Source organism: Citrobacter sp. Cy070 (assembly GCF_030332245.1).
Classification (GTDB): domain Bacteria; phylum Pseudomonadota; class Gammaproteobacteria; order Enterobacterales; family Enterobacteriaceae; genus Citrobacter; species Citrobacter youngae.
The window spans coordinates 1-57,671 of record NZ_JAOWIG010000048.1; the positions used below are offsets into that span (position 1 = coordinate 1).

The window sequence follows — 57,671 nt, forward strand, 5'->3', positions numbered from 1 at the left end:
AATCGGTGGAGCTGCATGACAAAGTCATCGGGCATTATCTGAACATAAAACACTATCAATAAGTTGGAGTCATTACCGGCTACGTTGTATGTGTAACGGGTGGCGGGTAGAGTTGCGTCGAATTAGGAAAAATCTTAGACATTTGTAAGAAATGATGTGAGCTTGTAAGGGACGCGGCATTCTACGAAAGGAATGTTTAGACAACGCGTAAGCGCCATCACGTTGCTATGTATTTGACCTTTTGCTTTTTTTTTACCGGGCCTTCCCGGCGACATCACGGGGTGCGGTTCTGCCGCATGAAAATAATGTTGGTTATTATGGATGCAAATAATGCATACATCCGAGTTGCTGAAACACATTTATGACATCAATTTGTCGTATTTATTGCTAGCACAGCGTTTGATCGTTCAGGACAAAGCGTCTGCAATGTTCCGCTTGGGTATCAGCGAGGAGATGGCAGATACATTGGCAACATTAACACTTCCTCAAATGGTCAAATTGGCTGAAACCAATCAACTGGTATGCCATTTCCGTTTCGACGATCATCAGACTGTAACGCGTTTGACGCAAGATTCCCGCGTTGACGATCTTCAGCAAATTCATACCGGTATTATGCTTTCAACACGCCTGCTTAACGACATCGATGACGCAGCGCGTAAGAAAAGGGCTTGATGATGAGCGAAAAAAGCATTGTTCAGGAAGCGCGTGATATCCAGTTAGCGATGGAATTAATCACATTGGGCGCCCGTTTGCAAATGCTGGAAAGCGAAACGCAATTAAGCCGTGGCCGACTCATCAAGCTGTACAAAGAATTACGCGGTAGTCCTCCGCCAAAAGGGATGCTTCCGTTTTCCACCGACTGGTTTATGACGTGGGAACAAAATATTCATGCATCGATGTTTTGTAATGCATGGCAGTTTCTGCTTAAAACCGGTTTGTGCAGCGGCGTGGATGCCGTGATTAAAGCGTATCGGTTATATCTTGAGCAGTGCCCGCAACCAGAAGAAGGGCCGTTGTTGGCGCTTACTCGTGCGTGGACCCTTGTCCGTTTTGTTGACAGTGGTTTGCTTGAATTGTCCGCCTGTAACTGCTGCGGCGGAAATTTTATTACCCACGCGCACCAACCCGCAGGTAGCTTTGCCTGCAGTTTATGTCAGCCGCCATCGCGAGCCGTAAAAAGACGTAAACTTTCCCAGAATGCTGCCGATATTATTCCACAACTGCTGGATGAACAGATCGAACAGGCTGTTTAACTGAAACGGTGTGGATAAACACTCCAGCAGCGGTAAGCGATTACCGCTGCTTTTTTTTGTCCTGACCATGAGTTAACTGCCCGACTGCGCATCCTGTCATAGTCAATTGCGAAAGGATGATGTCGTGCTTATCTTATTAGGTTACCTGGTTGTTATTGGTACAGTTTTCGGCGGTTACATGATGACCGGCGGACACCTTGGGGCACTCTATCAACCGGCTGAGCTGGTGATCATCGGTGGCGCAGGTATCGGGGCATTCATCGTTGGCAACAACGGAAAAGCCATCAAGGGGACGATGAAAGCGATCCCGATGCTTTTCCGTCGTTCAAAATACACCAAAGCGATGTATATGGATCTGCTGGCGCTGCTGTATCGCCTGATGGCCAAGTCACGTCAGCAGGGCATGTTTTCGCTTGAGCGCGATATCGAAAACCCCAAAGAGAGTGAAATCTTCGCCAGCTATCCACGCATTCTTGCGGATGCGGTGATGCTTGATTTTATTGTTGATTATCTGCGTCTGATTATCAGCGGCAACATGAACACGTTTGAAATTGAAGCGTTGATGGACGAAGAAATTGAGACTCACGAAAGTGAAGCTGAAGTCCCGGCCAATAGCCTGGCGATGGTCGGTGATTCATTACCGGCGTTCGGGATCGTGGCAGCCGTTATGGGGGTTGTTCACGCTCTGGCTTCTGCTGACCGTCCGGCGGCTGAACTGGGTTCATTGATTGCGCATGCGATGGTAGGGACATTCCTCGGGATTTTACTGGCCTATGGATTTATTTCCCCACTCGCCAGCGTCCTGCGACAGAAGAGTGCTGAAACCACCAAGATGATGCAGTGTGTGAAGATAACTCTGCTCTCCAATCTGAATGGCTACGCGCCACCGATTGCGGTCGAGTTTGGTCGTAAGACGCTCTATTCCAGCGAACGTCCTTCGTTTATCGAACTGGAAGAACATGTTCGTGCGGTGAGGAATCCAGCAGCGCAGCAGACGACCGAGGACGCATGAAAAATCAGGCCCATCCCATTATCGTCGTAAAGCGACGCAAACATAAAAATCACGGTGGTGGGGCGCATGGTTCGTGGAAAATTGCCTACGCCGATTTTATGACCGCGATGATGGCCTTCTTTCTGGTGATGTGGCTTATTTCCATCTCCAGCCCTAAAGAACTGATTCAAATTGCCGAATATTTCCGTACTCCGCTGGCCACTGCGGTGACGGGCGGAAATCGGATCTCGAATAGCCAAAGTCCAATTCCTGGTGGGGGTGATGATTACACCCAGCAGCAGGGGGAAGTGAATAAGCAGCCCAACATTGATGATCTGAGAAAGCGCATGGAGCAAAGTCGCTTGAGCAAGCTACGTGGCGATCTTGATCAACTGATTGAATCCGATCCTAAGCTGCGTGCACTACGCCCACATCTGAAAATTGATTTGGTCCAGGAAGGGCTGCGGATACAGATTATCGACAGTCAGAACCGCCCGATGTTTAAAACCGGAAGCGCAGAGGTTGAACCTTACATGCGTGATATTTTGCGGGCGATTGCGCCGGTGCTGAATGGGATCCCAAACCGTATCAGTCTTTCTGGTCATACGGATGATTATCCCTATGCCAACGGTGAGAAGGGATATAGCAACTGGGAACTGTCTGCCGATCGCGCCAATGCATCGCGTCGCGAGTTGGTCAGCGGCGGACTGGATGATGGAAAAGTATTACGGGTGGTAGGTATGGCCGCCACGATGCGTCTGAGCGATCGCGGTCCCGAGGACGCCATCAACCGCCGTATAAGCCTGCTGGTTCTGAATAAGCAGGCCGAAGAGGCCATTTTGCATGAAAACGCTGAAAGCCAGAATGAGCCGGTAAGTGTCTTACAACAGCCAGTGGCGATGCCGCCGGCAAGCGTTCCCACATCGCCACCAGCCAATCCGAGGTGATAGCGTGAGCATGGATATTAGCGATTTTTATCAGACATTTTTTGATGAAGCTGACGAACTGTTGGCTGACATGGAGCAACACCTGCTGGATTTGGTGCCTGAAGCCCCGGACTCCGAACAGCTGAATGCCATTTTTCGTGCAGCGCACTCGATTAAAGGCGGGGCGGGCACTTTCGGCTTTACCATTTTGCAGGAAACGACCCATCTGATGGAAAACCTGCTGGATGAAGCGCGGCGTGGCGAGATGCAGCTCAATGCCGACATTATCAACCTGTTTTTGGAAACGAAAGATATTATGCAGGAACAGCTCGACGCCTATAAAAACTCAGAGGAGCCAGATGCCGCCAGCTTTGAGTACATTTGTAATGCGTTACGACAGTTAGCGCTCGAAGCAAAAGGTGAAACCGCGCCCGCGGTGGTCAATAGCGCCAAACTGAGCGTTGTTGATAGCACGGCGATGCCAGACGAGGTGGTTGCACAAGCCGCCCCTGTCACTGAAGAGATCAAAAAGCGGATCATTCTCTCGCGCCTGAAAGCCAGTGAAGTCGATTTACTGGAAGAGGAACTGGGGAATCTGGCGACCTTAAGCGATGTGGTCAAAGGTGCCGATACGCTGTCGGCAACGATCGACGGTAGCCTCGCTGAAGATGACATTATTGCTGTGCTCTGCTTCGTCATTGAAGCGGATCAGATTGAGTTCGAAACTATCACTGTCGCGCCGACTGTTGCAGAAACGCCAGCTGTCGCGGATGTCGTCGAACCACAGCCGCTACCGGTTGCTGCGCCTGCGCCGGTGGCCAAAGCGACCGCCAACGAAGCGCCGCATGGACGAGCAGAGCGTGAGAAACCAGCCCGCGCAAGCGAGTCGACCAGCATCCGCGTGGCGGTTGAGAAGGTCGATCAACTGATTAACCTGGTGGGTGAACTGGTCATCACACAGTCAATGCTGGCTCAGCGCTCTAATGAACTGGATCCCGTCAATCATGGCGATCTCATCACCAGCATGGGTCAGTTACAACGTAACGCCCGCGACTTACAAGAGTCGGTGATGTCGATTCGTATGATGCCAATGGAGTATGTGTTCAGCCGTTTCCCACGTCTGGTGCGCGATCTGGCCGGTAAGCTGGGTAAACAGGTCGAACTGACGCAGGTGGGGAGCTCAACCGAACTCGATAAGAGCCTGATTGAACGCATCATTGATCCATTAACGCACCTGGTACGTAACAGCCTCGATCACGGTATTGAATTGCCGGAAAAACGCATCGAATCCGGGAAAAGCCCGATTGGTAATCTGACACTTTCTGCCGAACACCAGGGCGGGAATATTTGTATCGAAGTGACTGATGATGGCGCGGGTCTGAACCGCGAACGTATCCTGGCGAAGGCTATTTCCCAGGGGATGCCGATCCACGAAAATATGAGCGATGACGAAGTCGGCATGCTGATCTTCGCCCCGGGATTCTCAACCGCCGAGCAGGTGACGGATGTTTCCGGGCGCGGTGTCGGTATGGATGTGGTGAAGCGAAATATCCAGGAGATGGGCGGTCATGTTGAGATCCAGTCAAAACAGGGTCAGGGCACAACCATCCGTATCTTACTGCCGCTGACGCTCGCTATCCTTGATGGCATGTCCGTTCGTGTAGCCGATGAAGTGTTTATCCTGCCGCTGAATGCGGTGATGGAATCTCTGCAACCTCGTGAAGAAGATCTCCATCCGCTGGCCGGCGGAGAGCGCGTTCTGGAAGTGCGTGGTGAGTATTTACCGCTGGTTGAGTTGTGGAAAGTCTTTGAAGTTGAAGGTGCAAAAACCGAAGCAACTCAGGGTATTGTAGTGATTTTACAAAGTGCAGGGCGTCGCTACGCGTTGCTGGTCGATCAGCTAATTGGTCAACACCAGGTGGTGGTAAAAAACCTGGAGAGCAACTACCGCAAAGTGCCAGGCATTTCCGCAGCAACGATCCTCGGCGACGGTAGCGTCGCGCTGATTGTCGATGTCTCTGCATTGCAGGGGTTAAACCGCGAACAACGTGTGGCAATCACAGCCGCCTGATTGAGTAAGAAAGGGAAGAATATGACCGGTATGAGTAATGTAACTAAACTGGCCGGCGAACCGTCAGGTCAGGAATTCCTCGTGTTTACGCTGGGGGATGAAGAGTACGGTATCGATATCCTGAAAGTGCAGGAAATCCGCGGCTACGATCAGGTTACGCGTATTGCCAATACGCCAGCCTTTATTAAAGGTGTGACTAACCTGCGCGGCGTGATTGTGCCGATTGTTGATCTGCGTGTGAAATTCAGCCAGAGCGATGTGGATTACAACGAGAACACCGTGGTGATTGTGCTGAATCTGGGACAACGGGTGGTTGGGATTGTCGTGGATGGCGTATCCGATGTGCTGTCGCTGACAACCGATCAAATCCGACCGGCACCGGAATTCGCGGTTACGCTGTCAACGGAATATCTGACGGGGCTGGGCGCGTTGGGAGACCGGATGCTGATTCTGGTTAACATTGAGAAATTGCTGAACAGCGAAGAGATGGCGCTATTGGATATCGCGGCTTCGCATATGGCATAAAAGTAGTCAATATTATCATTCTTTGTAATATTTAGCTGGCAGTTATTAAACGCCCTCCACAATATGGAGGGCGTTTTGCTTTTAATTTTATGTGTAGGGAAGCCAGGTAATAATGGTTGTTTTATTTTGATTTTGAATGTTTATATTTATCTTATTCACTTGGTTTATTTTTATTTTTTTCTTTAATTAAAACTGGCGAATCTTTATAGTATCTGTCGTTTGTGGGTACATATAATACAATCTACAAGTGCAATATATAAATAATTTATCTTTTGGAATAATTTATATTGCTAATGAATATGTAATGAAGTTGTGCCTCCTGATTTTTTCTATTGGCGTAGAGGGAACTAAATGTGAATGCTATATATAATATAGTCTGGAGTACGGCGCGTAATATGTTTGTGGTCGCTGGTGAGTTTTCCCGCGGTAATAATGGAATGCGTAATAGCATCAGGGTAACAGGTCTGGCAACATTAATATGCAGTGCTGCTGTCAATGCTACCGGGTTAGGCCCACAAAACGGTGCATCAATTATTTTGAATGATAATGAAGTCGTTACGGCGAGTGGACAAACAAATACCACGGGTGTTGAGAGCATCACTACCGGCGGTGATGGCTTACAGATTAAAGGAAAAGCAACTATCAACGTATCGGGTGAAACTTTGTCTACCGGGGTTTCACTGGATAATGGCACCAAAAATGATTTAGGCACGAATACCGAAATCCATGTCGTCGATACGGATGGCACACAAAATTCAAGTAAAAATACCACCGGAATTTTGATTTCAGGTAATAACCTGGGTACAGAAGTAACAGCATCCGGTATTAATATTGATGTTTCGGGTAAAAATAATGTTTATGGATTTAAAAATATAGGCAAAGACAGTAACGTCGATCTTGGTAGTGGAAGTTCTATTACAGCCAGAACTGAAACTGATTATAGTATTGGTGGGATAGGTGATGCCCGCGGTGTCTATTTATTAGGCGGTAGTGGTACTTTCACCATGGATAATGGTTTTATCCATGCTACAAGTATAGATAACACTGCGTGGGGGATTCAAAGTACGGGTAATGCTAAAATTGATTTAGGTAAAAATAGCCAGGTGGTTGTAGAGGGCAATAATATTGCAACCGGTATTGAGATAGGTACTGATGGTGTATTAGATGCCGATCAACTCACTGTCACTGCAACAGGACTGGCAACAGATTATGGTTCTGTGACAGGTTTAAAGCTGGGTAAAAATAATCATGTTGATTTGGGAGATAACAGCAGAGTAACCATCAATGGTGCCTCCGATCTTGCTGAAGGCATCTCCGTTATGGGTCCCGATGCTACGTTAATCGCCAATAATATGGATATTAATATCAGTACGACTCTGGATTGCCGTACAGGGGGGTGTACCACGCGTGGCATCGCTATTAATGGGGCCGGATCACGCATTGATTTGGGCAGCGGATCGACCATCTCAATCACCGGGTTCTATGATGGGGCTGGAGTAACGATAAACCCCGCGGCAAAAGGTTCTGAATTTATTGCTGATAATCTGACGATTGATGTGACTGGGACGCAGGTAAGTGCAATATCAATGAGCACAGGTTTTATGGATTTAGGCCAAAACAGCATCATAAGCGCAGCCGGAGGGGCGACGACCCTCTGGGTGACGGGGGGCGAATTCCACGCGGTCGCGCTTACCGTCAATACCGCTCAGTCTGTGGGCATCATTGCGCAGGGGGGCGATGTGATGATTGGCGCAGGCAGCGTTGTTGACGGCAGAAGTTCTGCCATGTCGGGCTCTGCGACCAGCGGTATCGCTGCGACCTCCGGGAGTACTCTTGATTTTAAAGGGGATGCCGACAATCGAAATGTTATTTACGCGATCGATGGTTACGGCGTGTCATCCCAGTTCTACGGCGCAACGGTTAATATCGCGAATACCGATATTCTCATGAGTGGGCAAAATAACCCTTACGGGCTTTGGGCGATAGGAAGTAATAATTTAAACCGTCCGGGAATAATTAATGGTGAAAACCTGACCATTGATGTGACAGCGAGTGGGGCAAATGGTTATGGCGCGGTGGTTCAGCAGGGCGGGGCAATATCGCTGACCGGTGACACTACCATTAAAACCCAGGATGGTGTCGCTATTCTTGTTCCTGTTGTTACCGACAGTGCGGGAAATCTCTTACCCGGCGGGACCGTGACCGGTTCAGGTGTAATGGATATTACGGGCGATATCATTAGCGCGGGTGAAGGCAGTATTTCACTGGATATGGCGTCTGGTTCGCGGTTGGTGGGGGCGACGTTTGTTAACACTGATCCGACGGTAGACTCCTCGCTGAATCTCTCACTGGCTGAACAGACGCAATGGACAATTACCGGTGATTCTTCTTTAACTCAATTAAATAATGCCGGAGATATTGTATTTGATACTCCTTCACAGAACGGACAATTTAAAACGCTGACGATTAATGGGAATTATCATGGCGATAACAGTCATCTTTATCTGAACACGCAGTTAGGGGATGACAATTCACCGACGGATAAAGTGATTATCACTGGTGATACATCCGGTAGCACGACGCTCTATGTCAATAATATCGGGGGGGAAGGGGCGTTAACAACAAAAGGTATTGAAGTGATTGATGTCGGCGGTCAGTCTGATGGCGTTTTTACTCAGGGTAATCAGGTGCAGACAGGTTTGTATGAATACCGATTGTATGAAGACGGCGGTGACTGGTATTTGCGTTCGCAGGCTGTCCCGCCGGTAGATCCGGATGATGGCGACGATGTTACACCGGTAGACCCGGATGATGGCGACGATGTTACGCCGGTATACCCGGACGATGGCGGTGATGTTACGCCGGTATACCCGGACGATGGCGGTGATGTTACGCCGGTATACCCGGACGATGGTGGTGATAGTAAACCGGTAGATCCGCAATATCGGGCTGATATTGGCGCTTATCTGGGCAACCAGTGGATGGCGCGTAATCTGCAAATGCAGACCCTTTATGACCGCGAAGGGAGTCAATTACGTACCGATGATGGCAGTATGTGGATGCGCTTTAAAGCAGGTGATGCGTCGTCAACAGCGGCAGACGGTCATGTGGATATTGACAACACTTACTCGCAACTGCAAATCGGTGGTGATGTGCTTAGCTGGGATAATGGCGAGCAGAGCCTGAAGGCGGGACTGATGGTGAGTTACATTAACGCCGACACGGACAGTACAGGCAACCGTGGTGCTGATGGGAGCCGGTTCTCTGCCAGTGGTAACGTAGCCGGTTATAATCTCGGCGCTTATGCCACCTGGTTTGCGGATGCGAAGAATCACAGCGGGCTGTATGTGGATAGCTGGTACCAGTACGGCCTCTACAATAACAGCGTCGATAACGGCGATGTCGGGTCAACAGATTATGATTCGGCGGCCAGCGCGGCCTCCTTGGAAACGGGCTATCGGTACGACATCGGACTTGAAAACCTGAATACTGTCAGCCTGACGCCACAGGCTCAGGTGACATGGCAACAATATAAAGCGGACGCGGTTGTGCAGAATGGAACGCGTATTGACGGACAAAACGGTGACAGCTGGACCACGCGCCTCGGACTGCGGGTAGATGGCAAGCTGCACAAGAATACGACGTCGGTTATCCAGCCGTTTGCGGAGGTAAACTGGTTACACACCAGCGATGATGTTGGCGTAGCATTTGATGGTGCTGAGGTGAAGCAGGATCTTCCGGCAGATCGCGCCGAGATGAAAGTGGGTATCCAGGCGAATCTGAATAGCCAGTGGAGTATCACTGGACAAGTGGCGGGTCAAAAAGGACGTAATGACTATGGCGATCTCAGCGGTAGTTTGCTCGTACGTTACAGCTGGTAATTGATGTAAATTATCATCCAGGTGTTGTTGAAATACCCCAGCCTGTGGCTGGGGTAATCTTTGTTGATTTGCTGCTCTTGTTTACTTAGCTCGCTCTTGTCTTAAAAAAGTTAAGCCTTAATCTCTTCTGTGATGTTTTCTGAAGACTCGCTTTCTTCCAGTAAACCTTCATCCTGTGCCAGCATCGCCGTTGCAATCCCGTTACCTAATACGTTGATTGCTGAACGTCCCATATCCAGGAAGTGGTCAATACCCATCAGTAGCAGAATTCCGGCAACCGGAATATTAAAGCTTGGGATGGTTGCCGCCAGCACCACCAGCGCTGAACGCGGCACACCGGCTATCCCTTTTGAGGCCAGCATCAATGTCAGCATCAGCACGGTAATTTCCGCGAAGGAAAGGTGGATGTTATAAGCCTGTGCGATAAACATGGAGGCGAACGAGCAGTAGACCATGGAACCCACCAGGTTAAACGAATAACCGATAGGCAGTACAAATGACACGATATTGGGCGAGCAACCAAATTTGGTTAATTGCTCCAGCGTTTTCGGATAAGCGGCTTCGGAGCTGCTGGTGGTGAAGGCAACCAGAACCGGGTCTTTGAGCATACTGACCAGGCGGAATACCTCTTTTTTCAGCATCATATAACCCACGGCCAGCAGGACCAGACAGGTCAGCAAAATCGCCACATAATAACCACCAATGAACGATGCGTAGTTGAGCAGGATCCCCAGGCCCTGGGTGGAGATAACGGAAGAGATAGCGGCAAAAATAGCCAGCGGCGCAACATACATCACGTAGCCGGTCACCTTCAGCATAATGTGGGAGACCACATCCAGCGCAGCAACCAGCGGTGCGTTAAATTTTTCGCCGAGCGAAGCACCACCGATTCCGAAGAACATCGAGAATACGACGATTTGCAGGATCTCATTATTCGCCATCGCTTCGGCGATGCTGGTGGGAATGGTATGCGTCAGAAAACCTTTCAGGCTCATACCACCAACGGCCAGGCCGGTATCAGTGGCTTCCAGCGGGATCGCCAGGTTCAGACCGCTGCCGGGTTGTTCGAGGGAGACCACAAACAGGCCGACCAGAATAGACAGAATAGAAGAGCTGATAAACCATATCATCGCTTTGCCGCCCACGCGCCCGATGGTTGAGGTTTCGCCCAGGCGCATAATACCCACGGTCAGGGTACTGAATACTAAAGGTGCAATTACCATCTTAATCAGGCGCAAAAAGATGTCGGTGAGCAGCGTAATATTATCGGCCCAGGCGGTAACGACGCCGGGGGAGGCATAAGAGTGGATCACCGCACCCGACAGGATCCCCGCCAGCATGAAGATCACAATAAACAACGTGAGTTTGTTTGCATTTGCCACTAAAAAGCCCTCAGTAAGGATTTAACATTTATTGTTCTGTTACTCATTTTTTATACTTATTAAGTGGTAACGAAATATTCATCATATAAATTGGATTAAAGCGTAAGCAGATACAACTTTTTTTAATTTTTTATCCATTTTGTTGTGGTATTTGGCGAGTGATTATGTGATCGAAGTCACACGAAAAAGGGGCGGAGAATACAAATAGCGGCAAAATCAGGCGAGTTGAAAATGTTATTTGCATGATAATTATGATGTTTTTATGTAAATGAGTTGTGGTTTCTGTGCCTCCGGCTTTCCCTCCGCCCACCGGGCCTTGCTTTCCTGATGGATTTCCTTTTTGCAAACGTAAAGTTATCTCAGTGAATGCCGATAATGTTGATAACTCGTTTTCAGGAAGGTGCCTTATGTTTAACCGTATCCGCGTTGTCACAATGCTGATGATGGTGCTGGGGGTTTTCGCACTGCTACAGCTTGTTTCCGGTGGTCTGTTGTTTTCTTCATTGCAGCAGAATCAGCAAAGTTTTGTTATTTCTAACGATCTTCGACAGCAGCAAAGCGAACTCACCTCAACATGGGATCTGATGCTGCAAACACGCATCAATTTGAGTCGTTCCTCTGCGCGCATGATGATGGATGCGTCCAACCAGCAAAGCAGCGCGAAAAACGATCTGCTGAAGAATGCGAAAGCGTCATTGGCGCAAGCCGAAGCGCATTACGCTAATTTCAAAAAAATCACGCCGTTGCCTGATATGACGGATGCCAGTGGTAACGTCGATGAAAAATATCAGCAGTACCATGCGGCCCTGGTGGAGCTCATCCAGTTCCTTGAAAACGGCAACATGGATGCCTATTTCGCACAGCCAACTCAGGGCATGCAAAATGCCCTTGGCGCAGCGTTAGGTAAATATGCAGATGTTAGCGAGAAACTCTACCGCCAGGCCTTTGATCAAAGCGCAAGCGATTACCATTTTGCCCAATGGCAACTCGGCATTCTGGCAGTAGTGCTGGTACTGATTCTGGTGGTGGTGTGGTATGGCATTCGTCATGCCTTGCTAAACCCTTTGTCTCGCGTCATTGCGCATATCCGTGAAATTGCCAGCGGTAACTTAACCGCAACTCTGGCTGTCAGCGGTCGTAATGAAATTGGCGAGCTGACCAGCACGGTCGATCATATGCAGCGTTCGCTAACCGAAACGGTAACCCTGGTGCGCGAAGGTTCGGATGCGATTTATTCCGGTACCAGTGAAATTGCCAGCGGTAACACCGATCTTTCATCCCGTACTGAACAACAGGCTTCCGCGTTGGAAGAAACCGCAGCCAGCATGGAACAGTTGACGGCTACCGTGAAGCAAAATGCGGACAATGCGCGTCAGGCCTCGCAACTGGCGAAAAGCGCCTCCGATACCGCGCAACATGGCGGCAAAGTGGTTGATAGCGTGGTGAATACCATGCACGAAATCGCCGATAGTTCGAAGAAAATTGCCGACATTATTAGCGTTATTGATGGCATTGCATTCCAGACAAACATTCTTGCGCTGAATGCGGCGGTAGAAGCTGCGCGTGCCGGTGAACAAGGCCGTGGTTTTGCCGTCGTTGCCGGTGAAGTGCGTAACCTGGCAAGCCGCAGTGCGCAGGCAGCAAAAGAGATTAAAGCGCTAATTGAGGATTCTGTATCGCGGGTTGATACCGGTTCTGTATTGGTAGAAAGCGCCGGGGAAACCATGCATGACATCGTTAATGCGGTCACGCGTGTGACTGACATCATGGGGGAAATCGCCTCGGCATCCGATGAACAAAGTCGAGGGATAGATCAGGTTGCGCTCGCCGTGTCTGAAATGGACCGGGTTACGCAACAGAACGCCTCGCTGGTGCAGGAGTCGGCCGCTGCCGCTGCCGCACTTGAGGAGCAGGCCAGTCGCCTGACCCAGTCGGTGTCGACATTCCGCCTCGCGTCACGTCCTTCATCATCAAAGACACGAGATACACGACTACCTGCGACAGCGACTCCGGCGTCACAACCGCGCCAGCTAGCCACCGAACAAGATACGCATTGGGAAACATTTTGACTGACAGCTAAACCGCGGCCTGCGCCGCCTGATGGGAGCGTTGATGTTTAATCGTATTCGAATTTCGACCACGCTGTTTTTGATTTTAATCCTCTGCGGTGTTTTGCAGATTGGCAGTAATGGCTTGTCCTTCTGGGCATTTCGGGATGGTTTTCAGAACCTGAACCAGGTCGAACAGAGTAATCAGCAACGCGCTGCGCTGGCGCAAACCCGCGCTGTGTTATTACAGGCCAGTACTGCGCTTAATAAAGCAGGCACGTTGACGGCTCTGAGCTATCCGCCAGAGGATATCAAAGCGCTGATGACGATTGCACAGGACAGCCTGGCCCAGTCCGAATCGATATTTAAACGCTTTATGGCGACGACAGAGACGGCAGAAGAGGGGAAGGCGCTGCAAAGCGCAACCGAGAAAAGTTTCAGTCAATGGCATAGCGATCTGGTTCACCAGGCAACCTGGCTGGAAAATAATCAGCTGTCAGATTTTTTGACCGCCCCGGTGCAGGCTTCACAGGATGCCTTTGATGCAAACTTTACGGCGTGGCAAAACAACATCAACCAGGTATTGCAAAAAGCAGAGGATCACAGCCAGCGTAGTTACCATATGTCCGGGGTGATTTTCGCCACCGTGCTGGTACTGGCGGCGCTATTAACGACTGCAGCGCTGTACTGGTCGCGCAAAATGATTGTACAGCCGCTGGCTATCATCGGTAGCCATTTCGACAGTATTGCGGCGGGTAATTTGGCGCGACCGATAGCGGTTTATGGGCGTAATGAGATTTCAGCCATTTTTGCCAGCCTGAAAGCGATGCAACAGGCACTGCGTGAGACGGTCAGTGAGGTACGCCAGGGGAGCTCGGCAATGCATACCGGGATCTCGGAAATCGCGATGGGTAATAACGACCTGTCCTCGCGAACTGAACAGCAGGCGGCATCGCTGGCGCAAACGGCAGCCAGTATGGAACAGCTTACCGCTACCGTGGGGCAAAATGCGGATAACGCGCGACAAGCCTCAGGCATTGCCAAAAGTGCGGCCGACACGGCGCATAAAGGAGGGGAACAGACGGCTAAGGTTGCCAGCACTATGCATGAGATTTCTGCCAGCTCGCAGAAGATAGGTGACATCACCAGTGTGATTGACAGCATCGCCTTCCAGACCAACATCCTGGCGTTAAACGCTGCGGTAGAAGCTGCCCGTGCCGGTGAGCAGGGGCGCGGTTTCGCCGTGGTCGCCGGAGAGGTCCGTAATCTGGCAAGCCGTAGCGCACAGGCAGCGAAAGAAATTAAAGGACTGATCGAAGAGTCCGTCACCCGCGTTCACCAGGGATCGCAACTGGTGGATATGGCGGCGCGCACGATGACAGAGATTGTTAGCTCGGTTACCCGGGTTAACGACATCATGGGGGAGATTGCCTCGGCCTCCGATGAACAACGCAGAGGCATTGAGCAGGTGGCGCAAGCCGTCAGCCAGATGGATTCTGTCACACAGCAGAACGCCGGGCTGGTGGAAGAAGCGGCAGCCGCCACTGAGCAGTTAGCTACCCAGGCAGATAATCTTTCCGCCTGTGTCGCGTTTTTTAAAATTGAAGAACAAACCGTAACACAACAAGAATTGGCACAACCGCAGGTTGTGCCCGTTGTATCCTGAATGTGATTGAGAAGGCGCTATGACATCATCTCTGCCCTCCGGGCAAACGTCATTATTGTTACAGATGACACAGCGCCTCGCGCTGTCTGACGCGCATTTTCGTCGGATATGTCAATTAATCTACCAGCGCGCGGGGATCGTGCTGGCCGACCATAAGCGGGACATGGTCTATAACCGCCTGGTTCGCCGGTTGCGTACCCTGGGACTGGATGATTTTGGTCGCTATCTCAGTATGCTGGAAGCCAACCAGAACAGTGCTGAGTGGCAGGCTTTTATTAACTCCCTGACCACCAATCTGACCGCTTTTTTTCGCGAAGGGCATCACTTTCCGGTGCTGTCTGACCACGCCCGTCGACACAGCGGTGAATATCGCGTCTGGAGCGCGGCAGCGTCTACCGGAGAAGAACCTTACAGTATTGCGATTACGCTGGCCGATACCCTGGGTATGGCGCCGGGTCGCTGGCGTGTTTTTGCGAGCGACATTGATACTGAGGTGTTGGAAAAGGCAAGAAGCGGTATTTACCGTCTTGACGAGCTAAAGACGTTGTCGCCACAACAGCTGCAGCGTTATTTCATGCGCGGTACCGGGCCCCATGAAGGGCTGGTGCGCGTACGGCAGGAACTGGCAAGCCATGTTGAGTTTTCCAGCGTGAATTTACTGGACAAGAAATACAACGTGCCAGGCCCGTTCGACGCCATATTCTGTCGTAACGTCATGATCTATTTTGACAAAACGACTCAGCAGGACATTTTGCACCGTTTTGTTCCACTCCTTAAACCTGACGGACTGCTGTTTGCAGGTCATTCAGAAAACTTTAGCAACCTCGTGCGCGAGTTTAGCCTGCGCGGGCAGACGGTGTATGCGCTAGGTAAGGATAAAGCATGAGTAAAATCAGGGTATTGTCGGTTGATGATTCTGCATTGATGCGTCAAATCATGACCGAGATTATTAACAGCCACAGCGATATGGAGATGGTTGCGACGGCGCCTGATCCTTTGGTTGCGCGGGATCTCATCAAAAAATTTAATCCCGACGTTCTGACGCTGGATGTTGAAATGCCGCGCATGGATGGCCTCGATTTTCTTGAAAAGTTGATGCGTCTGCGTCCGATGCCCGTGGTGATGGTCTCTTCACTGACTGGCAAAGGGTCTGAGGTCACGCTGCGGGCCCTGGAGTTGGGGGCAATTGACTTTGTCACCAAACCTCAGTTGGGGATCCGCGAAGGAATGCTGGCGTATAGCGAGATGATTGCGGAGAAAATCCGCACTGCATCGCGCGCAAAACTGGCCGCCCACAAACCCACGGCAGCGCCAGCGACCTTGAAAGCAGGACCGTTACTCAGTTCGGAAAAACTGCTGGTTATCGGCGCATCAACCGGAGGAACAGAGGCAATTCGTCATGTACTCCAGCCATTGCCGCTTTCAAGTCCCGGTATTCTTATTACCCAGCATATGCCGCCAGGATTTACCCGTTCGTTCGCCGAACGTCTGAACAAACTGTGTCAGATAACCGTGAAAGAGGCTGAAGACGGAGAACGTGTGCTTCCTGGGCATGCGTATATCGCGCCTGGCGACAAGCATATGGAACTGGCGCGTAGCGGGGCGAACTACCAGATCAAAATTCATGATGGCCCGCCGGTTAACCGGCATCGGCCTTCAGTGGATGTGCTGTTCCATTCGGTGGCGAAACATGCGGGGCGCAATGCCGTCGGGGTGATCCTGACAGGTATGGGCAACGATGGGGCCGCCGGAATGTTAGCAATGAACCAGGCTGGCGCCTGGACCATTGCGCAAAACGAAGCAAGTTGTGTGGTGTTCGGCATGCCGCGCGAGGCCATCAATATGGGTGGCGTAAGCGAAGTGGTCGATCTTAGCCAGGTAAGCCAGCAAATGCTGGCGAAAATCAGTGCCGGACAGGCAATACGTATTTGAATCAGGAGTTTATTTTTATGGCGGATAAAGAGCTTAGGTTTTTGGTTGTGGATGACTTTTCCACCATGCGTCGCATTGTGCGTAACCTGCTGAAAGAACTGGGTTTTAACAACGTTGAAGAAGCTGAAGATGGCGTAGACGCGTTGAACAAACTGCAGGCAGGGGGATTCGGATTTGTGATTTCCGACTGGAACATGCCTAACATGGACGGTCTTGAACTGCTGAAAACCATTCGTGCTGACGGCAGTATGTCTGCCCTGCCGGTGCTGATGGTGACGGCAGAAGCGAAGAAAGAAAACATTATTGCGGCAGCACAAGCGGGTGCCAGTGGTTATGTTGTAAAACCGTTCACCGCGGCGACGCTGGAAGAAAAACTCAATAAGATCTTTGAGAAACTGGGCATGTGAGGATGTGATGATGATGCAACCACAAATTAAACCTGTTGACGAACACTCGGCAGGGGACATCATTGCGCGCATCGGTAGTTTGACCCGAATGCTGCGTGACAGCCTGCGTGAACTGGGGCTGGATCAGGCCATTGCCGAAGCGGCGGAAGCCATTCCTGACGCGCGCGATCGCCTGGACTACGTTGTACAAATGACTGCACAGGCGGCAGAGCGTGCGCTGAACAGCGTAGAAGCTTCACAGCCGCACCAGGATGCCATGGAAAAAGGGGCAAAAGACCTGACCAAACGCTGGGATGAATGGTTCGAAAATCCGATTGAACTGTCCGATGCCCGTGAACTGGTCACTGATACCCGCCAGTTCCTTGGTGATGTCCCCGGTCATACCAGCTTTACCAATGCCCAATTGCTGGACATCATGATGGCGCAGGATTTCCAGGATCTCACCGGTCAGGTTATCAAGCGCATGATGGATGTTATCCAGGAGATTGAGCGTCAACTGCTGATGGTGCTGCTGGAAAACATTCCGGAACAGGGCGCTCGTCCTAAACGCGAGAACGAAAGCTTGCTGAACGGTCCGCAGGTTGACACTTCTAAAGCCGGCGTAGTGGCAAGCCAGGATCAGGTCGACGACCTGCTGGATAGCCTCGGTTTCTGATGTGTATTTGCCGGATGCGGAAGGAAACTTCTCATCCGGCTTACATGTTATTCATCGGCAATTGGCGTTAAAGCCATAAATCCCGTCTTTTTTACCGCTTACTCTTCCCATTGTTGCATGGCTGTTCTGGCATCATTCACGCCTATATCTCTATCCAGGGTCTGATGCGTGGCAGAAGAAAGCGACGACGACAAAACAGAAGCCCCCACACCCCACCGACTTGAAAAAGCACGGGAAGAAGGGCAGATACCCCGATCCAAGGAGCTAACCTCACTGCTTATTTTGCTGGTGGGCGTGTGCATCATCTGGATTGGTGGGGAGTCGCTTGCCCGCAGACTGGCCGGTATGCTGTCGGCCGGATTACGTTTTGACCACAGTATGGTCAACGACCCAAACCTGATCCTGAGTCAAATCATTTTGTTGATTAAAGACGCCATGATTGCGTTGTTGCCGCTGATTACCGGGGTTGTGCTGGTGGCATTGATCTCCCCGGTGATGCTTGGCGGCTTGATCTTCAGTGGTAAATCGCTGCAACCCAAATTCTCAAAGCTGAATCCGTTACCAGGTATTAAGCGTATGTTCTCGGCGCAAACCGGGGCGGAGCTGCTCAAAGCCATATTAAAATCCACGTTGGTGGGTAGCGTAGCGGGCTTCTATCTCTGGCACAACTGGCCGGAGATGATGCGCCTGATGGCCGAATCCCCGATTACGGCGATGGGTAATGCGCTGGATTTAGTCGGTATGTGCGCATTACTGGTGGTGCTTGGCGTCATCCCGATGGTGGGGTTTGACGTCTTTTTCCAGATTTATAGCCACGTGAAAAAACTGCGGATGTCGCGTCAGGATATCCGTGACGAATTTAAAGAAAGCGAAGGTGACCCGCACGTTAAGGGCAAAATTCGCCAGATGCAGCGTGCGGCCGCGCAGCGCCGCATGATGGCGGATGTGCCGAAGGCGGATGTTATTGTGACCAACCCTACGCACTATTCGGTTGCCTTGCAGTACGACGAAAACAAAATGAGCGCGCCAAAAGTTGTGGCTAAAGGGGCCGGGTTGGTGGCATTGCGTATTCGAGAGATTGGCGCGGAGCACCGTGTCCCAACGTTAGAAGCTCCGCCGCTGGCGCGTGCGTTATATCGCCATGCTGAGATCGGTCAGCAAATACCTGGCCAATTGTATGCCGCCGTTGCCGAAGTGTTGGCATGGGTATGGCAGCTAAAACGCTGGCGTCTGGCTGGCGGCACACCGCCACCACAACCTGGAAACCTTCCGGTGCCTGAAGCACTGGATTTTATGAACGAGAAGAATACTGATGGCTAATCTGGTCGCGATGCTGCGTCTGCCCGGCAACCTGAAATCCACGCAATGGCAAATTCTTGCCGGGCCGATCCTCATTCTGCTGATCCTGTCGATGATGGTGTTGCCGCTTCCGGCCTTCATCCTCGATTTACTGTTCACCTTTAACATTGCGCTGTCGATCATGGTGCTGTTGGTGGCGATGTTCACTCAGCGCACGCTTGAATTCGCCGCATTCCCAACGATTCTGCTGTTCACCACTTTGTTGCGCCTGGCACTGAACGTCGCGTCAACGCGTATCATTTTGATGGAAGGACATACCGGTGCCGCGGCGGCAGGTAAGGTGGTGGAAGCCTTTGGTCACTTCCTGGTCGGCGGTAACTTTGCCATCGGTATCGTGGTCTTCGTCATTCTCGTCATCATTAACTTTATGGTTATCACCAAAGGTGCGGGACGTATCGCGGAAGTGGGTGCGCGCTTCGTGCTGGATGGGATGCCGGGTAAACAGATGGCGATTGACGCCGATCTGAATGCGGGATTGATTGGTGAAGATGAAGCCAAAAAACGCCGTTCTGAAGTGACACAGGAAGCCGATTTTTACGGCTCCATGGACGGTGCGAGTAAATTTGTTCGTGGGGATGCCATCGCCGGTATTCTGATCATGGTCATCAACGTGGTGGGCGGTTTGCTGGTTGGGGTGTTGCAGCACGGTATGAGCATGGGCAGTGCGGCAGAAAGCTATACCCTGCTGACCATCGGTGACGGGCTGGTAGCCCAAATCCCTGCGTTGGTTATCTCAACGGCGGCGGGGGTTATCGTAACCCGCGTGAGTACCGATCAGGACGTGGGTGAGCAGATGGTCACCCAGTTGTTCAGCAACCCAAGCGTTATGCTGCTTAGTGCGGCGGTCCTCGGTTTACTGGGGCTGGTACCGGGAATGCCAAACCTGGTGTTTCTGATGTTTACCGCGGCATTGCTGGGGCTGGCCTGGTGGATGCGCGGACGCGAGCAAAAAGCGCCAGAAGAAGCTCAGCCGGTGAAAATGCCGGAAAACAACTCGGTGGTGGAAGCTACGTGGAGTGATGTTCAGCTGGAAGACACGCTGGGAATGGAGGTTGGGTATCGCCTGATTCCGATGGTGGACTTCCAACAGGACGGCGAATTGCTGGGGCGTATTCGCAGCATTCGTAAGAAATTTGCCCAGGATATGGGGTTCCTGCCGCCAGTGGTACACATTCGCGACAATATGGATCTGCAACCTGCCCGCTATCGTATTCTGATGAAAGGGGTCGAGATTGGTAGTGGTGATGCTTACCCTGGGCGCTGGCTGGCTATCAACCCAGGTACCGCGGCCGGATCGCTGCCAGGGGAGAAAACAGTTGATCCTGCTTTTGGTCTGGATGCTATCTGGATTGAAAGCGCGCTAAAAGAGCAGGCGCAAATTCAGGGCTTCACCGTTGTCGAAGCCAGTACGGTCGTTGCCACACATCTGAACCATCTGATTGGTCAGTTTGCCGCAGAGCTTTTTGGTCGCCAGGAGGCGCAACAGTTATTGGATCGAGTTTCACAAGAAATGCCAAAACTGACAGAAGATCTGGTGCCGGGTGTGGTCACACTGACCACACTGCACAAAGTGCTGCAGAACCTGTTGGATGAAAAAGTCCCTATTCGTGATATGCGCACCATTCTTGAAACGTTGGCGGAACATGCCCCGTTACAGAATGATCCGCATGAACTTACCGCAGTGGTGCGTGTGGCGCTTGGACGGGCGATTACTCAGCAGTGGTTCCCGGGTAACGAGGAAGTTCAGGTTATCGGACTTGATACACCGCTTGAGCGTCTGTTGTTGCAGGCGTTACAGGGCGGTGGGGGCCTTGAACCTGGTCTGGCAGACCGGTTGCTGGCACAGACGCAGGAAGCACTGTCGCGTCAGGAAATGTTGGGTGCGCCGCCAGTATTGCTGGTGAATCATGCGCTGCGACCTCTCCTTGCGCGTTTTTTACGCCGCAGTATTCCGCAGTTGGTGGTGTTGTCGAATATGGAGCTTTCCGATAACCGCCATATCCGTATGACCGCGACCATTGGAGGTAAATAATGCGTACATTTCTTTGGCTGTTGCTTTTTCCACTGGCGGCACAGGCCGCCGGGGAAGGGACATGGCAGGCAAGTGGTATGGGGATTACCTTAAATTATCGTGGGGAGTCGGCTTCATCTTCGCCTTTGGTTCCCAGCCAGCCCGTTTCCGGTCTGATGACGCTGGTCGCCTGGCGCTATGAATTAAATGGTCCTACGCCTGCGGGGTTACGTGTGCGCTTATGCTCTCAATCCCGTTGTGTCGAACTGGATGGACAAAGCGGTACCACCAATGGCTTTAATAATGTCCCTGCAATTGAACCAATGCACTTCGTCTGGGAAGTGCCTGGTGGCGGTCGCCTGCTCCCTGCCTTGCAGGTTCAGAGCAATCAGGTGATTGTGAACTACCGTTAATTCCCTTCTTTACGTCGGCCAGCAGGCGAAACTGCTGGCCACCTCGCAGTTCTGATCAACCATCCCGATTAAAAAGAAACGCTGTTTTATAAAATCAGTGACCTGTGTTATCGGACTCTTTGTGCTATTGCCATTTCGCAAAAACCCCTGGCAGAAACAAAAAGGTTTCCCCTGCGGTTAGCTTTTACTGTGGCCCGGTAATGATACCCAATGTTTACGAAGCACTTTAGGGTAACAACACACAGGGTTATCCGAATCGTAATAAACCTGCCGCGCCGAAACTGGAACAGGGTGCAGCATTGAATTCGACACTGACAGAGGTTAAGGAAATGATTGTTTACCCGGTTAAACACAGTCCATTGTTGCGTCAACCAGAACATTTTATTGCCAGGGATGAATTAAAAACGCTCATTAAAAAGGTGACGCATAACCTGGTCAATATTCATGATGAAACGGGCGAGTTCTTGCTGCGGCTGGATGACGGACGTGTTATTGATACCAAAGGCTGGGCCGGATGGGAGTGGACGCACGGCGTTGGCCTATACGGAATGTATCAGTATTATCAGCAAACTGGCGATGCAACGATGCGCGATATCATCGACAGCTGGTTTACCGAACGCTTTGCGGAAGGCGCAACAACCAAAAACGTTAACACCATGGCCCCGTTTTTAACGCTGGCATATCGTTATGAAGAAACGCGTAATCCGGCGTACCTGCCGTGGCTTGACAGCTGGGCGGAGTGGGCAATGCATGATATGCCCCGCACCGAGTTTGGCGGTATGCAACACATCACGCTGGCAGAAGAAAATCATCAACAGATGTGGGATGACACGCTGATGATGACGGTGCTGCCGCTGGCGAAAATTGGCAAGTTGCTCAATCGTCCAGCGTATATCGAAGAGGCCACGTATCAGTTTCTGCTGCATGTACAAAATCTGATGGATAAGAAAACGGGGCTGTGGTTCCACGGCTGGAGCTATGTGGGACGGCATAACTTCGCAAACGCCCGTTGGGCGCGTGGTAATAGTTGGCTTACGATGGTGATCCCGGACTTCCTTGAACTTATCGATTTGCCGGCAAACAGTGCCGTTCACCGTTATCTGGTGCAGGTTCTCAATGCGCAAATTGCAGCTCTGGCGGAATGTCAGGATGAGAGCGGGTTGTGGCACACCTTACTGGACGATCCTCAGTCATATCTGGAAGCCTCCGCAACGGCTGGATTCGCTTACGGTATTCTCAAAGCGGTGCGTAAACGCTATGTCGGGCAGGAATATGCGGGGGTGGCGGAGAAAGCTATCAGAGGTATTGTGCAACACATTTCCCCTGAAGGGGAGTTGCTACAAACCTCGTTTGGCACCGGCATGGGGCACGATCTCGATTTCTACCACAACATCCCACTCACCTCTATGCCTTACGGGCAGGCAATGGCAATGCTGTGCCTTACCGAATACTTGCGTAAGTACTATTAATCGTGTCGTTCGCTGACGCCGTGCTGACCGGGCCTGGTTGTTCTGCGGCATCGGGTTGCCCGCTGTTGTCCTGCGGCGCAAACAGATGGTCCATGATTTGACGCATGACCGGCGCGGCGGTAACCCCGTCGCTGCCGCCGTTTTCCAGAATCAATGCGATGGCGACTTTTGGATTCTTATACGGCGCAAATGCGGTATAGAACACATGGTCACGCAGTCGTATGGGGATCATCTTCGCATTGTAAGTCTGGTTTTCTTTCAGACTAAAGACCTGTGATGTCCCACTTTTGGCTGCGATGCCATAAGGTGCCGTATGGAAAAATTTATACCCGGTACCGTTTGGTGCATTCGCCATGCCGAACATCGCCTGACGCACCAGTCCCCAATAGGGTGATGAAGCAGAAGCAATTTGTGTGGGTGCCTCCGGTGCCTGATAGTGAGTGATTGATTTGCCGCTTTCTTCATCCTGTAGCAGGTGAGGGGCAATAACTTTCCCGTTGTTAATCAGTGCGATCATCGCTTTTACCATCTGAATTGGCGTGGCAATCCAGTAGCCCTGGCCGATGCCGACCGAAATGGTATCTCCCTGGTACCAGGCTTTTTTATGCACCCGTTGTTTCCAGTCGCGGCTTGGCAGCAGGCCGTTGTACTCTTCATCAAGATCGATGCCGGTCGGTTTGCCGTAGCCAAACTGGCTAAGCATGCTGTTAATGCGGTCAATTCCCATCATATACGCCACCTGATAAAAGAACGTGTCGGCAGACTCTTCAATCGCTTTGGTGACATCCAGCATACCGTGGCCGGTTTTCTTCCAGTCCCGGTAATGTCGCTCGGTGCCGGGGAGCGTCCAGGTGGGCGCGCCGAAGAAGCTGGTCTGCGGCGTGATCACGCCGTCCAGTAACGCTGACATCGCCATGTACGGTTTTACCGTTGAGGCAGGAGGATATAACCCCTGGGTGACGCGGTTAATTAATGGCAGGTCTTTATCCTGCAACAGCGTGTTGTAATCCTGGTAGCTGATGCCTTTGACAAACGGGTTCGGATCGTAGCTGGGGTTTGAGACCATCGCCAGCACGGAGCCATCATGGGGATCTTCCACCAACACCGCGGCGCGTTGGCCCACCAGCAGGCTTTCAATGTATTCCTGCAAGTGTAAATCCAGCGTCAGATGGATATCTTTGCCGGCGACAGGGGGAACGTCTTTAATCAAACGTACAATACGCCCGTGATTATCAACTTCCACTTCCTGATAACCCGTTTTGCCGTGCAGATCATTCTCGTAGTAGTGCTCAATGCCCTGTTTACCGATGTTGTGATCGGCGGCGTAGTTCTCTGCCAGTCCTTTTTTATCCAGTGCTTTCAGATCGCTATCGTTGATTTTTGATACGTAGCCAAGTACATGTGCCAGTGCCGCCCCATAAGGATACTGGCGATCTTCGTAGCTATTGATGGTCACGCCGCTGAAATGGAACTGGTTCACAGAAAAACGGGCAATTTCTACATCGGTCAGCGCATTTTTAAGTACTACCGGTCGATAGCGGCTACTGGCCTTCAGTTCATGGCGAAACTGGTCAATATCATCTGGCGTGAGGTCAACAATCGGCGTGAGTTGTTTCAGCAGGGCGTCCATATCGCTGATTTTATAAGGCGTAACAGAAATGTCGTACCAGGTGACATTTCGTACCAGCGGGATACCGTTGCGATCATAAATGATACCGCGCGTTGGGGCGACGGGCAGCATTTTGATGTCGTTTGCATCCGATCGGGTGGTGTAATACTGGTGTTGACGGATTTGTAAGTTGTAGAGGTTATAAATCAGGATGCCAAAACAGATGACGACCAGGCCAAAGGCCACCATTACACGCCGCTGGAAAAGTTTTTCTTCCGCCTCAAAATCTCTGAATGTCATTGACCCGTACCCGATTAATTCGCCGCCTAATGATACGGAGGCGTAAACGGGATGACAGGCAAAAAATGTTCCATCCCTCTACGGAAATGTGTCATTCCTTGTGAGTTGTTACAAATTACAGTGAACGTAGTCGTTTCTCGTAGGCCGGATAAGGCGTTTATGCCGCCATCCGGCAAGGTGCGCCTGACCGCCTGATGGCGCTTCGCTTATCAGGCCTACGAGGGAGGTCATTCGGGAAAATAAAAAAGCCCGCGACATAGCGCAGGCTTTCACATCACTCGAGGTGATTACATGCGTTCTACGGTTTCGATACCCAGCGTATCCAGACCCAGCTTCAGGGTTTTCGCCGTCAGCTGTGCCAGTTTCAGGCGGCTGTTACGAATTTCTTCGTTTTCAGCGCTGAGGATCGGGCAGTGTTCGTAGAAGCCAGAGAACAGGCCGGCAACGTCGTACAGATAAGCGCACATCACGTGCGGTGTACCTTCACGTGCAACAACGGTCAGCGTTTCTTCAAACTGCAGCAGGCGGGCGGCCAACTGAGCTTCGCGATCTTCGTTAATAATCACCTGCGCATTTGCCAGCGCGCTTTCGTCGATATCCGCTTTACGGAATACGGACAGTACGCGGGTATAAGCATACTGCATGTACGGCGCGGTATTGCCTTCGAACGCCAGCATGTTGTCCCAGTCGAAGATATAGTCGGTGGTACGGTTTTTCGACAGATCCGCATATTTCACCGCGCCGATACCAACGGCATTCGCCAGTTTTTCCAGCTCATCAGCAGGCATGTCCGGGTTCTTTTCCGCAACCAGACGACGTGCGCGCTCCAGCGCTTCATCCAGCAGATCGGCCAGTTTTACCGTGCCGCCCGCACGCGTTTTGAACGGCTTACCGTCTTTACCCAGCATCATGCCGAACATATGGTGTTCCAGCGGTACGGAGTCCGGCACATAACCGGCTTTACGCACGATGGTCCAGGCCTGCATTAAATGCTGATGCTGACGGGAGTCGATGTAATAGAGGACGCGGTCGGCGTGCAGCGTTTCGTAACGATACTTCGCACAGGCGATATCGGTCGTGGTGTAGAGATAGCCGCCATCTTTCTTCTGAATGATAACGCCCATCGGTTCGCCTTCCTTGTTCTTATACTCATCAAGGAATACGACGGTAGCGCCTTCGCTTTCAACAGCCAGACCTTTGGCTTTGAGATCGGCCACAATGCCAGGCAGCATCGGGTTGTACAGGCTTTCGCCCATCACGTCGTCACGGGTCAGAGTCACGTTCAGACGGTCATAGGTTAACTGGTTCTGCGACATAGTGATGTCGACGAGCTTGCGCCACATCTCGCGGAAATATTCGTCGCCGCCCTGCAGTTTCACCACATAGCTACGGGCGCGCTCGGCGAAGGCTTCATCTTCGTCGTAATGTTTTTTCGCATCACGGTAGAAACCTTCCAGATCGGCCAGCGCCATCTCACCGGCATTTTCCTGCTGCTGTTTTTCCAGCCATGCGATGAGCATACCGAACTGAGTGCCCCAGTCGCCGACGTGGTTAGCGCGGATAACATTGTGACCAAGGAACTCCAGCGTACGTACCGCAGCGTCGCCGATGATGGTGGAGCGCAGGTGACCCACGTGCATTTCTTTCGCGACGTTAGGTGCGGAGTAGTCAACCACAACGGTTTGTTTAGCCGGTTGGGTAACGCCCAGACGATCGGAGGTCAGCGCCTGCTGAACATGCTGCGCCAGAAATGCCGGATCGAGAAAAATGTTAATAAAGCCCGGGCCCGCAATTTCAACTTTGCTGGCGATCCCGTTGAGATCCAGATGAGTCAGCACCTGCTCAGCCAGTTGTCGCGGCGCCATACCCAGTTTTTTCGCGACAGCCATCATGCCGTTAGCCTGATAGTCGCCGAACTGTACTTTTGCTGACTGACGAACCTGCGGTTCGCAATCTGCAGGCGCGCCTGCAGCAATCATGGCCTGACTGACTTTTTCTGAGAGAAGAGCCTGAATATTCACCGGAATACCTTACATTTATGAAGCGGCTTAAAATTGACCGCACCAGTTTAAGAATTAAGGGCGGGAGTATACTGCAAATGCCCGTTGCCGTCAGCATTGCGAGTACCGCCAGCAGCCTGAAATATAAACATTGTTATTACGTATAATTATTCATATCGCGCTTAAGAAAATCAGCAGTTGGTTGGGGCTGCGCAACAGGGTAAATTAGCCGCTTTGAACATGGATATGAGCTTTCATTATGGCGAACTGGCAAACAGTTGCAGAACTGCATGATATTTCCGCAGATTTACCGCATTTCATTCAGGCGTTAACGGATCTTTCCACTCGCCTTGGGCTGGATGTCTCATCGCTTGAAGCCGATCACATTTCTCTGCGCTGTCATCAAAATACCACCGCAGAGCGCTGGCGTCGGGGATTTGAACAGTGTGGCGAACTGTTGTCAGAAAATATCATTAATGGCCGACCGATTTGCCTGTTCAAGCTTGATGAACCCGTTTGTGTGCAACACTGGCAATTTACCATCGTAGAGCTGCCATGGCCGGGCGAAAAACGCTATCCGCATGAAGGCTGGGAGCATGTTGAAATAGTTCTGCCGGGTGACGTGGAGACGTTGAATGCGCGAGCGCTGGCGCTGCTTTCTGATGAAGGATTGAGTCAGCCGGGGATTTTCGTGAAAACCAGCTCGCCAAAAGGAGAGCGTGAGCGTTTACCGAATCCGACACTGGCGGTCAGTGATGGCAGCGTCACCCTCAAATTTCATCCGTGGTCAATTGAAGCGATTGTCGCAAGCGAGCAACAGGAGTAAATATGACATTGCTGGAAATTTGCTGTTACAGCATGGAGTGCGCGCGCACGGCGCAGCAAAACGGCGCGGATCGTATTGAACTGTGCTCGGCGCCCAAAGAAGGAGGCTTAACGCCGTCGCTGGGGGTGTTGCGCTCTGTACGCCAGCATGTCTCTATTCCCGTTAATCCCATTATCCGTCCGCGTGGGGGCGATTTTTGTTACACCGACGGTGAATTTGCCGCGATGCTTGATGATATCGCGATGGTCAGAGATTTAGGTTTTTCAGGGCTGGTGACCGGCATTCTCGATGTGGACGGGAATGTCGATATGCCACGTATGGAAAAAATAATGGTTGCTGCGGGCCCGCTAAATGTCACGTTTCATCGTGCCTTCGATATGTGCGCCAACCCATTAAATGCGCTGAATAAATTGTCCGATTTAGGTGTCGCCAGAGTACTAACTTCCGGGCAAAAATCAGATGCAGCGCAAGGTTTAACAAAAATAATGGAACTTATTGAGCAGGTGGATGCTCCAATCATTATGGCCGGAGCGGGGGTTCGCGCCGCGAATTTATCCCTGTTCCTCAACGCTGGAGTGCAGGAAGTCCACAGTTCTGCCGGAGTATGGCTGGCTTCACCCATGCGGTATCGCAATTCGGGGTTGTCGATGTCTTCGGATACGCAGGCGGATGAATATTCCCGCTATGCGGTTGACGGGGCGGCGGTTGCTGAAATGAAAGCAATCATTGCGCACCACCAGGCCAGCTGATTTTTACCGTTGCATCATGTCGCCCAATATGATGCTTGCTCGTACCAGGCCCCTGCCAATTCAACAGGGGCCTTTTTTTCTCCTTCATATTTCAAGCCGCAGCAGCGTTGGCCGCCTTGCTCACCCCGGTCACGTAGTTATCTACGCTCCCGGGGATTTGCTGCGTTGCCGCCTTGCTGCAACTTGAACTATTTTGGAGAAACGGTGCTCCGGCAATCCATTACGGTTTACGTGCAATCAATACCGCGCGCAGTGGGGCGGGGTAGCCTTCCACCGTCTTGCTGTGGTCGTTCGGGTCAAGGAAGTCGGCCAGCGATTCGGTTATCATCCATTCGGTGCGACGTTGTTCTTCGGTAGTGGTCACACACACGTCGGCGATACGAACATCGACAAATCCGCATTTTTCCAGCCAGTTTTTAAGCGCCAGTGCGGATGGAATAAAGTAGACGTTACGCATTTGCGCGTAGCGATCGCCTGGTACCAGAACGGTATTTTCATCACCTTCGACCACCAGCGTTTCCAGCACCAGCTCTCCGTCTTTTACCAGTTGATCTTTCAACTGCCAGAGATGTTCCAGCGGTGAGCGGCGGTGATAAAGCACGCCCATAGAGAATACGGTATCAAAGGCGTTGAGCGCCGGAAGCTGCTCAATACCCAGCGGCAGCAGATGCGCGCGCTGATCGTTACCCAGCAGTTTACGTACCGCTTCAAACTGACACAGGAACAGCTGCGTAGGATCAATGCCAACCGCCAGATGCGCCCCCGCGCCAATCATGCGCCACATGTGATATCCGCTGCCGCAGCCAACATCAAGAATGGTACGTCCGGTGAGGTCAGACAAATGCGGCAGAACGCGATCCCACTTCCAGTCGGAACGCCATTCGGTATCAATATTGACGCCGTACAGCGAATATGGACCTTTGCGCCATGGCATGAGATGACGCATCAGCGTATCAATCCGTTTGATCTGCCCTTCGCTGAGCGGCGCCTCGCTTTCGGCAGTCACGCTATGCAGTAAATCCAGACGATGTGGCGTCAGTTCCGGTAGAAACTCCACGGCATTCGACCACTGCTTAAACAAGCCGTGTTGATCGCGCTGCCAGGTCGCGATTTGCGCTGGCAGCGTTTCCAGCCAATGGGAAAGATGATTTTTGGCAATCAGCTGATAAAAGTTACCAAAGTCGATCATGCGCTAGCCTCAGCTTTCAATGCCACCAGAGAACCAAAGTTGAAGCACTGGAACCATAATTCGCTGTGCTCAAAACCTGCCTGGTGCAGACGTGCTTTGTGCGTTTCAACAGAGTCAGTTAGCATCACATTTTCCAGCATGCTGCGCTTCTGGCTGATTTCCAGTTCGCTGTAGCCATTGGCGCGTTTGAAGTCGTGGTGCATGTTGAACAGCAGCTCGCCAACGTTAGCGTCTTCGAAACTGAATTTTTCAGACAGCACCAGCGCACCACCGGGATTCAGCCCCAGATAAATCTTATCCAACAACGCCTGGCGCTCAGGTGGCTCAAGGAATTGCAGGGTAAAATTCAGCACCACCATCGAGGCGTTTTCGATAGTTATGTTGCGAATATCGCCTTCGACCACGTCAACAGGCGTGGGGGCTTTATAGGCATCGATATGACGACGACAGCGCTCAACCATGGCCGGGGAGTTATCGACGGCAATAATTTTGCAATTCTCATGATGGATATTGCGACGTACCGAGAGCGTCGCCGCGCCCAGAGAACAGCCCAGATCGTAGACCTGCGTGTTGGGTTGCACGAAACGTTCGGCCAGCATGCCAATCATCGAAATGATATTGGAATAACCAGGAACGGAACGCTGGATCATATCCGGGAAGACTTCAGCTACCCGTTCATCAAAGGTCCAGTCACCCAGACTGGCGATAGGCGCAGAAAAAAGCGTGTCGCGGTGAGACATAACGTAAAAATCCGGGAAAAATAAAGTGGCGTATTGTGCGCTAATGCAGGGAGAAAACCAACTCCCAGGGCATATACCAAAGATTCGCCAGCACCATTAGCAACAGTGAACACCAGGTGGCGCTCATGCCGGAACGGCGCCAGCGGAAAAGACGGTGGTGGAATCCGTAATAATGCATCAGTCGCCCGGCAATCAACATCAGCCCGCAAAGATGCACCATCCACGTTTCTGCGCCGTTCATTTCCATAAATAACAGCAGCACTAATGCAACGGGAATATATTCCACCGCATTACCGTGAATGCGGATAGCGCTTTGCAGCTCGCTAAAGCCGCCATCACCATAGGCAACGCGATATTGCATGCGCAGGCGAACGACGTCAAAGGAGAACTTTATTAACAATAACGCACCCAGGACGGCATAAAGCGCGCTTACCATACAAACTCCCTTTTAAAATGGCTGCTGGCATTGACTATGATAGGTGGCATTTTCAGAAAAGAGAAGATTGCTGTGGAATCGACGGTGCTGATCCGATCTCTGGCAGGGCACTACGTAAATCTGCCCATAGCGTGTCTACCAGCTCAGGAGCCTGTGCGATATCCGGCGTGTGCAAAAACAGGTATGGCGTGCTGGTCTGTTGCCAGAGTGGCAACTTTGCCAGCCAGGCGGCGAAAAATGCCCGGTTCTGAGCCATATCATCGCTACCGATAAAACGGACCATCGGGTGGGTTGCTGTCACCACCGCATGCACCGGGACCTTAGGTTTCTTACGTTGAGCATCGCGTATCGCTTCCGTGTGTGGGATCGCGGCATGGACCGGACGGCTGTCTAAAATGACCCGATTAATTCCGCGTTCATGCAGACCCCGATTGAGCCGGATCTCTGATTCACCTTTCGCAAAGAAATCCGGATGACGAACCTCGACACCGTAGGTAAACGTTTTAGGGAGGGCATCGAGGAATTGCCACAGGGCAGGGAGGTCACGCGGGCCGAACGTGGCAGGTAGCTGCAACCAGTATTGTCCGATACGGGCATCCAGTGGCGACATGCGCGCGAAAAATTCCTGTACCAGGTCATCACAATTACGCAGCGCAGCCTGATGTGAAATGGTGGCCGGAAACTTAAAACAAAATCGAAACGCATCGGTGGTCTGTGCATGCCAGCGCGCAACAATCTCGGCTTTTGGCAGTGCGTACAGCGTGGTGTTGCCTTCCACACAGTTAAAGTGGCGGGCATATTCTTCCAGACTGGTGATCCCCAGACGCACCCACTTTGGGTGCGACCACTGGGGTAAGCCGATATAGATCATAACGCTTGCAGGATCTCGTCCACGCGGCGTACGCGGGCAATACGTGGGAAAATATGCGTCATGCTGCCCTTATGCTGGTCGGTGCTGGCGGCACTGCAGGCGTCTTCAGCAACGATCAGGCTAAAACCCAACTCCCAGGCGTTACGCGCGGTGGATTCGACGCCGATATTGGTGGAGATACCGCACAGGACGATGGTGTCGATACCACGACGGCGCAATTGCAGTTCCAGGTCAGTACCGTAGAATGCTCCCCACTGGCGCTTGGTGACCTCCAGGTCTGTCGCACACTTTCCCAGCGCTTGTGGGTATTCCCACCAGTTGTCGGGTAATGCTTTGGCTGGCGCTTGGGCATCAACCGGTTGTTTTAGCGCGTCGGCATAATCCGCAGACCAGCCGACGCGAACCATCACCACTGGTGAACCGTTAGTACGGAATTTTTCCGCCAGTTGTGCCGCGCGGGCGACGACGTCGTTTGCCGAATGAGGCCCACCCGCGAAAGGCAGGATCCCTTCCTGTAGATCGATGACGACAAGAGCGGTGGTTTTTGCGTTCAGTTCCAGCATGGTGACTCCAGTAAAAAAAGATTTCCGTTACACCTTAATCGCGAATCTGTGTGAAAGGGGTGACAATTTTTGTTATTTTTTGTGAGATTACGCAATACCCGCTTAGGAAACACGCGTACAGTCAGTACCGGACTGAGAGTCTATCCCAGTAGGCTCTTATCGTGCGGCAGAATTTCCAGTATAATAGCCGCCTTTTTTCATTCAGTTGTGACATTCAGCTAAAGCTGCGACTTCGTCATCTGCCGGGCAGATGACAATCCGCCTGCGGCAAAGTTAAGGGATATCTCATGCGTACAGAATATTGCGGACAGCTACGTCTGTCCCACGAGGGGCAGCAGGTGACTCTGTGTGGTTGGGTCAACCGTCGTCGTGATCTTGGTAGCCTGATCTTTATCGATATGCGCGACCGCGAAGGTATCGTGCAGGTATTTTTCGATCCGGACCGTGCGGACGCGTTAAAGCTGGCCTCCGAACTGCGTAATGAGTTCTGCATTCAGGTAACGGGCACCGTGCGTGCGCGTGACGCGAAAAACGTCAACGCTGATATGGCGACTGGCGAAATTGAAGTGCTGGCCTCCGATCTGGTCATTATCAACCGTTCAGATTCACTGCCGCTCGACTCTAACCACGTAAATACTGAAGAAGCTCGTCTGAAGTACCGCTACCTCGATCTGCGTCGCCCTGAAATGGCGCAGCGCCTGAAAACGCGTGCCAAAATTACCAGCCTGGTGCGTCGTTTCATGGACGACCATGGCTTCCTCGACATCGAAACGCCGATGCTGACGAAAGCGACGCCAGAAGGTGCGCGTGACTACCTGGTACCGTCTCGCGTACATAAAGGTAAATTCTACGCGCTGCCACAGTCTCCTCAGTTGTTCAAACAGCTGCTGATGATGTCTGGCTTCGACCGCTACTACCAGATTGTAAAATGCTTCCGTGACGAAGACTTACGTGCTGACCGCCAGCCTGAATTTACTCAGATCGATGTTGAGACCTCCTTCATGACCGCACCGCAAGTGCGTGAAGTGATGGAAGCGCTGGTGCGTAATCTGTGGCTGGAAGTAAAAGGTGTGGACCTGGGCGATTTCCCGATCATGACCTTTGCTGAAGCTGAACGTCGTTACGGTTCCGATAAGCCGGATCTGCGTAACCCGATGGAGCTGGTGGACGTTGCTGATTTGCTGAAATCTGTTGAATTCGCCGTGTTCTCTGGTCCGGCTAACGATGCGAAAGGGCGTGTAGCGGCTCTGCGCGTACCTGGCGGCGCTGCACTTAGCCGTAAGCAGATCGACGATTACGGTAACTTCATTAAGATCTACGGCGCGAAAGGTTTGGCATACATTAAAGTCACCGAGCGTGCGAAAGGTCTGGAAGGGGTAGCCAGCCCGGTGGCCAAGTTCCTGAATGCTGAAATCATTGAAGCCATTCTGGAACGTACTGGCGCGCAAGACGGTGATATGATCTTCTTCGGCGCCGACAACAAGAAAGTGGTTGCCGACGCGATGGGGGCTCTGCGCCTGAAACTGGGTAAAGACCTGAACCTGACCGACGAATCCAAATGGGCGCCGTTGTGGGTTATCGACTTCCCAATGTTTGAAGACGATGGTGAAGGCGGTCTGACCGCGATGCACCACCCGTTCACCTCGCCGAAAGACATGACGGCAGCTGAGCTGAAAGCTGCGCCGGAAGATGCGGTTGCCAATGCGTACGATATGGTTATCAACGGCTACGAAGTAGGCGGCGGTTCTGTACGTATCCATAACGGTGATATGCAGCAGACCGTATTCGGTATTCTGGGTATCAACGAACAAGAGCAGCGCGAGAAATTCGGCTTCCTGTTGGATGCGTTAAAATACGGTACACCGCCGCACGCGGGCCTGGCGTTTGGTCTGGATCGTCTGACCATGCTGCTGACCGGTACTGATAACATCCGTGACGTTATTGCTTTCCCGAAAACGACGGCTGCCGCGTGTCTGATGACCGAAGCGCCGAGCCTGGCCAATGAAGCTGCGCTGGCGGAACTGAGCATTCAGGTTGTTAAGAAGGCCGAGAATAACTGATATGGCATATAAACAGCCTGTCTCGGTGTTAGTCGTGATTTATGCAAAGGACACCGGGAGAGTGCTGATGTTACAGCGACGCGACGATCCTGATTTTTGGCAGTCGGTCACCGGCAGCCTTGAAGAAGGTGAAACCGCGTCGCAAGCCGCCCTGCGCGAAGTAAAGGAAGAGGTCGCCATTGATGTTGCGCGTGAGCAACTGACCTTAATTGACTGCCAGCGCACGGTGGAGTTTGAGATTTTTAGTCATTTACGTCATCGCTATGCGCCAGGAATTGTACGTAATACCGAGTCCTGGTTTTGCCTGGCACTGCCCACTGAACGAGAGATCGTGTTCACCGAACATTTGACCTACCGTTGGGTTAATGCGCATGAGGCGGCACAGTTAACCAAGTCGTGGAGTAACCGGCAGGCGATTGAAGAGTTTGTAATTAACGTCGCCTGAGAAGGCGCGCTTTTTGGAGAGATTATTTATGGCAGGTCATAGTAAATGGGCCAACACCAGACATCGTAAAGCAGCGCAGGATGCTAAGCGCGGTAAGATCTTCACCAAAATCATTCGTGAGCTGGTGACGGCGGCTAAATTGGGTGGTGGCGATCCAGATGCTAACCCGCGTCTGCGCGCAGCGGTTGATAAAGCGCTGGCAAACAACATGACACGTGACACTCTGAACCGTGCAATCGCGCGCGGTGTGGGTGGTGATGAAGATTCCAATATGGAAACCATCATCTATGAAGGTTACGGTCCTGGCGGTACAGCCGTTATGATTGAATGTCTGTCTGACAACCGTAACCGTACCGTTGCGGAAGTGCGCCACGCATTCACTAAAACAGGCGGCAACCTCGGTACCGACGGTTCTGTTGCATACCTGTTCAGCAAGAAAGGCGTGATCTCCTTTGAGCAAGGCGACGAAGACGCCATCATGGAAGCGGCACTGGAAGCCGGTGCTGAAGACGTTGTAACCTTCGACGACGGCGCGATTGACGTTTACACCGCGTGGGAAGAGATGGGTAAAGTTCGTGATGCACTGGAAGCGGCAGGTCTGAAAGCGGACGCGGCTGAAGTTTCTATGATCCCATCCACCAAAGCGGATATGGATGCAGAAACAGCGCCGAAACTGATGCGTCTGATCGATATGCTGGAAGATTGCGATGACGTGCAGGAAGTTTACCACAACGGCGAAATCTCCGATGAGGTTGCAGCTACGTTAGAATGATGTGGTTAAGCCATAAAATAACAGGAGATGCGTGATGTCTATCATTCTCGGCATTGATCCGGGGTCGCGCATTACCGGTTATGGCGTAATCCGTCAGGTCGGCAGACAGTTGACCTACCTCGGCAGTGGTTGTATTCGCACCAAAGTTGACGATCTCCCGTCACGCCTTAAATTGATATACGCGGGGGTGACGGAAATCATCACCCAGTTCCAGCCGGATTATTTTGCCATCGAGCAGGTCTTTATGGCGAAAAACGCCGATTCGGCGCTTAAGCTGGGGCAGGCGCGCGGCGTGGCGATTGTTGCTGCGACCAATCAGGATCTTCCGGTGTTTGAGTATGCTGCCCGACAGGTTAAACAAACCGTCGTCGGTATCGGCAGCGCGGAAAAAAGCCAGGTACAACACATGGTGCGTACGCTGCTCAAACTCCCGGCTAACCCTCAGGCGGATGCTGCGGATGCGCTGGCGATTGCCATTACCCACTGCCATGTCAGCCAGAACGCCATGCAAATGAGTGAGTCGAGGTTGAATTTAGCGCGCGGTAGGTTACGTTAGTGACAAATGAGGCTGGATATCTATCCAGCCTTTTTTTATGATAGCGCATTACCTTTTAGCCCTTAACGCAGGAGCGTCATGTGATAGGCAGACTCAGAGGCATCATTCTTGAAAAACAACCCCCACTGGTCCTTCTGGAAACGGGCGGGGTAGGCTATGAAGTGCATATGCCGATGACCTGTTTCTACGAGCTGCCGGAAGCCGGGCAGGAAGCGATCATCTTCACGCATTTTGTGGTGCGCGAAGACGCACAGCTGCTGTATGGCTTTAACAATAAGCAAGAGCGCACGCTGTTTAAAGAGCTAATTAAAACCAACGGTGTAGGGCCGAAGCTGGCGCTGGCGATCCTCTCCGGTATGTCTGCGCAGCAATTTGTCAATGCCGTTGAGCGCGAAGAGCTTGGCGCACTGGTGAAATTACCGGGCATCGGTAAGAAAACGGCAGAGCGATTGATCGTCGAAATGAAAGACCGCTTTAAAGGACTGCATGGCGATCTCTTTACCCCGGCGGCAGATCTGGTTCTGACCTCGCCGGCAAGTCCGGCAACGGACGATGCCGAGCAGGAAGCGGTTGCTGCGCTGGTGGCGTTGGGCTATAAACCACAGGAAGCCAGCCGCATGGTGAGCAAAATTGCCCGCCCTGATGCCAGCAGTGAAACCCTGATTCGTGAAGCGCTTCGCGCGGCGCTGTGAGGTAGAGGATGATTGAAGCAGACCGTCTGATTTCGGCTGTCAGCACGACCCCTGAAGATCTGGTGGATCGTGCGATCCGCCCTAAATTGCTGGAAGAGTACATTGGTCAGCCGCAGGTGCGTTCGCAAATGGAGATTTTTATCCAGGCGGCGAAGCTGCGCGGTGACGCGCTCGACCATCTGCTGATTTTCGGTCCTCCGGGTCTCGGTAAAACCACGCTTGCCAATATTGTTGCCAATGAAATGGGCGTTAATCTGCGTACTACGTCCGGTCCGGTACTGGAAAAAGCAGGCGACCTGGCGGCAATGCTCACCAACCTTGAACCACACGATGTGTTGTTTATCGATGAAATCCATCGTCTGTCACCGGTCGTGGAAGAAGTGTTGTATCCGGCAATGGAAGACTATCAGCTGGATATCATGATTGGCGAAGGCCCGGCAGCACGTTCAATTAAAATCGATCTGCCGCCGTTTACGCTAATCGGCGCAACAACCCGCGCGGGGTCATTAACGTCTCCACTGCGCGATCGCTTTGGTATTGTACAGCGCCTGGAGTTCTATCAGGTGGCTGACCTGCAGCATATTGTTGGACGCAGTGCCCGCTTTATGGGGCTGGAGATGAGTGACGAAGGCGCGCTGGAAGTGGCGCGGCGGGCACGTGGTACGCCGCGTATTGCCAACCGTTTATTGCGTCGGGTACGCGATTTTGCCGAAGTGAAGCATGACGGCACCATCTCGGCGGATATCGCCGCCCAGGCACTGGATATGCTCAATGTGGATGCGGAAGGCTTCGATTATATGGACCGTAAGCTGCTGCTGGCGGTTATCGATAAATTCTTCGGTGGTCCGGTAGGACTGGATAACCTGGCGGCGGCAATCGGCGAAGAACGTGAAACCATTGAGGACGTGCTGGAACCGTATCTGATTCAGCAAGGTTTTCTGCAGCGTACGCCGCGCGGAAGAATGGCAACGGTACGGGCCTGGAACCATTTCGGGATCACACCGCCGGCAATGCCTTAAGCCCCAATAATGCCGGATGGCGCTACGCTAATCAGGCCTACGGTATGATGTAGGCCGGATTAGGTGAAACCGCCATCCGGCGAAATACCACTCAGCTCGCTTGCTTCTTCATCATACTGAAGATAAACAGCAGTGCAGCACAAAGCACCACGGATGGTCCTGCTGGCGTATCATAGAACGCTGAGAAGGTCAGCCCGCCTGTAACCGCTATCATCCCAACGCCCACGGCAACACCGGCCATCTGTTCGGGTGTCCGGGCGAAACGACGTGCGGTAGCCGCAGGAATTATCAGCAGTGAGGTGATAATCAGTGCCCCGACGAATTTCATCGCCACACCAATAGTGAGTGCTGTGACCAGCATCAGCAATAGCTTGACACGTTGCAGCTTCACGCCATCGACAAAGGCCAGATCCGGGCTGATAGTCATCGACAGCAGGTTACGCCACTGCCAGAACAAAATCGCCAGAACGATAACCACGCCAATGGCAATGGCCACCAGATCTTCTGGGGTGACGGCGAGCAGATCGCCAAACAGATAGGCCATCAGATCCACACGAATATTCGACATCAGGCTGACAACAACCAGCCCTAATGACAGCGCACTGTGCGCCATAATACCGAGCAGGGTATCAATCGCGAGATGCGGGCGTTTCTCCAGCCATACAAGGCCTGCGGCCAGCAACAGGGTGACGGCGATAACCGCATAGAAAGGGTTTACATCCAGCAGCAGGCCAAAGGCGACCCCCAACAGCGACGCATGAGCCAGCGTATCGCCGAAATAAGACATTCGACGCCAGACTACAAACGAGCCAAGCGGGCCAGCAGCACAGGCCAGCATGATCCCGGCTAACCAACCGGGTAATAATAATTCAATCATGAGTGACCATTTCCCCGGCGTAAAACAATGCGACCCTGTAAATCGTGGCGATGATTATGGTTGTGACGGTAAATTCCGAGTTGTTCAGCGCCGCGTTGCCCGAACATAGAAATGAATTCAGGGTGCATAGAAACCACCTCTGGCGTGCCGGAGCAGCAAATGTGGTGGTTCAGACACAAGACTTCGTCGGTTTTTGCCATGACCAGATGCAGGTCATGGGATACCATCAGCACGGCGCAATCCAGCTCACGTCGCAACTGATCGATAAGATCGTACAGTGCAACCTGACCATTCACATCCACGCCCTGAGTCGGTTCATCGAGCACCAGGAGCTGCGGTTTATTTAGCAACGCACGGGCCAGCAAGACACGCTGTGTTTCCCCGCCGGACAGTTTTTGCATCGGCGCATCCATCAGATGCCCGGCCTGAACACGCTTCAGCGCAGGGAGAATGTCGGTTTTCTTTGTGCCAGGACGTAAGCGCAAAAAGCGACTCACCGTCAGCGGAAGTGTTGTATCGAGGTAGAGTTTTTGCGGTACATAGCCAATCCGCAAATGCCCGTTGCGCTTGATAACCCCTTCATCAGCCGCTACCAGCCCCAATACAACGCGCACCAGCGTAGACTTTCCGGCCCCATTCGGGCCAAGAAGCGTTAAAATTTTGCCGGGTCGAAGTTCAAGCGATACGTCAGAAAGGACGCGGCGTTGACCATAAGAGACCGAGACATTTTCCAGTGAAACCAAAGTCGTCATATCAATTTTAGTCTTGCAGAAGTTATGGAATGTTATAATATCACATTTCTCACATTCGTTACGATGATTGGTCGCATTATGTTACATAAAAATACGCTTCTTTTCGCAGCATTATCCGCTGCTCTTTGGGGTAGTGCAACTCAGGCAGCAAATGCTGCTGTAGTGGCGTCACTTAAGCCGTTGGGCTTTATTGCTTCAGCGATTGCAGATGGGGTTACAGACACCCAGGTTCTGTTGCCTGACGGGGCTTCCGAACACGATTATTCGCTGCGTCCTTCAGACGTAAAACGCTTACAGAACGCGGACTTAGTTGTTTGGATAGGTCCGGAAATGGAGGCGTTTATGGAAAAGTCAGTCAAGAATATTCCTAACGCAAAACAGGTAACGATTGCGCAGCTCAATGACGTGAAACCGTTACTCATGAAAGGCGCTGACGATGATGATGACGATCATGGGCATAACGACGCTCACGGCGAAAAAAGTGACGAGCATCACCATCATGGTGATTACAACATGCATCTTTGGCTTTCCCCAGAGATAGCGCGGGCCTCAGCGGTTGCAATCCATGATAAATTAGTGGAACTTATGCCGCAAAGTCGAGCCAAACTTGACGCCAACCTGAAGGATTTTGAGGCACAATTAGCCGCAACCGATAAGCAGGTAGGTAACGAGCTCGCACCGCTCAAGGGTAAAGGGTATTTCGTTTTTCATGACGCCTATGGCTACTACGAAAAACACTACGGGCTAACACCGCTTGGTCACTTTACCGTGAACCCTGAGATTCAACCTGGTGCGCAGCGTTTACATGAAATAAGAACACAGTTGGTTGAGCAAAAAGCAACCTGCGTTTTTGCTGAGCCACAGTTCAGGCCAGCGGTCGTTGAAGCCGTAGCGAGAGGGACATCCGTTCGAATGGGAACGTTGGATCCCCTCGGAACGAATATCAAACTGGGTAAAACAAGCTATTCAGCGTTTCTGAACCAATTAGCCAACCAGTATGCGAGCTGCCTGAAAGGAGATTAATGAGGAAGTGAATACGTGCAACAGATAGCCCGCTCTGTCGCTCTGGCGTTTAATAATTTGCCGCGACCCCATCGTGTTATGTTGGGGTCGCTTACTGTTCTGACATTGGCCGTCGCAGTCTGGCGGCCTTATGTATACCATCCCGACTCTGCACCCATCGTTAAAACCATTGAGCTGGAAAAAAGCGAGATACGTTCACTGTTGCCAGAGGCCAGCGAACCTATCGATCAAGCCGCTCAGGAAGATGAAGCTATCCCTCAGGACGAACTTGATGACAAGACCTCTGGCGAGGCCGGGGTTCACGAGTATGTTGTCTCTACCGGCGATACGCTGAGCAGTATTCTGAACCAGTACGGCATTGATATGGGCGATATCAGCCAGCTTGCCGCATCTGATAAAGATCTACGTAATCTGAAAATTGGCCAGCAACTTTCCTGGACACTGTCTTCGGAAGGTGATTTGCAGCGCCTGACCTGGGAAGTCTCCCGCCGTGAAACTCGTACTTATGATCGTACAGCAACGGGTTTCAAAATGAGCAGCGAAATGCAGCAGGGCGACTGGGTCAACAGCCGAATCAACGGTACGGTGGGCGGTAGTTTCGTCGCCAGTGCAAGAGATGCCGGCCTCACCAGCTCTGAAATCAGCGCAGTGATTAAAGCAATGCAATGGCAGATGGACTTTCGCAAGCTGAAGAAAGGCGATGAGTTCTCCGTTTTGATGTCTCGCGAGATGCTGGACGGTAAACGCGAACAAAGCCAACTGCTGGGCGTTCGTTTGCGCTCTGAAGGCAAGGATTATTACGCGATCCGTGCTGAAGACGGTAAATTCTATGACCGTAACGGGACCGGGCTTGCTAAAGGGTTTATGCGTTTCCCTACGGCGAAGCAGTTCCGTATTTCGTCAAACTTCAATCCGCGTCGCCTGAATCCGGTAACCGGGCGCGTTGCACCGCACAAAGGTGTCGACTTTGCGATGCCGCAAGGTACGCCGGTGCTGTCAGTCGGTGATGGCGAGGTGGTTGTCGCGAAACGGAGTGGCGCGGCCGGATACTATGTTGCTGTTCGTCACGGTCGTACTTACACCACCCGTTACATGCACCTGCGTAAGCTGCTGGTTAAACCGGGGCAAAAAGTGAAACGTGGCGATCGCATTGCGCTGTCAGGTAACACCGGGCGTTCTACGGGCCCGCACCTGCACTACGAAGTATGGGTCAACCAGCAGGCTGTGAACCCGTTGACGGCAAAACTGCCGCGTACGGAAGGGTTGAGCGGTTCGGATCGTACCGAGTACCTGGCTCAGGTGAAAGAGGTTCTGCCTCAGTTACGCTTCGATTAATAAATACACTGACAGAGCCGGTACGCTATGCGTGCCGGCTTTTTTATTTTGTACGGGACACGGTGCGCCGCTACACTATCAGCAGATTTACTTTTTCGCGGCCCCCGATACTGGAAGAGCATGGAAACGAAAAAAAAGAGTATTGAGTATATCCCTGAGTTTCAAAAATCATTCCGTCACCCGCGCTACTGGGGCGCCTGGCTTGGCGTGGCAGCGATTGCAGGGATTGCATTAACGCCCGCGTCATTTCGCGATCCCGTTCTGGCGAAACTGGGGCGGCTTGCCGGACGGCTGGGGAAAAGTTCGCGTCGTAGAGCGCTTATTAATTTATCCCTCTGTTTTCCGGAGCGCAGCGAAGCCGAGCGTGAGGCCATCGTTGATGAGATGTTTGCGACTGCGCCTCAGGCGATGGTTATGATGGCAGAATTAGCCATGCGCGGTCCGGAGAAAATCCAGCACCGCGTTGACTGGCAGGGCCTGGAAATTATCGATGAGATGCGACGTAATGAGGAAAAGGTGATTTTTCTCGTCCCTCACGGCTGGGGTGTTGATATTCCGGCAATGCTGATGGCAGCTCAAGGCCAGAAAATGGCAGCGATGTTCCATAACCAGGGTAATCCGGTATTTGACTATGTCTGGAATACGGTACGTCGACGTTTCGGCGGTCGTTTACATGCACGTAACGACGGTATTAAACCTTTTATTCAGTCGGTACGGCAGGGATACTGGGGATATTACTTACCGGATCAGGACCACGGCCCGGAGCACAGCGAGTTTGTCGATTTCTTCGCGACCTATAAGGCAACGTTACCGGCGATTGGCCGCCTGATGAAGGTTTGTCATGCACGCGTAATACCGCTATTCCCGGTGTACGATGGTAAAACGCATCGCCTGACGATTCAGGTACGCCCCCCCATGGATGACATTCTGACGGCCGATGACCATACAATTGCCAGACGGATGAATGAAGAAGTGGAGATTTTTGTCACCCCACATCTTGAACAATACACCTGGATTCTGAAACTGCTAAAGACCCGCAAACCCGGCGAGATTGAGCCCTATAAGCGCAAAGATCTCTATCCGAAGAAATAAAAAAAGCCTCTCGTTCGAGAGGCTTTTTTGTATCAGGCGACCTGTGCGCCTGATAAGCGAGTAATATCAGGCAGTCAGCAGCGTCGTTATTCTACAGTCAGAATACGTGTGGTGTTGGTGGAGCCGATGGTGCTCATGACATCACCCTGGGTCACAATCACCAGATCGCCTGACACCAGGTAGCCTTTGTCGCGTAGCAGATTGACCGCTTCGTTGGCAGCTACTACACCGTCAGTTTCGCTGTCAAAGTGGACCGGCGTAACGCCACGATACAGAGAGGTCAGATTCAGCGTACGCTCATGACGAGACATCGCGAAAATTGGCAGGCCAGAACTGATGCGTGATGTCATCAGCGCAGTACGACCGGACTCGGTCATGGCGATGATAGCGGTAACGCCTTTCAGATGGTTCGCGGCATACATCGCTGACATGGCGATAGCTTCTTCGACATTATCAAACTGTACGTCGAGACGGTGTTTAGAAACGTTGATGCTCGGGATTTTCTCTGCACCCAGACATACGCGAGCCATAGCTGCGACGGTTTCCGCCGGGTACTGGCCTGCCGCAGTTTCGGCAGACAGCATGACGGCATCAGTCCCATCCAGCACGGCGTTTGCCACGTCCATGACTTCCGCACGCGTCGGCATTGGGTTAGTGATCATTGATTCCATCATCTGCGTTGCGGTAATAACCGCACGGTTCAGCTGACGTGCGCGACGGATCAACGCTTTCTGAATACCAACCAGCTCCGGGTCACCGATTTCCACGCCCAGGTCACCACGCGCAACCATTACCACGTCAGAGGCAAGGATGATGTCATCCATCGCATTCTGGTCGCAGACGGCTTCAGCACGCTCTACCTTGGCAACAATTTTCGCATCGCAGCCAGCGTCGCGCGCCAGGCGGCGGGCATAATTCAGATCTTCGCCACAGCGAGGGAAAGAAACCGCCAGATAGTCAACGCTGATTTGCGCTGCAGTAATGATGTCTGCTTTGTCTTTTTCCGTCAGAGCTTCAGCAGAAAGGCCACCGCCAAGTTTGTTGATGCCTTTGTTGTTGGAGAGCGGGCCACCGACAGTGACTTCGGTGAAGACTTTCATACCCTGAACTTCCAGCACTTTGAGCTGTACGCGACCATCATCCAGCAGCAGGATATCGCCCGGCACAACGTCAGCAGGCAGGCCTTTGTAATCGATGCCGACTTTTTCTTTGTCGCCTTCACCTTTACCGAGGTTGGCGTCTAACAGGAATTTGTCGCCAACATTGAGAAATACTTTACCTTCTTTAAAGGTCGATACGCGGATTTTAGGTCCCTGCAGGTCACCCAAAATAGCTACATGACGTCCCAATTTGGCGGCAATTTCACGGACTTTATCCGCCCGCAATTTGTGATCTTCTGGAGAGCCGTGCGAAAAGTTCATACGTACAACGTTCGCCCCAGCGGCGATAATTTTTTCAAGGTTGTTATCGCGGTCAGTTGCCGGGCCTAAGGTGGTAACGATTTTGGTTCTGCGAAGCCTTCTGGACATGTAATACTCCGTTGACTGAAACAACTTGGTGTTGCGTGAACATTAATCCGGCCGTTCTCGAACATAAACGGTAAAATGAACGACCCGGATGATAAAATGGTAGAACATTGTTATTGCTTTTAGCGGTCATCACTCTTGATGAGTAATTCTTTATCAAAACGCGATTCCTTGAGCGCTTCCTTGACACGCTTCAAGTTATCTCTAAATTTTGCCCCACGGCGCAAAGTAAATCCCGTAGCCAGCACATCTATCACGGTAAGTTGAGCAAGTCGAGAGACCATGGGCATATAAATGTCAGTATCTTCCGGTACATCGAGGGTAATTGCCAGCGTTGCTTCACGTGCCAGCGGAGTACCAGGAGATGTCAGGGCAATCACCATGGCATCGTTTTCTCTTGCCAGTTGTGCCAGTTCCACCAGACTTTTGGTTCTTCCGGTGTGTGAAATGAGCACAATGACATCGTCATCACTACAATTCATACAGCTCATGCGTTGCAGTACGATGTCGTCGGAATAGATAACCGGAACGTTAAAGCGGAAAAATTTATTCATCGCGTCATGCGCTACCGCGGCGGAAGAACCTAAACCAAAGAAGGCAATTTTCTTCGCCTGGGTTAATAAATCTACTGCCCGGTTTACCGCCGCGTTATCCAGCGACTGGCGAACGTGGTCGAGGCTTGCCATCGCTGACTCGAAGATTTTCCCCGTGTAAGATTCAACGCTGTCATCCTCATCTACATTGCGATTAACATAAGGGGTACCATTTGCCAGACTTTGCGCCAGATGCAGTTTAAAATCAGGAAAGCCGCGGGTGTCCATGCTGCGACAGAAACGGTTCACCGTTGGCTCGCTGACATTCGCTTCTACAGCAAGTGCGGCGATACTTGAATGGATTGCCCGCTCGGGAGAGGCAAGAATAATGTCGGCGACTTTACGCTCTGACTTGCTCAAATGTTCCAGTTTTAACTGGATTTTTTCCAGCATATTCATGATGTAGGTAGACTCATGGGTCATGGGCAAAAACGATTTCAGCGATACGGGGAAACCGATACACAATTTAGTGTATAGATATTACCCCTGCTAATGCAGCAACGGGGCAAAATGGACAGAATAGTTGTTGTTTTTTTTCATTACATGATCGGAGTCGGATTTTCATACTTCGTCATGGGTACGAAAAATACGACTTTTTTATCCATTTTGATGGGTTATACGCCAATAAAGCGGCTGTTCGCGGTAACAGCACGGCTGGATAAGCGTTTACGGTTTCCGGATTCACGTAAAAGCAGTACAGTGCACTGTAATAAAATTACAACCAGTGTCTGGCAAAAGCACCAGGCACTTAATTGAGGAGAATGACATGGCGGTAACGCAAACAGCCCAGGCATGTGACCTGGTCATTTTCGGTGCGAAGGGTGACCTGGCGCGACGGAAATTGCTGCCTTCCCTGTATCAACTGGAAAAGGCCGGTCAGATTAACCCGGAAACCCGTATCATTGGGGTTGGGCGTGCTGATTGGGACAAAGCTGCCTATACCAAGGTTGTACGCGAAGCGCTCGAAACTTTCATGAAAGAAAAAATTGATGAAAGTTTATGGGAAACTCTCAGTGGCCGTCTGGAGTTTTGTAACCTGGACGTCAATGACACCGCCGCATTTAGCCGTCTGGGCGAGATGCTGGATCAAAAATCACGTACCACGATTAACTATTTCGCTATGCCGCCAAGCACCTTTGGCGCGATCTGCAAAGGCTTGGGTGAAGCAAAGCTGAATGCTAAACCCGCTCGCGTGGTGATGGAAAAACCGCTGGGCACGTCTCTGGCGACATCCCGTGAAATCAACGATCAGGTTGGCGAGTACTTCGAAGAGTGCCAGGTTTATCGTATTGACCACTATCTCGGGAAAGAGACGGTCCTGAACCTGTTGGCACTGCGTTTTGCCAACTCCCTGTTTGTGAACAACTGGGATAACCGCACTATCGATCACGTAGAAATTACCGTGGCTGAAGAGGTCGGTATTGAAGGCCGCTGGGGCTATTTTGACCAGGCCGGTCAAATGCGCGATATGATCCAGAACCACTTGCTGCAAATCCTCTGCATGATCGCAATGTCCCCTCCGGCTGATCTGAGCGCCGACAGCATTCGCGATGAGAAAGTGAAGGTCCTGAAATCGCTGCGTCGCATCGATCGCTCGAACGTGCGTGAAAAAACGGTTCGCGGCCAGTACACCACTGGTTTTGCCCAGGGTAAAAAGGTACCGGGTTACCTGGAAGAAGAGGGCGCGAATAAGAGCAGCAATACGGAAACGTTTGTGGCGATCCGCGTCGATATCGATAACTGGCGTTGGACGGGTGTACCGTTCTACCTGCGTACCGGTAAACGTTTACCAACCAAGTGCTCTGAAGTGGTGGTTTATTTCAAAACACCTGAGCTGAATCTGTTTAAAGAATCCTGGCAGGATCTGCCGCAGAACAAGTTGACTATTCGTTTGCAGCCTGATGAAGGGGTTGATATCCAGGTACTGAACAAAGTGCCGGGTCTGGACCACAAACATAATCTGCAGATCACTAAGCTGGATCTGAGCTACTCAGAAACCTTCAACCAAACGCACCTGGCCGACGCCTATGAGCGCCTGCTGTTGGAAACCATGCGCGGTATTCAGGCTCTGTTTGTGCGTCGCGATGAAGTCGAAGAGGCCTGGAAGTGGGTGGATTCAATTACTGAAGCCTGGGCGATGGATAACGAGTCGCCGAAGCCTTATCAGGCAGGAACCTGGGGACCGGTTGCGTCTGTGGCCATGATTACCCGTGACGGTCGTTCCTGGAACGAATTCGAGTAAAAGATCATCTAGCCATTAGGTGTTATTTTACCGGTAACATGATCTAGCACAGATTGTAGAATAATTTTTGCACTTTTAAACCTCGCGTGGATTCACCCGCGAGGTTTTTTTTATTACACTGCCTGAAACGATTTTGCCCCTGAGCTACGGCTAACAAGCGATTCAGCTATATTTAGTAATGCTGAATACATTGTTTACCCAACCGCTCTGACAGATAAATTTTAGGAGCCTCTATGAATCCGAATTTGTTACGCGTAACACAACGTATCGTCGAACGTTCCCGGGACACGCGTTCCGCCTACCTCGCTCGAATCGAACAGGCTAAAACGACGACCGTCCATCGCTCACAGCTGGCATGCGGCAATCTGGCGCATGGTTTTGCCGCCTGTCAGCCGGAGGATAAAGCCTCGCTCAAAAGCATGTTGCGTAACAATATCGCGATCATTACCTCCTATAACGACATGCTTTCCGCACACCAGCCGTATGAACACTATCCGGCCATCATTCGCAAAGCACTACATGAAGCCAATGCGGTGGGCCAGGTTGCTGGTGGCGTACCTGCGATGTGCGACGGTGTGACCCAGGGCCAGGACGGTATGGAGCTTTCTCTGCTAAGTCGTGAAGTCATTGCGATGTCAGCGGCTGTGGGGCTCTCACACAATATGTTCGACGGTGCGTTGTTCCTCGGTGTATGTGACAAGATTGTCCCGGGCCTGGTCATGGCGGCGCTTTCCTTCGGTCATCTGCCTTCAATCTTCATCCCTTCAGGCCCGATGACGAGTGGTCTGGCGAACAAAGAGAAAGTGCGTATTCGTCAACTGTATGCCGAAGGCAAAGTGGATCGTATGGCACTGCTCGAATCCGAGGCTGCGTCTTATCATGCGCCGGGTACCTGTACGTTCTACGGCACCGCTAACACCAACCAGATGGTAGTGGAGTTCATGGGCATGCAGTTGCCAGGCTCCTCTTTTGTTCACCCGGATGCACCACTGCGTGAAGCATTGACCGCAGCGGCGGCCCGTCAGGTAACACGTCTGACCGGTAACGGTAATGAGTGGATGCCGATCGGGAAAATGATCGATGAAAAAGTGGTTGTGAACGGTATTGTGGCACTGCTGGCGACCGGCGGTTCAACCAACCATACGATGCACCTGGTAGCCATGGCGCGTGCAGCCGGTATTCTGATTAACTGGGACGACTTCTCCGATCTATCCGATATCGTGCCGCTGATGGCGCGTCTGTACCCGAATGGCCCGGCAGACATTAACCATTTCCAGGCTGCTGGCGGTGTGCCTGTATTAATGCGTGAACTGCTGAATGCGGGTCTGTTACATGAAGATGTGAACACTGTCGCTGGATTCGGTTTATCGCGCTACACCCTGGAGCCGTGGCTCAACAATGGTGAACTGGACTGGCGCGAAGGTGCGGAAAAATCACTGGACAGCAATGTGATTGCCGCCTTTGATCAGCCATTCTCCCATCACGGCGGCACTAAAGTACTGAGTGGTAACCTGGGGCGTGCGGTGATGAAAACCTCAGCTGTTCCAGTTGAAAATCAGGTGATTGAAGCGCCTGCAGTTGTTTTCGAAAGTCAGCATGATGTGTTACCGGCGTTTGATGCGGGTCTGCTTGACCGGGATTGTGTGGTCGTTGTGCGCCATCAGGGACCAAAAGCGAACGGAATGCCAGAATTACATAAACTCATGCCGCCACTTGGTGTATTATTGGACCGTTGTTTCAAAATTGCGTTAGTTACCGATGGACGACTTTCAGGTGCTTCAGGTAAAGTGCCTTCAGCAATCCATGTAACTCCAGAAGCTTACGATGGCGGGCTGCTGGCGAAAGTGCGCGATGGCGACATCATTCGTGTGAATGGACAGACAGGTGAATTAACGCTGCTGGTTGATGAAGAGGAACTTGCTTCCCGTCAGCCTCACATCCCTGACCTTAGCGCTTCGCGCGTGGGTACCGGGCGTGAAATGTTCAGCGCGTTGCGTGAAAAGCTGTCCGGTGCGGAGCAGGGCGCAACCTGTATCACTTTTTAAGACTTAATTTGTAATCAGGCGAGAGAAAACTCTGATGAAAAACTGGAAGACAAGTGCAGAAGCAATCCTGACCACTGGCCCGGTTGTACCGGTTATTGTGGTTAACAAACTGGAACACGCTGTGCCGATGGCAAAAGCGTTAGTTGCAGGGGGCGTGCGCGTTCTGGAAGTGACGTTACGTACCGCATGTGCGATGGATGCCATTCGCGCGATCGCCAAAGAAGTTCCGGATGCTATCGTTGGTGCGGGTACCGTACTGAATCCACAACAGCTGGCTGAAGTCACCGAAGCGGGTGCACAGTTCGCCATCAGCCCGGGTCTGACCGAGCCGCTGCTGAAAGCCGCAACTGAAGGCACTATTCCGTTGATCCCGGGTATCAGCACCGTTTCTGAACTGATGCTGGGTATGGACTACGGTTTGAAAGAGTTCAAATTCTTCCCGGCGGAAGCGAACGGCGGTACGAAAGCGCTGCAGGCGATTGCGGGTCCGTTCTCACAGGTCCGTTTCTGCCCAACCGGTGGTATCTCTCCAGCGAATTACCGCGACTACCTGGCACTGAAAAGCGTACTGTGCATTGGCGGTTCCTGGCTGGTTCCGGCGGATGCGCTGGAAGCGGGTGATTACGATCGTATCACCAAACTGGCTCGCGAAGCGGTTGAAGGCGCGAAGCAGTAAGCTATCAACGTGTAAACCGAAGGCCCGATAAGAGGCGTTAGCGCCGATATCGGGCTTTGCCGGATGGGGTTTTACTGCCTCATCCGGTCTACGGCTCCGGTTTTAACCTGTCACTTTTACCTGTGAAGCCGCGTTTTTTGCGCGATCAACAGCTTCTTCAACACTTTCTGCAGTTGCCAGTACGACACCTAAACGACGCGTACCGTCGATTTCGGGTTTACCAAACAGACGTATCTGCAAACCCGCGCCAACGGCAGCATCCACATTATCAAAGGTAACGTTTTGGCTGCTTAGCTTCGGCAGGATCACCGCTGATGCTGACGGCCCATACTGGCGGATTGCGCCAACGGGAAGACCAAGGAATGCACGCACGTGCAGGGCAAACTCGGACAGATCCTGAGAAATCAGCGTCACCATACCCGTGTCGTGAGGGCGAGGGGAGACTTCGCTGAAAATCACTTCATCACCGCAGACAAACAGTTCGACCCCAAACAGTCCGTGGCCTCCCAGCGCCAGCACCACCTTACGGGCAATCTCCTGCGCGCGCGCCAGTGCCAGTTCACTCATCTGCTGCGGCTGCCAGGATTCACGATAGTCGCCGTCTTCCTGGCGATGTCCAACCGGTGCGCAAAAATGTACGCCGTCAATGGCGCTGACGGTAAGCAGTGTGATTTCAAAATCGAAATTCACCACGCCTTCGACGATAACGCGCCCGGCGCCAGCTCGCCCGCCCTGTTGAGCATAGTCCCAGGCTGCAGCGAGCTGATCGGCTGAGCGGATAAAGCTTTGTCCTTTACCGGACGAACTCATTACCGGTTTCACGATGCAGGGATAGCCGATTTCAGCGACGGCTTCGCGAAAGCGGACTTCACTGTCAGCAAAGCGGTAAGAAGAGGTCGGTAGAGACAATTCTTCGGCGGCGAGGCGACGGATTCCTTCCCGGTTCATGGTCAGTTGCGTTGCTCTTGCACATGGCACAACACGCTGGCCTTCCTGCTCCAGTTTTACCAGCATATCCGTGGCGATCGCCTCAATTTCCGGCACGATATAATGTGGTTTTTCACGCTCGACGAGCTGGCGTAATGCTTCGCCATCCAGCATGTTGATAACGTATGAGCGATGGGCAACGTGCATGGCTGGCGCGTCGGGGTAACGATCCACGGCAATGACTTCCACACCCAGGCGTTGACATTCAATTGCCACTTCTTTACCCAGTTCTCCCGAACCTAATAACATCACTCGCGTTGCTGCTGGACGCAGCGCTGTGCCTAATAACGTCATAAATTAATCCCCTGTTTTATCTGGGCTCAGTATATACGAAAACGTTTGCGTCTGTCTTTATTACCAGGTTGATTTCAGGGCTTAAAAAGAATATACTGTACATAAATACAGGTAATTTAAGAGGCTGCAAAATGGCGGTTGAAGTTAAATACGTAGTCATTCGGGAAGGTGAGGAAAAAATGTCGTTTACCAGCAAAAAGGAAGCCGATGCGTATGACAAAATGCTGGATACAGCGGATTTGCTCGATACATGGCTGGAGCAATCGCCGGTAGCGCTTGAAGACGAGCAGCGCGAAGCGCTTTCCCTGTGGCTGGCTGAGCAAAAAGATGTGCTAAGCGCCATCCTCAAAAACGGCAAGCTGCCTTCTCCACAGGTGGTCGACAACGACGCGCACGCTGAGGATGATACCCAGGCGGCCTGAAGCGACTTGCGCTCCTGATATTTTGTACCATGCTTTTCCCTGAATCATTGTGCAATCCCTGACGTTATTTCCCGTTGCTACAGGCAATCTGAATGACGAAGGGGAGATTAAGGAGAAAAGAATGTATAAAAAAAGAACGTTATTGAGCCTGCTGCTGCTGTCTGCCAGCGTATCTGTATTTGCGGCAAATATGGAAAGCAAAAACGTCCAGTTCCCCAAGTGTGAGGGACTGGACGCTAACGGTATTGCGGCGAGCGTGAAACGTGATTATCAACAAAATCGCATCGCGCGCTGGGCTGACGATCAAAAGCGCGTCGGGCAAGCCGATCCGGTCGCCTGGGTAAACACGCCCGATATTACGGGCAAAGACGGTAAATGGTCTGTCCCCCTGACTGTTCGCGGTAAAAGTGCGGATATTCACTATCAGGTAAAAGTCGACTGCAAAGCCGGAACAGCGGAGTATCAGCCGCAGTAACGGAGGTATTTGCACATCTTTTGATGACCTGAACACTTCCTGACATCCCCTCGGGTACGCTTTGATGATTATTCGTCTGTACTTGAGGGGCAAAATGGCTAACTGGCTAAATCAACTACAATCTCTTCTTGGGCAAAAGGGTTCCTCCGCGTCATCTTCTGGCGAGCAAGGGCTGAGTAAACTTCTCGTTCCAGGCGCGTTAGGCGGTCTGGCAGGATTACTGGTTGCCAACAAATCTTCTCGTAAATTACTGAGTAAATACGGCACCAGCGCGCTTCTGGTGGGCGGCGGTGCGGTTGCCGGGACTGTGTTATGGAACAAGTACAAGGATAAAGTTCGCGCAGCGCATCAGGATGAGCCGCAGTTTGGTGCACAAAGCTCACCGCTGGATGAGCGAACCGAACGCCTGATTCTGGCGCTGGTTTTTGCGGCGAAAAGCGATGGCCATATTGATGCCAAAGAACGTAGCGCTATTGAGCAGCAGCTCCGTGAAGCGGGCGTGGAAGAGCAGGGCCGCGTTCTGATTGAACGTGCGATTGAACAACCACTCGATCCTCAGCGTCTGGCTCAGGGGATCCGTAACGAAGAAGAAGCGCTGGAAATTTACTTCCTGAGCTGTGCGGCGATTGATATCGACCACTTTATGGAACGCAGTTATCTGAATGCATTGGGTGATGCGTTGAAGATCCCGCAGGATGTTCGTGAAGGGATTGAGCAGGATCTTAAGGAACAAAAACAGGCCCTGCCGGGTTAAATAGTTACCGCCAAGGCGCATGTTTCGCTTGCATCATTGCTGACTTTTGCCACCCTTATAGGATGATTAAGCAAAAGAACAATGACATGCTACCTAAAGCTCCTCGTATTCCCCACGCCATGACGCAGCATGGCGACACCCGCGTTGATAATTATTACTGGTTGCGAGATGACACCCGCTCGCAACCAGAAGTACTGAATTACCTGCAACAAGAAAATGCATATGGCCGCCAGGTGATGGCTTCGCAGCAAGCTTTGCAGGAGCGTGTTCTGAAAGAGATTATCGACCGTATTCCCCCTCAGGATGTGTCTGCACCGTATGTGAAAAATGGGTACCGCTATCGCCATCTCTATGAACCGGGGTGCGAATATGCCATTTATCAACGTCAGTCTGCCTTCAGTGAAGAGTGGGATGAATGGGACACCTTGTTGGATGGTAACCAGCGCGCGGCCCACAGTGAGTTTTATACGCTGGGAGGACTGGCGATATCCCCGGATAACACCATTATGGCGCTGGCTGAGGATTATCTGTCCCGCCGGCAATATGGCGTGCGTTTTCGCAACTTACAAACGGGTAACTGGTACCCGGAGGTACTTGAAAACGTCGAGCCGGAATTAGTCTGGGCCAACGACTCGCAGACTTTCTATTATGTCCGCAAGCATGAAACCACATTGCTGCCGTATCAGGTCTGGCGGCATACCGTAGGCTCGCCATCATCACTGGATGAGCTGGTATATGAAGAAGCCGATGATATGTTTTATGTCAGTCTGCATAAAACCACCTCACAGCACTATGTTGTTATTCATATTGCGAGTGCAACCACCAGTGAGGTTCTGCTCATTGATGCAGAACTGGCTGATGCAGAGCCACTGGTCTTTTTAGCTCGACGCAAAGACCACGAATACAGTCTCGATCACTATCAGCACAATTTTTATCTGCGCTCCAACCGTCAGGGGAAAAATTTCGGCCTGTACCGTACCCGTGTTCGTGATGAGCAAGTCTGGGAGACGCTGATCCCTCCGCGTGACAACGTGATGCTGGAGGGCTTTACGCTGTTCACAGACTGGCTGGTGGTGGAAGAGCGCCAGCGGGGCTTAACCAGTCTGCGTCAGATCAATCGTAAAACGCGCGAAGTGGTCGGTATCGCCTTTGACGATCCGGCGTATGTGACATGGCTTGCCTATAACCCTGAGCCGGAGACCTCGCGCCTGCGTTATGGCTATTCCTCCATGACCACCCCGGATACGCTGTTTGAACTGGATATGGACACCGGAGAGCGTCGCGTGCTCAAGCAGACGGAGGTTCCCGGATTTGATGCGGCGAACTACCGCAGCGAACACGTATGGATCACCGCGCGGGATGGTACCGAGGTTCCGGTTTCGCTGGTTTACCATCAAAAGTACTTCCTGAAAGGAAAAAATCCGTTACTGGTTTACGGCTATGGCTCGTATGGCGCCAGCATGGACGCCGATTTCAGCAGCAGCCGCTTGAGCCTGCTGGATCGCGGCTTTGTTTATGCCATTGCCCATGTCCGTGGCGGCGGTGAGTTAGGGCAACAGTGGTACGAAGACGGTAAGTTTCTGCATAAGAAAAATACCTTCAATGATTATCTCGACGTCTGCGATGCACTGCTAAAAATGGGCTATGGCGCGCCTTCGCTATGTTATGGCATGGGAGGAAGCGCCGGAGGAATGTTAATGGGTGTTGCCATCAATGAGCGCCCCGAACTGTTTCATGGCGTCATTGCACAGGTGCCATTTGTCGATGTGCTGACCACAATGCTGGATGAGTCAATTCCACTGACGACCGGTGAGTTTGAAGAGTGGGGTAATCCGCAGGAGGAAGAGTATTACACCTACATGAAAAGCTACAGTCCGTATGACAATGTTACCGCGCAGGCTTATCCGCATCTGCTGGTGACAACGGGCTTGCACGACTCCCAGGTGCAATACTGGGAACCGGCAAAGTGGGTGGCAAAACTGCGTGAGCTGAAAACGGACGACCATCTGCTGTTACTCTGCACGGATATGGATTCCGGGCACGGCGGTAAATCCGGACGTTATAAATCTTACGAAGGTGTGGCCCTGGAATACGCGTTTTTGATTGGGCTGGCGCAGGGCACACTGCCTGGACAAGCGTAAACTCAGGCGTTATCCAGATAGTGTTTCAGCGTTAGGCGCAATTCCGGGCTCATATTGTCAAGGTTGTTAAACAGCCAGCGCAAATAGCCCGGATCGCGTTCAGCGACTTCAGATACCGGTTTCCCGCGGTATTTTCCGAAGGTAAATGTGGTTAGCAACGCAGGACGACCGGTGACATCGGCCATTTGCTCCGGGGTCCAGCCGGACGTCTTCATAATGTCGATCAGCAGTGCCGCTGTGATGTAGCAGTCATAAAGCGCGCGGTGGTGGTGCAGACCAGACGGCGTCTGGACGCTCAGCTTGCGGGATTTATAGAGTGCCATATTGCTGTATTTGATCCCCGGCCACAGACGGCGGGAAAGTTTCATGGTGCAAATCCATTCTCCTGGCATTTCGGGCAGCACACGCCGATCAAAACTGGCGTTATGCGCCACGTACCACTCGCTGCCGTAATACTGCGGGATGATGTCTTCAATCCACGGTTTATCCGCTACCATCGCTTCAGTGATGTGATGGATAGCCATGGCTTGTGGACTGATGGGACGGTCAGGACGCACCAGATGGCTCATGGGATTGACGATCGTTCCGTCAACGACATCGACAGACGCAATCTCAACAATGCCTCCCTGCAGACCACAGGTTTCTGTATCTATTATGCGCAACATGCCGGGCTCCAGACCAAAACGACTAGCGTAATGGAATGATATCACCTTGCCAACCCCGTGGCGTGCGTTGTCCGGTTAACAGTAACGAACCGCTGTCTGCGCGTACAATTAACCGACCCCCTTCATCCCACAACGCGCTGCTGCCACGTGCATTGGCCATCAGCACCGCAATGGCGAATTTATGTGAAAAACTTTGCAGGCGCGAAGCGGAAGAGAGCAGTTCTGGTTCGCTGACGGACTGACAGGTTGTGAACAGCGAAAATGTCGGGTCGATATCAATACCTTCCGGCTGACTGTCGACAACGCTGATGGCATTTTGTTGCCTGGCGATACAGGCGCCATGGCTTTGATGAAACATTAACGGCGAGGTCATCCAGGGAGAGAAAAGCGCTATTCCCTTCACAAAGCGATCGTGATGCTCTACCGACAACCCGGCAATGATGGTCATACGATACGTGGCCGCAGCGTGGGCGAGGGGTTGCAATAACTCTTCATCAGGTGGGGCTGGGAGAGCGTCGTCTTCGTCCACACATCCCAACAGGGACAATGATGGAAAAACCAACAATTCGCATTGGCATTTAGCCGCTGCCTGAATGAACTGCAAATGATGGGCGACGTGTTCGCTTAATGATCGTTGAAGTGGTTCGTACTGCGCTGCAGCAATTTTCCAGTGTGACATAATGATTTCCTTTTCATAGTGTCTACAACCATCCTTAAATAGTAGATTAAGAATGTACTTATACTGTAGCAGGCATCATGTAAGGAATTGTAACTTAATATAAGGTTTATTTAACTTTAGGCTCGTAAGGTAAACGTGACAGGGAAACAGAAGCTAAACGGTGCGCGATCAGGCGTTCACGGAACCAGTCGCGTAAATGTGCAGGCTGTTCACGCTCGACTACTTCAGCAACGACAGGCATGTTGTAGCGCTCTTTAAATGCGACACCTGCCGCAGCGAGATCGACGTTAACCTTATCCATTTCTGCTTGCTCAAGTTTGGCCAGATTAATATTCATACGTTTTTCCTCATCTCTCCATTAGCGCGCAAAAGTTACTAAGAGTGCGCATTAATGGCAAGCCTGAAATGATGATTCTCGACTCGATCATTGTAGAAGGTTATTCTCTATAGATTAGACATAACAAAAAGGAATAGTTGAAATGGCTTCATCTGCATCTATGCTTCGCAGCGCTCTCATCGTACTCGCCAGCGTGCTTGCAACGCCCGCCGCCCTGGCGCATGCCCACCTCACAAAACAAAGCCCGGCGGCTAATGCCGAGGTTGCGGCATCTCCTCAGGCGTTGACGCTGAATTTTTCTGAAGGCGTAGAGCCGGGATTCAGCGGCGCAACGCTGACAGGTCCAAACAAAGAACAGATCAAAACGGGCAAGGCGTCACGCAGTGAGCAGGACAAAACACAGCTGATTGTTCCGCTTGATCAAACACTTGAAGCAGGAAAATATACGGTCGACTGGCACGTTGTTTCCGTGGATGGTCACAAGACGAAAGGACAATATACCTTTAGCGTGAAATAACCGATGCTGGCGTTTACCTGGGTTGCACTGCGTTTTATCCATTTTACCACGCTGATGCTGGTGTTTGGCTGTGCGCTCTATGGTGCATGGCTGGCGCCTGTATCGCTCCGTCGTTTGATGATGCGTCGTTTCTTGCATCTGCAACGCCACGCCGCGGCGTGGAGCTTTATCAGCGCGACGCTGATGCTGGCGGTTCAGGGGGGATTAATGGGCGCGGGTTGGCAGGATGTCCTCTCCATCTCCGTTTGGGGAGCTGTCCTGCAAACACAATTCGGGGGCGTCTGGCTGTGGCAAATTATCCTTGCGCTAGTCACTCTGGCGGTGACTATTATCGTACCGCGCAGTATGCCGCGACGACTGCTAATGCTGACGATTGCGCAGTTTATTCTGCTGGCGGGCGTTGGGCATGCGACATTGCACGAT

54 protein-coding genes (1 of these 54 running past the window's edge) are annotated in these 57,671 nt (G+C 51.9%); 38 read left to right on the forward strand and 16 right to left on the reverse strand.

Features of this window, described 5'->3' with window-relative positions; translation table 11 throughout:
• The 8 genes from OGY19_RS24415 to OGY19_RS05715 form a co-directional block, all read left to right on the forward strand.
• A partial coding sequence (locus OGY19_RS24415) for an IS1 family transposase (protein WP_071528444.1) occupies positions 1-62 on the forward strand: 62 nt, incomplete at its 5' end.
• Positions 63-330: 268 nt separating this feature from the next.
• The gene (gene flhD / locus OGY19_RS05685; RefSeq protein WP_040232414.1) at positions 331-672 is read left to right on the forward strand and encodes a flagellar transcriptional regulator FlhD; all 342 of its coding nucleotides are present in this window, start codon (positions 331-333) and stop codon (positions 670-672) included.
• Between the two features lie 2 nt (positions 673-674).
• Positions 675-1,253 (forward strand): flagellar transcriptional regulator FlhC, encoded by a 579-nt coding sequence (gene flhC, locus OGY19_RS05690; protein ID WP_005127694.1) that lies wholly within the window; start codon positions 675-677, stop codon positions 1,251-1,253.
• A 124-nt stretch (positions 1,254-1,377) separates the two neighbouring features.
• Positions 1,378-2,265, forward strand: a complete 888-nt coding sequence (motA, locus tag OGY19_RS05695; protein WP_032939611.1) for a flagellar motor stator protein MotA — start codon at positions 1,378-1,380, stop codon at positions 2,263-2,265.
• Positions 2,262-3,191, forward strand: a complete 930-nt coding sequence (gene motB / locus OGY19_RS05700) for a flagellar motor protein MotB (RefSeq protein ID WP_061068090.1) — start codon at positions 2,262-2,264, stop codon at positions 3,189-3,191. Before motA ends, motB begins: the two co-directional genes overlap by 4 nt.
• A gap of 4 nt (positions 3,192-3,195) precedes the next feature.
• Positions 3,196-5,241, forward strand: coding sequence for a chemotaxis protein CheA (gene cheA / locus OGY19_RS05705; RefSeq protein WP_115601831.1), 2,046 nt, complete (start codon positions 3,196-3,198; stop codon positions 5,239-5,241).
• Positions 5,242-5,262: 21 nt separating this feature from the next.
• Positions 5,263-5,766 (forward strand): chemotaxis protein CheW, encoded by a 504-nt coding sequence (cheW, locus tag OGY19_RS05710; protein ID WP_003839146.1) that lies wholly within the window; start codon positions 5,263-5,265, stop codon positions 5,764-5,766.
• Positions 5,767-6,119: 353 nt separating this feature from the next.
• Positions 6,120-9,647, forward strand: coding sequence for an autotransporter outer membrane beta-barrel domain-containing protein (locus tag OGY19_RS05715; RefSeq protein WP_286596262.1), 3,528 nt, complete (start codon positions 6,120-6,122; stop codon positions 9,645-9,647).
• Between the two features lie 110 nt (positions 9,648-9,757).
• Here the strand turns inward: OGY19_RS05715 and OGY19_RS05720 are convergent, their stop codons facing one another.
• Positions 9,758-11,029, reverse strand: coding sequence for a dicarboxylate/amino acid:cation symporter (locus tag OGY19_RS05720; RefSeq protein ID WP_048211351.1), 1,272 nt, complete (start codon positions 11,027-11,029; stop codon positions 9,758-9,760).
• 407 nt (positions 11,030-11,436) lie between these two features.
• Here OGY19_RS05720 and tar point away from each other — a divergent pair, with 407 nt between their 5' ends.
• The 10 genes from tar to bglB all read left to right on the forward strand — a co-directional run bounded on the left by tar (position 11,437) and on the right by bglB (position 22,989).
• Positions 11,437-13,098 (forward strand): methyl-accepting chemotaxis protein II, encoded by a 1,662-nt coding sequence (gene tar, locus OGY19_RS05725; protein WP_286596263.1) that lies wholly within the window; start codon positions 11,437-11,439, stop codon positions 13,096-13,098.
• Positions 13,099-13,141: 43 nt separating this feature from the next.
• Positions 13,142-14,743, forward strand: coding sequence for a methyl-accepting chemotaxis protein IV (tap, locus tag OGY19_RS05730; RefSeq protein ID WP_061068086.1), 1,602 nt, complete (start codon positions 13,142-13,144; stop codon positions 14,741-14,743).
• A gap of 19 nt (positions 14,744-14,762) precedes the next feature.
• Positions 14,763-15,629 carry a protein-glutamate O-methyltransferase CheR gene (gene cheR / locus OGY19_RS05735; protein WP_048211354.1) on the forward strand — a complete coding sequence of 289 codons (867 nt, stop codon included), beginning with the start codon at positions 14,763-14,765 and terminating at the stop codon, positions 15,627-15,629.
• Positions 15,626-16,675 (forward strand): protein-glutamate methylesterase/protein-glutamine glutaminase, encoded by a 1,050-nt coding sequence (locus tag OGY19_RS05740; RefSeq protein WP_005127683.1) that lies wholly within the window; start codon positions 15,626-15,628, stop codon positions 16,673-16,675. The genes cheR and OGY19_RS05740 overlap by 4 nt, the downstream gene beginning before the upstream one ends.
• Positions 16,676-16,692: 17 nt before the next feature.
• Positions 16,693-17,082: a chemotaxis response regulator CheY gene (gene cheY / locus OGY19_RS05745; RefSeq protein WP_005127682.1), complete on the forward strand. Its 390-nt coding sequence runs from the start codon at positions 16,693-16,695 to the stop codon at positions 17,080-17,082.
• Between the two features lie 10 nt (positions 17,083-17,092).
• Positions 17,093-17,737 (forward strand): protein phosphatase CheZ, encoded by a 645-nt coding sequence (gene cheZ / locus OGY19_RS05750; RefSeq protein WP_040232409.1) that lies wholly within the window; start codon positions 17,093-17,095, stop codon positions 17,735-17,737.
• A 168-nt stretch (positions 17,738-17,905) separates the two neighbouring features.
• Positions 17,906-19,057, forward strand: coding sequence for a flagellar biosynthesis protein FlhB (gene flhB, locus OGY19_RS05755; protein ID WP_061068085.1), 1,152 nt, complete (start codon positions 17,906-17,908; stop codon positions 19,055-19,057).
• Positions 19,050-21,128 carry a flagellar biosynthesis protein FlhA gene (flhA, locus tag OGY19_RS05760; RefSeq protein WP_048211356.1) on the forward strand — a complete coding sequence of 693 codons (2,079 nt, stop codon included), beginning with the start codon at positions 19,050-19,052 and terminating at the stop codon, positions 21,126-21,128. The genes flhB and flhA overlap by 8 nt, the downstream gene beginning before the upstream one ends.
• Positions 21,128-21,520: a flagellar protein FlhE gene (gene flhE / locus OGY19_RS05765; protein WP_048211357.1), complete on the forward strand. Its 393-nt coding sequence runs from the start codon at positions 21,128-21,130 to the stop codon at positions 21,518-21,520. Before flhA ends, flhE begins: the two co-directional genes overlap by 1 nt.
• 329 nt (positions 21,521-21,849) lie before the next feature.
• Positions 21,850-22,989: a beta-galactosidase BglB gene (gene bglB / locus OGY19_RS05770; protein WP_115601833.1), complete on the forward strand. Its 1,140-nt coding sequence runs from the start codon at positions 21,850-21,852 to the stop codon at positions 22,987-22,989.
• Here the strand turns inward: bglB and mrdA2 are convergent.
• A complete protein-coding gene (gene mrdA2, locus OGY19_RS05775; RefSeq protein WP_286596264.1) occupies positions 22,961-24,898 on the reverse strand; it encodes a peptidoglycan DD-transpeptidase MrdA2 in 1,938 nt (645 codons plus the stop codon). The genes bglB and mrdA2 overlap by 29 nt on opposite strands.
• 287 nt (positions 24,899-25,185) lie before the next feature.
• Positions 25,186-26,919 carry an arginine--tRNA ligase gene (argS, locus tag OGY19_RS05780; RefSeq protein WP_101742217.1) on the reverse strand — a complete coding sequence of 578 codons (1,734 nt, stop codon included), beginning with the start codon at positions 26,917-26,919 and terminating at the stop codon, positions 25,186-25,188.
• A 238-nt stretch (positions 26,920-27,157) separates the two neighbouring features.
• On the opposite strand from argS, the gene OGY19_RS05785 reads away from it, so the two are divergent.
• Together OGY19_RS05785 and cutC are read left to right on the forward strand one after the other, a co-directional pair.
• Positions 27,158-27,724 carry a VOC family protein gene (locus OGY19_RS05785; RefSeq protein ID WP_048211361.1) on the forward strand — a complete coding sequence of 189 codons (567 nt, stop codon included), beginning with the start codon at positions 27,158-27,160 and terminating at the stop codon, positions 27,722-27,724.
• A gap of 2 nt (positions 27,725-27,726) precedes the next feature.
• The gene (cutC, locus tag OGY19_RS05790; protein WP_048211362.1) at positions 27,727-28,473 is read left to right on the forward strand and encodes a copper homeostasis protein CutC; all 747 of its coding nucleotides are present in this window, start codon (positions 27,727-27,729) and stop codon (positions 28,471-28,473) included.
• Between the two features lie 220 nt (positions 28,474-28,693).
• Here the strand turns inward: cutC and cmoB are convergent, their stop codons facing one another.
• The 5 genes from cmoB to OGY19_RS05815 are packed head-to-tail and all read right to left on the reverse strand — an operon-like array spanning position 28,694 to position 32,272.
• Positions 28,694-29,662, reverse strand: coding sequence for a tRNA 5-methoxyuridine(34)/uridine 5-oxyacetic acid(34) synthase CmoB (gene cmoB / locus OGY19_RS05795; protein WP_115601835.1), 969 nt, complete (start codon positions 29,660-29,662; stop codon positions 28,694-28,696).
• Positions 29,659-30,402 (reverse strand): carboxy-S-adenosyl-L-methionine synthase CmoA, encoded by a 744-nt coding sequence (gene cmoA / locus OGY19_RS05800; RefSeq protein WP_115601836.1) that lies wholly within the window; start codon positions 30,400-30,402, stop codon positions 29,659-29,661. The genes cmoB and cmoA overlap by 4 nt, the downstream gene beginning before the upstream one ends.
• Before the next feature lie 40 nt (positions 30,403-30,442).
• Complete coding sequence (locus OGY19_RS05805; RefSeq protein ID WP_003034689.1) at positions 30,443-30,838, reverse strand: MAPEG family protein; 396 nt, start codon at positions 30,836-30,838, stop codon at positions 30,443-30,445.
• Positions 30,839-30,890: 52 nt separating this feature from the next.
• Positions 30,891-31,709 (reverse strand): DUF72 domain-containing protein, encoded by an 819-nt coding sequence (locus OGY19_RS05810; RefSeq protein WP_048211365.1) that lies wholly within the window; start codon positions 31,707-31,709, stop codon positions 30,891-30,893.
• On the reverse strand, positions 31,706-32,272 hold the full coding sequence (locus OGY19_RS05815; RefSeq protein WP_061068080.1) for a hydrolase: 567 nt from the start codon (positions 32,270-32,272) through the stop codon (positions 31,706-31,708). Before OGY19_RS05815 ends, OGY19_RS05810 begins: the two co-directional genes overlap by 4 nt.
• A 287-nt stretch (positions 32,273-32,559) precedes the next feature.
• Between OGY19_RS05815 and aspS the strand changes: the two genes are divergently transcribed.
• From aspS to ruvB, 6 genes are all read left to right on the forward strand, one after another.
• Positions 32,560-34,332: an aspartate--tRNA ligase gene (gene aspS / locus OGY19_RS05820; protein WP_115601873.1), complete on the forward strand. Its 1,773-nt coding sequence runs from the start codon at positions 32,560-32,562 to the stop codon at positions 34,330-34,332.
• A gap of 1 nt (position 34,333) precedes the next feature.
• On the forward strand, positions 34,334-34,777 hold the full coding sequence (nudB, locus tag OGY19_RS05825) for a dihydroneopterin triphosphate diphosphatase (protein WP_040232398.1): 444 nt from the start codon (positions 34,334-34,336) through the stop codon (positions 34,775-34,777).
• A gap of 28 nt (positions 34,778-34,805) precedes the next feature.
• Complete coding sequence (locus tag OGY19_RS05830; RefSeq protein WP_003833836.1) at positions 34,806-35,549, forward strand: YebC/PmpR family DNA-binding transcriptional regulator; 744 nt, start codon at positions 34,806-34,808, stop codon at positions 35,547-35,549.
• A 34-nt stretch (positions 35,550-35,583) separates the two neighbouring features.
• A complete protein-coding gene (gene ruvC / locus OGY19_RS05835) occupies positions 35,584-36,105 on the forward strand; it encodes a crossover junction endodeoxyribonuclease RuvC (protein WP_003034867.1) in 522 nt (173 codons plus the stop codon).
• 80 nt (positions 36,106-36,185) lie between these two features.
• Positions 36,186-36,797, forward strand: coding sequence for a Holliday junction branch migration protein RuvA (ruvA, locus tag OGY19_RS05840; protein ID WP_016153412.1), 612 nt, complete (start codon positions 36,186-36,188; stop codon positions 36,795-36,797).
• An 8-nt stretch (positions 36,798-36,805) separates the two neighbouring features.
• Positions 36,806-37,816: a Holliday junction branch migration DNA helicase RuvB gene (ruvB, locus tag OGY19_RS05845; protein WP_048211369.1), complete on the forward strand. Its 1,011-nt coding sequence runs from the start codon at positions 36,806-36,808 to the stop codon at positions 37,814-37,816.
• A 91-nt stretch (positions 37,817-37,907) separates the two neighbouring features.
• Here the strand turns inward: ruvB and znuB are convergent, their stop codons facing one another.
• A complete protein-coding gene (gene znuB, locus OGY19_RS05850) occupies positions 37,908-38,693 on the reverse strand; it encodes a zinc ABC transporter permease subunit ZnuB (RefSeq protein ID WP_048211370.1) in 786 nt (261 codons plus the stop codon).
• Positions 38,690-39,445, reverse strand: a complete 756-nt coding sequence (znuC, locus tag OGY19_RS05855; RefSeq protein ID WP_048211371.1) for a zinc ABC transporter ATP-binding protein ZnuC — start codon at positions 39,443-39,445, stop codon at positions 38,690-38,692. The genes znuB and znuC overlap by 4 nt, the downstream gene beginning before the upstream one ends.
• A gap of 78 nt (positions 39,446-39,523) precedes the next feature.
• On the opposite strand from znuC, the gene znuA reads away from it, so the two are divergent.
• From znuA to lpxM, 3 genes are all read left to right on the forward strand, one after another.
• On the forward strand, positions 39,524-40,468 hold the full coding sequence (znuA, locus tag OGY19_RS05860; protein WP_005120703.1) for a zinc ABC transporter substrate-binding protein ZnuA: 945 nt from the start codon (positions 39,524-39,526) through the stop codon (positions 40,466-40,468).
• Positions 40,469-40,483: 15 nt separating this feature from the next.
• Positions 40,484-41,803, forward strand: coding sequence for a murein DD-endopeptidase MepM (gene mepM, locus OGY19_RS05865; RefSeq protein ID WP_071887356.1), 1,320 nt, complete (start codon positions 40,484-40,486; stop codon positions 41,801-41,803).
• Between the two features lie 120 nt (positions 41,804-41,923).
• A complete protein-coding gene (gene lpxM / locus OGY19_RS05870) occupies positions 41,924-42,895 on the forward strand; it encodes a lauroyl-Kdo(2)-lipid IV(A) myristoyltransferase (RefSeq protein ID WP_061068077.1) in 972 nt (323 codons plus the stop codon).
• 86 nt (positions 42,896-42,981) lie between these two features.
• Here the strand turns inward: lpxM and pyk are convergent, their stop codons facing one another.
• Together pyk and OGY19_RS05880 are read right to left on the reverse strand one after the other, a co-directional pair.
• Complete coding sequence (gene pyk / locus OGY19_RS05875; RefSeq protein WP_003034890.1) at positions 42,982-44,424, reverse strand: pyruvate kinase; 1,443 nt, start codon at positions 44,422-44,424, stop codon at positions 42,982-42,984.
• Between the two features lie 119 nt (positions 44,425-44,543).
• Positions 44,544-45,413, reverse strand: a complete 870-nt coding sequence (locus tag OGY19_RS05880) for a MurR/RpiR family transcriptional regulator (protein WP_003034893.1) — start codon at positions 45,411-45,413, stop codon at positions 44,544-44,546.
• Between the two features lie 367 nt (positions 45,414-45,780).
• Between OGY19_RS05880 and zwf the strand changes: the two genes are divergently transcribed.
• The 3 genes from zwf (at position 45,781) to kdgA (ending at position 49,977) form a co-directional block, all read left to right on the forward strand.
• Positions 45,781-47,256 (forward strand): glucose-6-phosphate dehydrogenase, encoded by a 1,476-nt coding sequence (gene zwf, locus OGY19_RS05885; protein WP_061068076.1) that lies wholly within the window; start codon positions 45,781-45,783, stop codon positions 47,254-47,256.
• 233 nt (positions 47,257-47,489) lie between these two features.
• On the forward strand, positions 47,490-49,301 hold the full coding sequence (gene edd, locus OGY19_RS05890; RefSeq protein ID WP_101742223.1) for a phosphogluconate dehydratase: 1,812 nt from the start codon (positions 47,490-47,492) through the stop codon (positions 49,299-49,301).
• 34 nt (positions 49,302-49,335) lie between these two features.
• Positions 49,336-49,977 carry a bifunctional 4-hydroxy-2-oxoglutarate aldolase/2-dehydro-3-deoxy-phosphogluconate aldolase gene (kdgA, locus tag OGY19_RS05895; protein WP_003034901.1) on the forward strand — a complete coding sequence of 214 codons (642 nt, stop codon included), beginning with the start codon at positions 49,336-49,338 and terminating at the stop codon, positions 49,975-49,977.
• A gap of 102 nt (positions 49,978-50,079) precedes the next feature.
• Here the strand turns inward: kdgA and purT are convergent, their stop codons facing one another.
• Positions 50,080-51,258, reverse strand: coding sequence for a formate-dependent phosphoribosylglycinamide formyltransferase (gene purT / locus OGY19_RS05900; protein ID WP_048211377.1), 1,179 nt, complete (start codon positions 51,256-51,258; stop codon positions 50,080-50,082).
• A gap of 131 nt (positions 51,259-51,389) precedes the next feature.
• Here purT and yebG point away from each other — a divergent pair, with 131 nt between their 5' ends.
• The 4 genes from yebG to ptrB all read left to right on the forward strand — a co-directional run bounded on the left by yebG (position 51,390) and on the right by ptrB (position 55,050).
• Positions 51,390-51,680 (forward strand): DNA damage-inducible protein YebG, encoded by a 291-nt coding sequence (gene yebG / locus OGY19_RS05905; RefSeq protein ID WP_048211378.1) that lies wholly within the window; start codon positions 51,390-51,392, stop codon positions 51,678-51,680.
• Positions 51,681-51,801: 121 nt separating this feature from the next.
• Positions 51,802-52,155, forward strand: a complete 354-nt coding sequence (gene yebF / locus OGY19_RS05910) for a protein YebF (protein WP_003034909.1) — start codon at positions 51,802-51,804, stop codon at positions 52,153-52,155.
• 94 nt (positions 52,156-52,249) lie between these two features.
• Positions 52,250-52,909: a tellurite resistance TerB family protein gene (locus tag OGY19_RS05915; protein ID WP_061068073.1), complete on the forward strand. Its 660-nt coding sequence runs from the start codon at positions 52,250-52,252 to the stop codon at positions 52,907-52,909.
• An 86-nt stretch (positions 52,910-52,995) separates the two neighbouring features.
• Positions 52,996-55,050 carry an oligopeptidase B gene (ptrB, locus tag OGY19_RS05920; protein WP_186336737.1) on the forward strand — a complete coding sequence of 685 codons (2,055 nt, stop codon included), beginning with the start codon at positions 52,996-52,998 and terminating at the stop codon, positions 55,048-55,050.
• A gap of 2 nt (positions 55,051-55,052) precedes the next feature.
• Here the strand turns inward: ptrB and exoX are convergent, their stop codons facing one another.
• The 3 genes from exoX to OGY19_RS05935 all read right to left on the reverse strand — a co-directional run bounded on the left by exoX (position 55,053) and on the right by OGY19_RS05935 (position 56,731).
• Positions 55,053-55,715 (reverse strand): exodeoxyribonuclease X, encoded by a 663-nt coding sequence (exoX, locus tag OGY19_RS05925; RefSeq protein ID WP_061068071.1) that lies wholly within the window; start codon positions 55,713-55,715, stop codon positions 55,053-55,055.
• Positions 55,716-55,737: 22 nt separating this feature from the next.
• Entirely contained in the window at positions 55,738-56,394 is a 657-nt protein-coding gene (locus tag OGY19_RS05930) for a carbon-nitrogen hydrolase family protein (protein ID WP_061068070.1), read from the reverse strand.
• Between the two features lie 106 nt (positions 56,395-56,500).
• Positions 56,501-56,731, reverse strand: coding sequence for a DNA polymerase III subunit theta (locus OGY19_RS05935; RefSeq protein ID WP_005120732.1), 231 nt, complete (start codon positions 56,729-56,731; stop codon positions 56,501-56,503).
• Between the two features lie 142 nt (positions 56,732-56,873).
• Here OGY19_RS05935 and yobA point away from each other — a divergent pair, with 142 nt between their 5' ends.
• Together yobA and copD are read left to right on the forward strand one after the other, a co-directional pair.
• Positions 56,874-57,248: a CopC domain-containing protein YobA gene (gene yobA, locus OGY19_RS05940; protein ID WP_044711069.1), complete on the forward strand. Its 375-nt coding sequence runs from the start codon at positions 56,874-56,876 to the stop codon at positions 57,246-57,248.
• A gap of 3 nt (positions 57,249-57,251) precedes the next feature.
• Positions 57,252-57,671, forward strand: the beginning of a protein-coding gene (gene copD, locus OGY19_RS05945; RefSeq protein WP_115601875.1) for a copper homeostasis membrane protein CopD. 453 nt of this gene lie beyond the right edge of the window; only the first 420 of its 873 coding nucleotides appear in the window; it begins with the start codon at positions 57,252-57,254; its stop codon lies off the right edge, out of view.

What these genes read in the sequence shown, in the direction of transcription:
- bglB (WP_115601833.1), top strand. Translation starts at nt 21,850, where the DNA reads ATGATTGTTTACCCGGTTAAACACAGTCCATTGTTGCGTCAACCAGAA.
- edd (WP_101742223.1), top strand. Translation starts at nt 47,490, where the DNA reads ATGAATCCGAATTTGTTACGCGTAACACAACGTATCGTCGAACGTTCC.
- ruvB (WP_048211369.1), top strand. Translation starts at nt 36,806, where the DNA reads ATGATTGAAGCAGACCGTCTGATTTCGGCTGTCAGCACGACCCCTGAA.
- OGY19_RS05915 (WP_061068073.1), top strand. Translation starts at nt 52,250, where the DNA reads ATGGCTAACTGGCTAAATCAACTACAATCTCTTCTTGGGCAAAAGGGT.
- flhC (WP_005127694.1), top strand. Translation starts at nt 675, where the DNA reads ATGAGCGAAAAAAGCATTGTTCAGGAAGCGCGTGATATCCAGTTAGCG.
- OGY19_RS05930 (WP_061068070.1), bottom strand. Translation starts at nt 56,394, where the DNA reads ATGTCACACTGGAAAATTGCTGCAGCGCAGTACGAACCACTTCAACGA.
- tap (WP_061068086.1), top strand. Translation starts at nt 13,142, where the DNA reads ATGTTTAATCGTATTCGAATTTCGACCACGCTGTTTTTGATTTTAATC.
- zwf (WP_061068076.1), top strand. Translation starts at nt 45,781, where the DNA reads ATGGCGGTAACGCAAACAGCCCAGGCATGTGACCTGGTCATTTTCGGT.
- OGY19_RS05830 (WP_003833836.1), top strand. Translation starts at nt 34,806, where the DNA reads ATGGCAGGTCATAGTAAATGGGCCAACACCAGACATCGTAAAGCAGCG.
- exoX (WP_061068071.1), bottom strand. Translation starts at nt 55,715, where the DNA reads ATGTTGCGCATAATAGATACAGAAACCTGTGGTCTGCAGGGAGGCATT.
- yebG (WP_048211378.1), top strand. Translation starts at nt 51,390, where the DNA reads ATGGCGGTTGAAGTTAAATACGTAGTCATTCGGGAAGGTGAGGAAAAA.
- flhA (WP_048211356.1), top strand. Translation starts at nt 19,050, where the DNA reads ATGGCTAATCTGGTCGCGATGCTGCGTCTGCCCGGCAACCTGAAATCC.
- cmoB (WP_115601835.1), bottom strand. Translation starts at nt 29,662, where the DNA reads ATGATCGACTTTGGTAACTTTTATCAGCTGATTGCCAAAAATCATCTT.
- OGY19_RS05785 (WP_048211361.1), top strand. Translation starts at nt 27,158, where the DNA reads ATGGCGAACTGGCAAACAGTTGCAGAACTGCATGATATTTCCGCAGAT.
- pyk (WP_003034890.1), bottom strand. Translation starts at nt 44,424, where the DNA reads ATGTCCAGAAGGCTTCGCAGAACCAAAATCGTTACCACCTTAGGCCCG.
- znuA (WP_005120703.1), top strand. Translation starts at nt 39,524, where the DNA reads ATGTTACATAAAAATACGCTTCTTTTCGCAGCATTATCCGCTGCTCTT.
- znuB (WP_048211370.1), bottom strand. Translation starts at nt 38,693, where the DNA reads ATGATTGAATTATTATTACCCGGTTGGTTAGCCGGGATCATGCTGGCC.
- ruvC (WP_003034867.1), top strand. Translation starts at nt 35,584, where the DNA reads ATGTCTATCATTCTCGGCATTGATCCGGGGTCGCGCATTACCGGTTAT.
- yebF (WP_003034909.1), top strand. Translation starts at nt 51,802, where the DNA reads ATGTATAAAAAAAGAACGTTATTGAGCCTGCTGCTGCTGTCTGCCAGC.
- flhE (WP_048211357.1), top strand. Translation starts at nt 21,128, where the DNA reads ATGCGTACATTTCTTTGGCTGTTGCTTTTTCCACTGGCGGCACAGGCC.
- OGY19_RS05810 (WP_048211365.1), bottom strand. Translation starts at nt 31,709, where the DNA reads ATGATCTATATCGGCTTACCCCAGTGGTCGCACCCAAAGTGGGTGCGT.
- nudB (WP_040232398.1), top strand. Translation starts at nt 34,334, where the DNA reads ATGGCATATAAACAGCCTGTCTCGGTGTTAGTCGTGATTTATGCAAAG.
- znuC (WP_048211371.1), bottom strand. Translation starts at nt 39,445, where the DNA reads ATGACGACTTTGGTTTCACTGGAAAATGTCTCGGTCTCTTATGGTCAA.
- cheW (WP_003839146.1), top strand. Translation starts at nt 5,263, where the DNA reads ATGACCGGTATGAGTAATGTAACTAAACTGGCCGGCGAACCGTCAGGT.
- cheY (WP_005127682.1), top strand. Translation starts at nt 16,693, where the DNA reads ATGGCGGATAAAGAGCTTAGGTTTTTGGTTGTGGATGACTTTTCCACC.
- cmoA (WP_115601836.1), bottom strand. Translation starts at nt 30,402, where the DNA reads ATGTCTCACCGCGACACGCTTTTTTCTGCGCCTATCGCCAGTCTGGGT.
- motB (WP_061068090.1), top strand. Translation starts at nt 2,262, where the DNA reads ATGAAAAATCAGGCCCATCCCATTATCGTCGTAAAGCGACGCAAACAT.
- OGY19_RS05935 (WP_005120732.1), bottom strand. Translation starts at nt 56,731, where the DNA reads ATGAATATTAATCTGGCCAAACTTGAGCAAGCAGAAATGGATAAGGTT.
- tar (WP_286596263.1), top strand. Translation starts at nt 11,437, where the DNA reads ATGTTTAACCGTATCCGCGTTGTCACAATGCTGATGATGGTGCTGGGG.
- OGY19_RS05815 (WP_061068080.1), bottom strand. Translation starts at nt 32,272, where the DNA reads ATGCTGGAACTGAACGCAAAAACCACCGCTCTTGTCGTCATCGATCTA.
- OGY19_RS05740 (WP_005127683.1), top strand. Translation starts at nt 15,626, where the DNA reads ATGAGTAAAATCAGGGTATTGTCGGTTGATGATTCTGCATTGATGCGT.
- aspS (WP_115601873.1), top strand. Translation starts at nt 32,560, where the DNA reads ATGCGTACAGAATATTGCGGACAGCTACGTCTGTCCCACGAGGGGCAG.
- mrdA2 (WP_286596264.1), bottom strand. Translation starts at nt 24,898, where the DNA reads ATGACATTCAGAGATTTTGAGGCGGAAGAAAAACTTTTCCAGCGGCGT.
- flhD (WP_040232414.1), top strand. Translation starts at nt 331, where the DNA reads ATGCATACATCCGAGTTGCTGAAACACATTTATGACATCAATTTGTCG.
- OGY19_RS05880 (WP_003034893.1), bottom strand. Translation starts at nt 45,413, where the DNA reads ATGAATATGCTGGAAAAAATCCAGTTAAAACTGGAACATTTGAGCAAG.
- OGY19_RS05805 (WP_003034689.1), bottom strand. Translation starts at nt 30,838, where the DNA reads ATGGTAAGCGCGCTTTATGCCGTCCTGGGTGCGTTATTGTTAATAAAG.
- kdgA (WP_003034901.1), top strand. Translation starts at nt 49,336, where the DNA reads ATGAAAAACTGGAAGACAAGTGCAGAAGCAATCCTGACCACTGGCCCG.
- cheZ (WP_040232409.1), top strand. Translation starts at nt 17,093, where the DNA reads ATGATGCAACCACAAATTAAACCTGTTGACGAACACTCGGCAGGGGAC.
- cheR (WP_048211354.1), top strand. Translation starts at nt 14,763, where the DNA reads ATGACATCATCTCTGCCCTCCGGGCAAACGTCATTATTGTTACAGATG.
- ptrB (WP_186336737.1), top strand. Translation starts at nt 52,996, where the DNA reads ATGCTACCTAAAGCTCCTCGTATTCCCCACGCCATGACGCAGCATGGC.
- lpxM (WP_061068077.1), top strand. Translation starts at nt 41,924, where the DNA reads ATGGAAACGAAAAAAAAGAGTATTGAGTATATCCCTGAGTTTCAAAAA.
- yobA (WP_044711069.1), top strand. Translation starts at nt 56,874, where the DNA reads ATGGCTTCATCTGCATCTATGCTTCGCAGCGCTCTCATCGTACTCGCC.
- cutC (WP_048211362.1), top strand. Translation starts at nt 27,727, where the DNA reads ATGACATTGCTGGAAATTTGCTGTTACAGCATGGAGTGCGCGCGCACG.
- purT (WP_048211377.1), bottom strand. Translation starts at nt 51,258, where the DNA reads ATGACGTTATTAGGCACAGCGCTGCGTCCAGCAGCAACGCGAGTGATG.